The following is a 55,019-nucleotide window of genomic DNA, read 5'->3' as shown; positions in this document are numbered from 1 at the left end:
CACCCGCGAAGGCCAGGTTCTCGACTACGACAAGCTGTCGATGACGATCGAGACCGATGGCTCCGTGACCGGTGAAGATGCCGTTGCGTTCGCAGCGCGTATTCTCCAGGACCAGCTCGGCGTCTTCGTCAATTTCGACGAGCCGCAGAAGGAAGCCGAAGAGGAAGCCGTTACCGAACTCGCGTTCAACCCGGCGCTTCTCAAGAAGGTGGACGAACTCGAACTGTCCGTTCGCTCGGCAAACTGCCTGAAGAACGACAACATCGTCTACATCGGCGACCTCATTCAGAAGACGGAAGCCGAAATGCTCCGGACTCCGAACTTCGGCCGCAAGTCACTGAACGAAATCAAGGAAGTTCTCGCTTCCATGGGCCTGCACCTCGGCATGGAAGTGCCCGCATGGCCGCCCGAGAACATCGAAGATCTCGCAAAGCGCTACGAAGACCAGTATTAAAAACAGACAAGGCAGGTCGAAACTCTGCCTTTCCCCGTCAAACAGCAGGCCCTGCGAGACATCGCACGGTGCCTGTATGTGCCAGGAAACGGCAGGTCCTCCAGAGAGAGCGACACCTGCATAAAGGAGAATAGCCATGCGCCACCAGAAAGCCGGCCGCAAGCTGAACCGTACCGCCAGCCACCGTAAGGCGATGTTCGCCAACATGGCGGCTTCGCTGATCCAGCACGAGCAGATCATCACGACCCTGCCGAAGGCCAAGGAAATCCGCCCGATCGTCGAAAAGCTCGTGACGCTCGGCAAGCGCGGCGACCTGCACGCCCGTCGTCAGGCCATCTCGCAGATCCGTGACGTGACCGTCGTCGCCAAGCTGTTCGATGCGATCGCGACCCGTTACGCCACCCGCAACGGCGGCTACCTTCGCATCATGAAGGCCGGTTACCGCCAGGGCGACAATGCGCCGATCGCGGTCATCGAATTCGTCGATCGCGATGTGGATGCCAAGGGCGCAGCCGACAAGGCTCGCGTTGCAGCCGAAGCGGACGCCGCTGAAGCAGCCTGATTTTTTCAGGCAGATCAGTTTAAAACAGCCGGGCGAAAGTCCGGCTGTTTTCGTTTCCGGCGCCGGCGCACCGTAATCCCTCAGGCAGCGCCATCGCCGCCATGCTTTTGCCGAAGACGGTGGCTTTGCTTTCGCGTCGCTTCATCCTATTTCTCCTCGACAAGCCTGTTACATCTGCATCAAGGGTTCCCCATGCACCGCTCGCCATTGTCGCTCGTCCTGTCCGGCATTGCCGGCCTCGTCATCATCATGTTCCTTGCGCATTTCGTGGCGCCGACGGATCTCGGTGAGTCTCATCCGACCATCGACCAGCTGAAGACCAGCGCGGTGGCGACGCCGGTGGCGAGCACGAGCAGCGCGGCGGACGGCACGGTCAAGACGGTTCCGGAAAGCCGCGCCGAGATGCAGATGTCCTTTTCGCCTCTCGTCAAGCAGACGGCCAACGCCGTGGTGAACGTCTATGCGGAAAAGCTCGTCGAGAGCCGTTCGCCGCTGGCGGACGATCCGTTCCTGCAGCAGTTCTTCGGCCAGCGCATGCCGAATCGCTCCGAAAAACAGTCTTCGCTCGGCTCGGGCGTGATCGTCGGTGCGGACGGCATCGTCGTGACCAACAATCACGTCATCGAAGGTGCCGACGACATCAAGGTCGCCTTGGCGGATGGTCGGGAATTCGAATCGAAGGTGGTTCTGAAGGACGACCGCCTGGACCTCGCCGTTCTGAAGATCGAGGGCAGTGCGCCGTTTCAGACGATCCCGCTCGGAGACTCCGACAGCGTCGAGGTCGGCGACCTGGTGCTTGCGATCGGCAATCCCTTCGGCGTCGGACAGACGGTGACGAGCGGCATCGTTTCCGCCCTGGCGCGCAACCAGGTGACGCCAGGCAGCGATTTCGGCTTCTTCATCCAGACGGATGCCGCCATCAACCCGGGCAATTCTGGTGGCGGTCTGATCGACATGAAGGGCGAGCTGATCGGGATCAACACGGCCATCTTCTCGCGCGGCGGCGGCTCCAACGGCGTCGGCTTCGCCATTCCTGCCAATCTCGTGAAGGTCTTCATCGAATCGGCCAAGGGCGGCACCGGCAGCTTCGTGCGTCCCTTCATCGGTGCAAGCTTCGAGCCGGTCACCTCGGAGGTGGCCGACGCCCTCGGGCTTGATCGGGCGCGGGGTGCTCTGGTCAGTTCCGTGATCGAAGGCGGCCCGGCGGAGAAGGCGGGTATCCGGCCCGGCGAAGTCGTTACCGCCGTCAACGGCATCGCGGTCGAACATCCCGACGCGCTCGGCTACCGCCTCACCACGGTCGGCATCGGCAAGGATGCGCGGCTGAGCGTTGCGAACAACGGCAAGGTGCGCGAGGTCACGTTGCGGCTCGAACGGGCGCCGGAAACGGCGCCGCGCGATGAGCGGCTGATCGAGGGCCGCACGCCGTTCGCCGGCGCCGTCGTCGGCAACCTGTCGCCGCGTCTCGCCGACGAGCTTCACATGTCGGCCGCGTCGGAAGGTGTCGTGATCACGGCCGTCAACCGCGGCTCTCCCGCCGCCCGCGTCGGCTTTGCGCCGAAGGATATCATTATCGCGGTCAATGGCGTGCCGATCGACAAGACCGAGACGCTGGTAAAGGCGGCGGCAGACGATCCGGCTTTCTGGCGCGTCGAGATCGAGCGTGACGGGCAACGGATCCGCCAGTTCTTCCGATGAGCGATCTTTTTGCGCCCCATGAGCCGGAAGGTCATCAGGCCAAGCGACCGCTTGCCGACCGGCTGAGGCCGCAGACGCTCGCGGACGTTACCGGGCAGGCGCATCTCACCGGGGAAGATGGCGCGTTGCGGCGGATGATCGATTCGGGCTCGCTCGGCTCGATGATCTTCTGGGGACCGCCCGGCACAGGAAAGACGACGGTCGCACGCCTCCTGTCCGGCGAGACGGGGCTCGCCTTCGAGCAGATTTCCGCGATCTTCTCCGGCGTGGCCGATCTGAAGAAGGTTTTCGAGATGGCCCGGACGCGGCGCATGTCCGGTCGTCAGACGCTGCTCTTCGTGGATGAGATCCATCGCTTCAACCGGGCGCAGCAGGACAGTTTTCTTCCCGTCATGGAGGACGGAACGATTATCCTCGTCGGGGCCACCACGGAGAATCCGTCGTTCGAGCTGAACGCCGCTCTCCTCTCACGCGCCCGCGTGCTGACCTTCCGATCGCATGATGAGGACAGTCTGCGGGAGCTTCTGGCCCGGGCGGAGACGACGGAGGCAAAGCCCCTGCCGCTCGACGAGGACGCGCGGGCGAGCCTCATCCGCATGGCGGACGGCGACGGGCGCGCGGCGCTGACGCTGGCCGAAGAAGTGTGGCGCGCGGCGCGGAAAGGCGAGACCTTCGACGTCTCGGGGCTGCAGGAGGTTGTCCAGCGCCGGGCACCGGTCTACGACAAGGGCCAGGACGGCCACTACAATCTCATCTCCGCGCTTCACAAGGCCGTGCGCGGCTCGGATCCGGACGCGGCGCTCTACTACCTCTGCCGCATGTTCGATGCAGGGGAGGACCCGCTCTATCTCGGCCGGCGTCTGGTGCGCATGGCGGTCGAGGATATCGGCCTTGCCGACCCCCAGGCCCTTGTCGTCTGCAATGCCGCGAAGGACGCCTACGACTATCTCGGCTCGCCGGAAGGCGAACTGGCGCTGGCACAGGCCTGCGTCTACCTTGCGACCGCGCCGAAATCGAATGCCGTCTACACCGCCTACAAGGCTGCCATGCGCGCGGCCAAGCAGAACGGCTCGCTGCTCCCGCCCAAGCACATCCTCAACGCGCCGACGAAGCTGATGAAGGGCGAGGGCTATGGCGATGGCTATCGCTACGATCATGACGAGCCGGACGCCTTCTCCGGCCAGGACTACTTTCCCGCGAAGATGGGGCGCCAGACCTTTTACGATCCACCGGAACGGGGCTTCGAGCGGGACATCCGCAAGCGGCTCGACTGGTGGGACAAGCTGCGCAAGGAGCGCGGCGGCGAAGGCTGACGATTGCCCGGCGATGCAGGATGTGGCATAAGAACGACAGCGGACGACCGCGAATATTTCATCCATGCGGGGACGACCTCGCTCCTCACAGGAGTGATCTCCATGGCTTGGCTTCTGCTTTTTCTCGCGGGACTGTTCGAAATCGGTTGGGCCATCGGCCTGAAATATACCGACGGCTTTTCGAAGCCTCTTCCCACCATCCTCACCATTGCCGCCATGATCGCCAGCATCGCGCTTCTCGGCCTGGCGCTGCGGACGCTTCCGCTCGGCACGGCCTATGCGATCTGGACCGGGATCGGCACGGTCGGAACCGTGATTCTCGGCATCGTCCTGTTTGCCGAGCCGGCAACGGCGGTTCGCCTCGGCTGCATCGGCCTGATCGTCGCAGGCATCGCCGGGCTCAAGCTCACGGCTTGAACCTTACGCGGTCCGAAGCGAATCGAGAACGGCGCTGGCCGCCTGCATGTCGCGCCAGCGCAGTTCACGGCGCTGGAACGCTTCGTCGTCCGTGCCCCAATGCTCGATCTGCCAATCCTCATCGAGATGCGCCAGCGCCCAGGCCTCGTCCACGCTCAGGCGGCGCTCGGCAATGGCCAGCGGCAAGATCGCGGAACCGGTGAGCGTGGTCATGGCGTGCAGCGCCGAGAGCGCGAGCGGTGTCCGATAGGCGCGCAGCGCGTCGGCGAATGCAGAGATCGCGGCCTGCGGCTGGCTCTGGTGGATCACGCCTTCCGCAAGGATGAAATGCGCACCGAACGTGACCGACATCCAGTCGAGAATCGGGTCCCACTGCGCCTGCTGACGGGCGACGAGCCCCTCCGGCTGGGCGGCGCGGTAGCAAAGCATGTCCGTGCCTGAAAAGTTGAGCATATCGTCGAACACGGCGCCGATGTCCTTCGAGACGCCGTCGAGCGCGCTGTTGACGAGACGTGTCACCGGCATGATGCCGGGATCGATTTGTTCGACCTGGGCCTCCCATTCCGCCGCCAGGCGTTCGGCCAGACTTCTAGTCGGTACGGCGAGCACCTGCTTGGCGGGGGTCTTCACCGGGCGACCGTCGAGAAGAATGGCGAATGTGCCATCCTCGACGGGGCCAATCGAGACATCCTTGTAAAATCGCTTTGGCAGGGGCTTCAGCATCTGGATCTGCGCACGCCGGACCGGGTCGGGATCGGTGAACGTGTTGGTGAAGTCGTCGCGGATATCAGGCATGCGCAGTCTCCAGCAGAGCAAGGATATCGTCCGGCGTCTGGACGATATGGTCGGCGCCGGCGGCAAGAAGGGCAGTCGGGGGCGCATAGCCCCAGGAAACGCCGATCGCTGTCGCGCCCGCACCCTTTGCCATCTGCATATCGTAAATGGCATCGCCGATGACAAGCGTGTCGCGCGGCTCGAAGCCAGCTTCCGCGCAGCATTCGGTGACCATAGCCGGGTGCGGCTTTGACGGGCAGTCGTCGGCCGTGCGCGAGACCGTGAAATGAAAACCGTGCGACATACGAATGATGTCGAGCCCGCGCCGGGATTTGCCCGTCACCGCACCGATGACGAGGTCCTCGCGCTGCCCGAGCGTGCGCATCAGGGCGGCGATGCCCGGGAAGGGCCGTTCGGAAAAGCCTTCGGCACGCACATCCGTATAGATGGCCTTATAGTGTGCCGTCATCGCGAGCGCCCGATCATCGACATGAGGCTCCCCGGTCAGCCGGGCGATCGCGATGTCGAGGGTCAGCCCGATGATGGACTTCGTGTCATCAAGGGCGGGCGAGGCGAGGCCGAATGCGTCGAACGTCCGCGCCATCGTCTCATGGATCACGCCTGCGCTATCGACCAGCGTGCCGTCGCAATCGAACAGAACCAGCCGCATCATTCCTCTCCGGCATTGGCCATGTCGAAACCGAACAGGTTCCAGGTCTGAACCATATGCTGGGGCATCGGCGCCGTGATCGTCAGGCGTCCGCCATCGGGATGGGGAATGTCGATCTTGCGTGCATGCAGATGGAGGCGGTTCTGGACGCCGCTCGGGAAATTCCAGCTGGGCGCATCATCGAAATATTTGGGATCGCCGAGAATCGGGTGTCCGATGTGCAGGGCATGGACGCGCAGCTGGTGCGTCCGGCCGGTATAGGGCTCCATCTCCAGCCAGGCGAAGTTCTGGCCGGCCTGCTCCAGCACCCGGTAGTAGGAAATCGCATGGTCGGCGCCATCGTCGCCATGGCGGGCGATGCGCATCCGGTCGCCATCCGGCGTCTGCTCCTTGACGAGCCAGCTGGACACCTTGTCCTCGCGCTTGCGCGGCACGCCCTTGACCAGCGACCAGTAGGTCTTCTTCGTGTCGCGCTCGCGAAACGCAGCGGTTAGCTTCTGCGCCGCGCCGCGGGTGCGCGCCACGACCAGAACACCCGATGTATCGCGGTCGAGCCGGTGCACGAGGCGCGGCTTTTCGCCCTTCGGGCTGGTCCAGGCTTCGAGCATCTGATCGATATGCCGGTTGAGGCCGGATCCGCCCTGCACGGCGATGCCCGGCGGCTTGTTGAGCACGATCACCTTGGCGTCCTCATGCAGCAGCATGCGCGACAGAAGTTCGTGGTCGGACGAGTGCTTCAGGTCGTGGTTCGGAATCGGCCCGGTCTTGCGGTTCTCATCGACATCCATCGGCGGAATGCGGATCGACTGCCCGGCTTCCACGCGAAAATCGGATTTCACCCGGCCGCCATTGACGCGAACCTGGCCGGAGCGCAGCAGCTTCTGCAGCGGCCCGAAGCCGAGGCCGGGATAGTGCACCTTGAACCAGCGATCGAGGCGCATGCCGTTTTCATCGGCTTCCACCGTCTTGTGCTCGATACCCGCCATGTCCCGGTCTTTCGTCCTTGGCGGCCAAAGGGCCAGCCATCCATCATCGTCAAGCGCCCGCTTTAGACGATTGCGCGCATCAGGGCCAGACCTGCAACGACGGCGAGGCCGGAAAGGACGAGGCTGAGGGCCACATAGAGCGCCGCCGCGCCGAATTGGCCCTGTTCGGCGAGCATTGCTGCATCGAGCGAGAAGGCCGAGAAGGTGGTGTAGCCACCAAGGATGCCGGTGACGAGGAACAGACGCAGCTCGGGCGAGGCCCCGAACCGTCGGGCTACGACCTCGGACAGCACGCCGATGAGGAACGAGCCGGTGACATTGACGAACAGCGTTCCCCAGGGAAAGCCCGCCCCCATCAGCCGGACGCTGGCGATCCCGGCGAGATAGCGCAGCACGGAGCCGCCGGCACCGCCAAGCGCGACCAGGAGAATATTCAGCATCGCAGCCGTCTCCCGTCACCGATCGGCGACGTTTGGGGTCGGTCTGCCGTCCCCGTGATCACGCCAGCCGCTCCGCATGCCAGCGCAGATGATCGTCCATGAACGTGGAGATGAAATAATAGGAGTGATCGTAACGCTCCTGCATCCGCAGCGTCAGGGCGATGCCGGTTCCCTTGATCGCGTCCTCGAACAGCCAGGGACGCAGGCCCGTCTCGAGAAAGCCGTCGGCCGTTCCCTGGTCGATCAGGAATTCCGGGAAGCGGGCGCCGTCCTCGACCAGCGCGCAGGCATCATAAGCCCGCCATGCGGCTTTGTCCGCGCCGAGATATTTCTCGAACGCGCCGATCGACCAATCGGCCGTCGAGGGCTGGACGATGGGCGCGAAGGCCGAGCAGCTGCGGAAGCGGTCCGGGTTTTTGAGTGCGATGGTCATCGCGCCATGGCCGCCCATCGAGTGGCCAAAGATCGCCTGACGGCTCATGTCGGCGCGAAATTGCGCGGCGATCAGCGCCGGCAGTTCCTGCGTGATATAGGTTTCCATACGATAATGGCGCGCCCAGGGCTCCTGCGTCGCGTCGAGATAGAAGCCGGCACCCTTGCCCATCTGCCAGTTTGCCGCCTCGTCCGCGACATCGCCGCCGCGCGGACTGGTATCCGGGCAGACGATGATGAGGCCGAGTTCGGCCGCAAGCCGGCGGTACTCGCCCTTCTCCATCACATTGGCATGGCTGCAGGTCAGGCCGGAGAGATACCAGACGACCGGGCAGGGCTGGCTCACCGCCTGCGGCGGCACGAAGACGGCAAAGGTCATATCGCAGTCGCAGGCCTCCGAACGATGCGAATAGACGCCTTGCATGCCGCGGAAGGCGATGGTCTGAGACAGGACTTTCATGGGAGACTTCCTCTGGGCAGGTCGGACGATGTGTTCAGAGCAAAGCGACCGCGGCATTGACCGCCACGGCGATGAGCACGGTGTTGAAGAAATAGGAGACGACGGCGTGGATCAGGTTGATCTTGCGCATGGCCGTCGTGTTGATCGCGACGTCCGACGTTTGCGCCGTCATGCCGATGACGAAGGAAAAATAGAGGAAATCGAAGATGCCCGGCATGTCCGTTCCCGGAAAGTCGAGGCCGCGACGATTGCCGTTCTCACCCGCGTCGTCATCTGCAAGCTCGGGGCTCCAGTAGCGGTGCGCGTAGTGAATCGCCGCCATCGTGTGGACCGTCAGCCAGCCGAGCGCCACGGAGGCGAAGGCGAGGATCTGCTCGGGAAGCGGCGCTCCATCCTTCTCGTTCAACGCCTGAAACAGGGAGCCGAGGCAGATGACGACGGCCGCAAGGGTGACGCCGAGAATGACGATCTCCGGCTCGTCGGTGCCGGCCGCATTTTCTTTGAGATAAGCCCCGCTCAGCGTCGGAATGCGGATCGCGATCATGCCGAGATAGACGAGGAAGAACAGGACGGCCGCGAGCTCGATGGCGAACCGCCCGCTTTCGAGGAAGCCCACCGGCAGCGACAAAGCGGCCGCGATGGCGCCGAGCGTAAAGGGAAGATGCCGCCGGGGGATGAGTGCGCCACGTGCGTCCGCCAAGGGTTCAGGCCTGCTTTGCGCGCCGGCAGAGCCGGTCGAGCGTTTCGAGAAAGGCCGAGCGGTCGCGGGCGGTAAAGGCGGCATTGAAGCCGCGGCTTTCGCCCGTTTCTCTCAGATGGGCGCCGAGATCCCGCATGGCGGTGGCCATGCCGATATTGGCGACATCGAAGACGCGCCCCGTGGGTCCGGTCACGAGCGCGCCCTTGGCAACGCAGCGTCCTGCAAGAGGCACATCCGCCGTGATGACCACGTCGCCGGGGCCTGCACGCTCCGCGATCCAGTCGTCGGCCGCATCGAAGCCGGCCGAGACGATCACGTTCGTCACCATCGGATCGCGCGACGGACGCAGCCCGGAATTGGCAACCAGCGTCACCGGCAGATCATGCCGTTCGGCGACCTTCAGGATCTCCGGCTTGACGGGGCAGGCATCGGCATCGACGTAGATCACGCGACCTCCAGCGAAACGGGCGGCGGCTGCCGGAGCATGTCCACATGCGGAATGCCGTCCTCGACATAGTCGTCCGACGTCGCCTCGAAGCCGAGGCGCTCATAGAACGCCCGCAGATGGCTCTGCGCGGACAGCGCGATCGGCGCGCCCGGAAAGGCGGTCTCGCAGGCGGAGATCGCCTCGCGCATCACGGCGTTGCCGAGCTGCTTTCCGCGGTGATCCGGCGAGACGACGACGCGACCGATGCGCGCCGGTTCGCCCGACCCTATGGGCGGCAACAGCCGCGCGGAGGCGACGAGCACGTCGCCCTCCATCAGCCGGAGATGCAGTGCCGTCGCATCCTTGCCGTCGAGCTCGGGGTAGGGGCAGGTCTGCTCCACCACGAACACATCGACACGCATCTTCAGCAATGCATAGAGGTCGGCCGCGGACAGGGCATCCATCGCCCGCAGGTCGACCTCGTAGGGCGTGTGTCCCATCAATAGATCACGACGCTGCGGATGCTTTCGCCCGCATGCATCAGGTCGAAGCCCTTGTTGATGTCCTCGAGCGGCATCGTGTGGGTGATCATCGGGTCGATCTGGATCTTGCCCTCCATGTACCATTCGACGATCTTCGGCACGTCGGTGCGGCCGCGCGCGCCACCGAAGGCGGTGCCCATCCAGTTGCGGCCGGTGACCAGCTGGAAGGGGCGGGTGGAGATTTCCTGGCCCGCGCCGGCAACGCCGATGATGACGGATTTGCCCCAGCCACGATGCGAAGACTCAAGCGCCTGGCGCATCACCTTGGTGTTGCCTGTGCAGTCGAACGTGTAGTCGGCGCCGCCGATCGTGTCGCCATTGCGCTTCGTCATGTTGACGAGGAAGGGCACGATGTCGTCGCCGACCTCCTTCGGATTGACGAAATGCGTCATGCCGAACTTTTCGCCCCAGGCCTTGCGGTCGTTGTTGATGTCGACGCCGATGATCATGTCCGCGCCGGCCAGACGCAGGCCCTGCAGTACGTTCAGCCCGATGCCGCCGAGACCGAAGACGATGGCCGTCGAGCCGATCTCCACCTTGGCCGTGTTGATGACGGCGCCAATGCCGGTCGTGACGCCGCAGCCGATATAGCAGATCTTGTCGAAGGGCGCGTCCGGGTTGACCTTGGCGAGCGCGATTTCCGGCAGGACCGTGAAATTGGCGAAGGTCGAGCAGCCCATGTAGTGGAAGATCTTGTCCTTGCCGATCGAGAACCGCGAGGTGCCGTCCGGCATGAGGCCCTGGCCCTGCGTGGCGCGGATGGAGGTGCAGAGGTTCGTCTTGCGCGACAGGCACGAATAGCACTCGCGGCATTCCGGCGTGTAGAGCGGAATGACATGGTCGCCCTTCTTCAGCGACGTTACGCCCGGGCCGACATCGACCACGATGCCCGCACCCTCATGGCCGAGAATGGCGGGAAACAAGCCTTCCGGATCGGCACCCGACAGGGTGAACTCGTCCGTGTGGCAGATGCCGGTCGCCTTGATCTCGACGAGAACTTCGCCGGCGCGCGGTCCATCCAGTTGCACGGTCATGATTTCGAGGGGTTTGCCAGCTTGAACGGCAACGGCAGCGCGAACGTCCATGAAATGTCTCCTGGATCTAATGCTTTTGATGGGGCGCGATGCCGAGCGGCCGGCGCGCACGATTCGATATCTCTGTTCAGATACTCTTTAGGACGCGGCGAAGCGAGGTCTCAAGCGCGTCTATCGCCTTTCCCGCCTGCGCCTGCAGCGCCTTCGCGCTCTCGAGTTCCTCGAGCAGGCCCTGTACGGCCAAGGGCGAGAGGGTGATGCCGGACGGCTCGGTGATCCCGGCGATCAGCCATCGCGGCGTCACGCCCAGGAGATCCGCGAGCAGCGCCAGCTTTTCTCCCTCCGGCTCGCTGCGGTCGCGCTCCCAGTCGGAGACCGTCTCCGGCAATACTGTAAGGCGCTCGGCAAGGTCGGCGAGGCTGAGATTGAGCACGCCGCGTGCGCGAAACAGCCGCCCGCCGGGCGTGTCCGTGTCGCGCGGCTGCCGCAGCATGGCCATCATGGCGTCTGTTGATACCCGCATGGCGTTCTCCTCATCGTGCTCCCGCCTGCTGGGCCATGGCGTCATGGCCGCAGGGCGCGGGAGCCTTCTTCCGCCCCAGCCTTCTTTTGCCCAAGCCTACATCCACGGTCGGGAAAGAAAAGGGCTCGCAGCGTCAAATATCCGTCGGGCTACGCCTTGCGGAAACGGCCGGGAGAGCATTGCCATGGGCTGCGTCCGACCTCGGATCTGGAGCTTGATTCGCATGACCCGCCCATCTTCTGACCTGCCCGAAACCGCGACGCCCGAAACCGGCACGCCCGCGACCGTTATGCAGGGCGTCCTCCTGCTGCTCACCGCCATGATGATCCTGCCCTGCATGGATGCCATCGCGAAATATATGGCGGTCGAGCTCGGAATGTCGCCGGCGCAGGTGACGTTCTACCGCTTCTTCTTCCAGCTCGTCGCGACGCTGCCGATGCTGCTTCGACTGGGCGGCCCGAAGGCGCTGGTGCCGCAGCGGCCCTGGTACAACATGCTGCGCGGCGTGCTGCTTGCCGCCGCATCGCTCTTTTTCTTCGTATCCGTGAAATACATGCCGCTCGCCGACGTGTTCGCGATCTATTTCGTTGAGCCGTTCATCCTGACCTGCCTTTCGGCGCTGATCCTCGGTGAAAAGGTCGGTTGGCGGCGGTGGACGGCAATCGGCATCGGCTTTTTCGGCGCAATGATCGTGATCCAGCCGAGCTTTCAGGTCTTCGGCCTGACCGCGCTGATGCCGGTGGCCTGCGCCTTTCTCTTTGCCTGCTATCTCCTGATGAACCGCGCCTCCGGTGCCGCCGACACGCCGCTCGCGATGCAGACCTTTGCCGGCGTCGGCGGCACGCTGTTCATGGCGGCGACCATCGCCCTCGGCCATGGCATGGGCGCGGCGGATTTCGTGCCGTCGCTGCCGCAGACGCCGCTCGGATGGGGCCTCGTCATCGCGCTCGGCACGATCTCCGGCTATGGGCACCTGATGGTGGTCAAGGCGTTTCAGGCCGCACCCGCCTCCGTGCTGGCGCCGCTGCACTATTTCGAGATCATCGCGGCGACCATCCTCGGCTATCTCGTCTTCGGCGAATTCCCGACCGCCTCGAAATGGCTCGGCGTCGCCATCATCGTCGGCTCCGGCCTGTTCATGATCTGGCGGGAGCGTCGCCAGCCGGTGCACTGACGACCACAGGGGCCGTCCTGTCGGATATCGTCGGCCCGAACACCTCCTCGAACGCATCGCGAAGCCGCATGTCGGCATCCTCCATCATCACCGGCAATCCGAGATCGACGAGACTGGTCACGCCGTGCCCGCGAATGCCGCACGGCACGATGCCACCGAAATGGTCGAGATCGGGATCGACATTCAGCGACAGGCCGTGAAAACTCACCCAGCGCCGCAGGCGGATACCGATCGCGGCGATCTTGTCCTCGACGGGCGTACCATCGGGCAGGGGGGCTTTTTCGGGTCGGCGGACCCAGACGCCAACGCGATCCTCGCGCCGCTCGCCGGTGACGTTCATGCTGGCCAGCGTGCGGATGACGAGATCTTCCAGCGCCGCCACGAAGGCGCGAACGTCCTGCCGGCGTCGCTTGAGGTCGAGCATGACATAGACCACGCGCTGACCCGGGCCATGATAGGTGTACTCGCCGCCGCGCCCCGTTGCAAAGACCGGAAAGCGGTCGGGCATCACGAGATCGGCCGAATCGGCGCTGGTACCCGCGGTGTAAAGCGGCGGATGCTCGACCATCCAGACGAGCTCATCCGCCTCACCGGCCGCGATGGCGGCCACCTCGCGCTCCATCGTCTCCACGGCGACGTCGTAGGGTACGAGTCCATCGGCAATCCGCCAGCGGACGGGCGGGTTACCATCGACGGCAAAGAAACGACTATCGAGAGCGTCGCGCTGCATGGGTCTTCCTGCAAATGCTGCGGGGCATCGAAGGAAAATCCCATGCCGCGCAGTTCCGGTGTCCTGTGGGATCGAGCCTGTGTCTCCGTGCAGACACGGGCCCAGCCAGCCGATCGGTCGCCTCTAGATGGGGCTTTGTGATCAAGGGTTAAAGTCGGAATTCCCGGCTCTGTCCACAGGCCCTGGAAATAGTTTTGACCACCGCCAACTTTTCCGCATCCCGCCCTTGTGCCCCCCAAATCCTTTTGCTACATGCACCCCGCCGGAGCAATTCGGATCTACCACGATGCGGTCGTGGCGGAATTGGTAGACGCGCAGCGTTGAGGTCGCTGTGGGGCAACCCGTGGAAGTTCGAGTCTTCTCGACCGCACCAACAGAAACCGGCTTAGGCCGGTTTTTTTGTGTCTAACCGACGGTTTGGGTTCTGGAGGGACCGCCTTCCAGGCTACCCCTTGGACAGAGTTACTTGCTCCTCCGCTCCAAGCACAGACATCCATTGTTAGGATCGTCCCCCATATAGACGTCGCGGGTCTCTTGCTCTTGCTGACCTCGTCAATATGGCCGTGACGCATGTCATGGCGTCGATCCGGCAGCCGCGGGCAGCGGCTCCGGTCAACGTGTCCTCTGCCGATTGACCAAGGCGGACAACGGAACATCGCAGATCAGGGGGCGACATGCCGCTGCCGAGGTCCTGATTTCTCGTATTTCTTCACGATCCGCTCCCGCTTCAGCCGAGACAGGCGCTGGAGCCAGAAGATGCCATTGATCTGGTCGATCTCGTGCTGCAGGCAGATCGCGAGCAGGCCGTCCGCTTCCTCATCCTGCCAGAGTCCTTCAAGGGTCTGATAACGGACCGTGACCGCGGCGGGTCGCTCGACCTCGTCGGTGAAGCCTGGCATGGAGACGCTGCCTTCCATGTGCCGGGTGGTTTCCCGGGAGGCGCTGAGGATCTCCGGGTTGATGAAGATGTGCGGACCGGCCTTCGCATCGATCTCGATGACCGTGATCGCGCGGAGAATGCCGATATGCGGGCCGGTGATGCCGATGCCCGGCGCGGCGCGCAGGGTGTCGAGCAGATCGGTGGCCAGGTCTGCGAGATCGCCGTTGAAGGTGGTGATCGGTTCCGCCGGTGTCCTGAGGCGGGTATCCGGGAAAGGGATGATGGATCGGATCGGCATGCGAAGCTCCCATAGGGTCGCGTTGGAGGATGGTTCAGAGCAGCGCAATCGGGGTCGCGCCTTTCCGCGGTCGCCACGCCTTAAAGCGCCGATGCAGCGCTCGAACGAGCGCGGATTTGACTTCGATTTGTGAGGTTCTGCAACAGCTTGAACAAATTTTCTCGATATGGTCTGCGGCAGCGTCATCTTGGGTGGACCGGCGCACGTCCATGGTCTAGCAGGGAGTGCGGCCGGCCCTAGTTTCCGGTCTGTAACCATCGAGACACTGGCAGAGCCTTTCTTCGAGCCTCGGGCATCGCCCCGGCGCCGGAAACGGCTGAACGATCGCGAGGCGGGCAGATGAGCAACACCGGCGACGACCTGGAGACGCGCGTTCCCGAAACGGATGATGCCTATGACGGGGCCGACATCTATGCCGAGGATGGATCGGTTCGTTCCGACTATCTGATGCATGTCGGTGCCGCGATCGCCGATCGCGACGTGCTCTATCTGCGCCAGCATGTCGCGCGGCTTCACGCGTCCGAAATGGGCGACCTTCTCGAAGCGATCAACCCCGAGCAGCGCCGGGCGATGGTATCGCTGCTCGGCGACGAGTTCGATCTCTCGGCCCTGACGGAGGTGGACGAGGCCATTCGTCTCGACATTGTCGAGCACCTGCCGAACGAGCAGATCGCCGCAGCCCTCGGCGAGATGGATTCGGACGATGCCGTCTACATTCTCGAGGACATGGACCAGGAGGATCAGGAAGCGATCCTCGCAAAACTGCCCTTCACCGAGCGCGTCCGCCTGCGCCGCTCGCTCGATTATCCCGAATCGACTGCCGGCCGGCGCATGCAGACGGAGTTCGTCGCCGTGCCGCCGTTCTGGACGGTCGGTCAGACGATCGACTACATGCGCGAGGACACCGAACTCCCCGAGAGCTTCACTCAGATCTTCGTGATCGACCCGACTTTCCGCCTGCTGGGGACGATCGATCTCGATCGGATTCTCCGCACCAAGCGCTCGGTGAAAATCGAGTCGATCATGCGCGAGACCAACCATCCGGTCCCGGCGGAAATGGACCAGGAAGAGGCGGCGCAGGTCTTCGAGCAGTACAACCTGCTCTCGGCCGCCGTGGTCGATGAGAACCAGCGCCTCGTCGGCGTGCTCACCATCGATGACGTCGTCGACGTCATTCAAGAAGAGGCCGAGGAAGACATCATGCGCCTCGGCGGCGTCGGCGACGAAGAACTGTCCGACTCGGTCATCGATACCTCGCGCTCGCGTGTCGTCTGGCTGATGGTCAATCTGTTCACCGCGATCCTTGCGGCTTCGGTGATCGGTCTTTTCGACAAGGCGATCGAGCACATCGTCGCGCTGGCCGTTCTCATGCCCATCGTGGCCGGCATGGGTGGCAATGCGGGATCGCAGACGATGACGGTGACGGTTCGGGCACTGGCGACGCGCGATCTCGACATCCACAACGCTTTCCGGGTCATCCGGCGCGAGGCGGGCGTTGGCCTTATCAACGGCGCTCTGTTCGGGCTGCTCATCGGACTTGCGGCGGGCACGTGGTTCCAGAGCGCGGATATCGGCGGCATCATCGCCACAGCCATGCTGATCAACATGATCGCGGCGGCGCTGGCCGGCATCTTCATTCCCCTGCTGCTCGACAAGTTCGGCGCGGACCCGGCCGTCTCCTCGGCCGTCTTCGTCACGACCGTCACGGATGTCACCGGCTTCTTCGCATTCCTCGGGCTGGCCTCCTGGTGGTTCGGCATTCACTAAAGCGCGGTGCAGTTGCTCAGATTCGCGCGTTGCGCCTTAGGTGATTGTTGATACGCATGCCGTTCTGGACAATTGCTGCACCTTTTGGCGCGACATGCCTTAGCGACAGCAGGCTGCATCGCTGAAGCCACGATTTCACGCTCGTCAATCGGCCCGTTAGGGACGACTTACGCGTACGCATTGACTTTTACGTAAATGTCGATCAGGATTTCGGTCTGGCAGATGAGGCGTAGTTTGGACAAGTATTATACCATTACGGAACTGACACGGGAATTCGGCGTCTCGACACGAACGCTTCGTTTTTACGAGGACGAGGGGCTGATCCATCCCGAGCGGCGGGGGCGCACCCGTTTCTTCCGCGCGACGGATCGGCATCTGATCAAGGAAATCCTGCGTGGACGTCGCATCGGCTTCAGCATCTCGGAGATCCGCGAGATCATCCAGATGTACAAGGAGCCGCCAGGCGAAGCCGGTCAGCTTCGCCTGATGATGAAACGGCTCGAGGACAAGCGGGCGGAACTGATCCAGAAGCGCCGCGATATCGAGGAAACGCTCGAGGAAATGAGCAATGTCGAGGAGGCCTGCCTGACGCGGCTTGCCGAAATCGGCGTCGGCACCTGACCGACATCCAAGCACCCCGACGCCTCTCGCCGTGACAGCCCCCTGTCGCGGCGTTTGTCGTTCGAGGCGCTACTCCTGCGCCTTCATCGTGCACTGGCCGGCGATCTCGGAGATCCGGCTATCCGTCTGCACGTCGATCTGACCTTGGTCGAGGGGATCGAGAAGGTTTTGTTCGACCAGCCTGTCCAGCGTGCAGCCGCAGAAACGTGCGCAGAATGCCTGCGTCTGGTCACCGGTACAGGTCGCCATGCAGCTCGACTGGAAGGCCGGGCGCGGATCGGGCCGCGCTGCCGGATGGATCATGGCGAAAAGAGCCACCAGCGAGAACAGCAGCGGCTGGTGGATAAGATAGATCGGCAGGCTGTGGCGACCGGCGAACGCTAATCCCCGTTTGATGGAACCTGCCGGACGTTCGGGCGCGCTGGCCGTGTCCAGCCAGCCTTTCGTAAGGGCGATCCGGCCCAGTGCGATGCCAGTGAGAAACGGCGCGAGCCAGGGCAGGAGCGGGACGTAATCGTTCGATCGTGGAAGCGTTTCCGACAGCCCGACCCACCACAAGGAGGGGAGGTCGAAAACAGCGGACCGCAGATAGAAGGGGGCCAGGAACGCGGCGAGGGCCACGAGAAGCGTGACGGCGACCGGAAGGCGCAGAAACAGGAGGCCGATGAGGCTTGCCGCCGCGATCGCGTGGAGAATGCCGAAAAAGATGAAGCCCGTGGGAAAGGCGAACCAGGTCGCAATGCTGATGACGGCGGCGGCTGCCGCGACTTTCGCGAAGCGGATGAGGAACGGGCGGCGGCGAAAGCGGGGGAAATGGCCGAGCACGAGGCTGAAGCCGGCCAGGAGCAGGAAGCTGCTGGCGATCCCGCGGGCGTAGTATTTGAACAGCCCGATGCCCACCGTGCCGGGCGCGAGATATCCGAAATATTCGAGATCCCAGGAGAAATGATAGCTCGCCATGGCGAGGATCGCGATGCCGCGCACGACATCCAGCCAGCCGAGGCGACGGCGCACGGGCCGGCTATCCTCCGGGACTCCGCCGGCGGTATCCGGAGAGGACGGTGCGTTCGAGTTGTTCAGCGACATGGAAACTCCCCTGGAACAGGCTCGGCGACGGTGGAAGCGAATGGGCACCGGAGCATGTGGAAACGTCGGGACGACAGGCCTGCAGGTGCGGCCCTATGGCTCCAGAAGCGCGTCCCGCGCTTCGGAGAAGAACTGCCGTCGAAAGAGAACGACGATGACGATGCCGGTGGCACCCATGAGAATGTAAGGACTGACGAACCAGCCGAGATAGCCGATCGACAGGAAGATGCTGCGCAGGCCCGCATTGAAGTGCTTGGCGGCCACCACGTTCATGCGGATCGCCCGCTCGGCCGCGCGTTCCGCGGCGGCGCGATCCACCTTGGTTTCCGACAGCATCGGAATGCCGCCGATCAGGATCGAGCAGTAGTTGAACAGCCGGTAGGACCAGCCGAATTTGAAGAAAGCATAACCGAAGATGCAGGTCAGCCCGCTGACCTTCAGCTCGAACGCCGTCCTGCCGCCCTGGAAGACATAGGGGAGATCGTTGAAGATTGCCTGCGCCTCGGTAGCACGGCCGAGCAGGGCAAAGCAGCCGCCAAGCGCGAAGATGCAGGTCGAGGCGAAGAAGGCAGTCCCCGCCTGCAGACCGGCAATGATCTGCGTATCGATCATCTTCAGGTCGCGATTGAGGGAATTGAGGATCCAGCGGCGGCGGCGCTCGATCATCAGCCGAGACAGGCTGGTGCGACCGAAGACGGTGCGCCGGTCCGTGACCCAGACATAGCCGCCCCAGAGCAGCGCGAACACCAAGAGTGCGATATAATCGACCAGAACCATGCGGCTCTTGTGGCATGCCCTTCCGAAAAAGCAATATGCTGAAGCGCGTGTCGCCCGTCCTCCGTCCTGCGCCGATGTCGCCTCGTGGCTGTGTCACAGGCCCATGTCGCGCGCGCCTCACCGGATGTCGGTCGGTGCTGCCCGGATCGGGCGGCGATGACCTATGGTCGATGATGAGGAATGCGCGGATCAGGCGCAGATCGGGGTTTCGATGTTTCTTTCGGTATTCGACGTGTTCAAGATCGGCATCGGCCCGTCGAGCTCTCACACCATGGGGCCGATGTCGGCCGCCAATCGCTTTCTGGAGCTGATCCTGTCTCCCGACTGGCCCCGTCCGTCCGGTGCGACCGTGGCCACCATCACCGTCAGCCTGCACGGCTCGCTTGCCCATACCGGCATCGGTCATGGATCGGGCAGGGCGGTCGTCCTCGGCCTGATGGGCGAGCGGCCCGACAGAGTGGATCCCGACCGGATGGACGCGATCATCGAGGCCGTCGAGCGGACGGGCGAGATCACCCCGCCCGGTCATCCGACCTATCGGTTCCAGCCGAAAATCGACCTCGTCTTCGACAAGAAGGTGCCGCTGCCGGGCCATGCCAACGGCATGTCCTTCTCGGCCTTCGACAAGGACGGTCGCCTGCTCCTCAAACGGATCTACTATTCCATCGGCGGCGGCTTCGTCGTGACGGATACGGAACTGGACGCGATGCGCGCCTCCAAGACCAAGCCCGGCGGCGTCAAGGTGCCCTATCCCTTTGCCAATGCAAAGCAGATGCTCGACATGGCGGCGCGATCCGGCTTTTCCATCGCGCAGATGAAGCGGGCGAACGAGGAGTGCTCGATGTCGCGCGAGGAACTGGATGCCGGGCTCGACCGGATCTGGGCCGCCATGAAAAGCTGCATCGACCGCGGGCTTTCGCAGGAAGGTATCCTGCCGGGTGGCCTGAAAGTTCGCCGCCGCGCCGGCATGATCCATGACAAGCTGGAGCAGGAGTGGCGCTCCAACAAGATCAATCCGCTGCTCGCGAACGACTGGCTGAGCGTCTATGCCATGGCCGTGAACGAGGAAAATGCGGCAGGCGGGCGGGTCGTGACATCGCCCACCAACGGTGCGGCCGGCGTCGTGCCGGCCACCATCCGGTATTACCTGCATTTCCATGAGGATGCGGATGACAACGGCATCCGCGATTACCTCCTGACCGCGGCCGCCATCGGCGGCATCATCAAGTTCAACGCTTCGATTTCCGGCGCCGAAGTCGGCTGTCAGGGCGAAGTCGGCTCCGCTTCGGCCATGGCCGCCGCCGGTCTCGCCGCCGTCATGGGAGCCACGCCCGAGCAGATAGAGAACGCCGCCGAAATCGCGCTCGAACATCACCTGGGGATGACCTGCGATCCGGTGGCGGGTCTCGTGCAGGTGCCCTGCATCGAGCGCAACGCGCTGGGCGCCGTCAAGGCGGTCACGGCCGCGTCGCTCGCGCTCAAGGGTGACGGCAGCCACTTCGTGCCGCTCGATGCCTGCATCGAAACGATGCGCCAGACAGGCGTCGATATGCACGACAAGTACAAGGAAACCTCGACCGGCGGTCTCGCGGTCAACGTCGTCGAGTGTTGACGACAGGCGGCTCTTGACGAGGCGACGGCAAGGGTGTTGAACGCGCCATCATGGCCTTGCATCTTCTCAAGCTTTGCGTCGGCGCGGATTCGATCGACGATCTGCGCGACTGGGTCGCCCATCGGGCGCTGAACGCGATGGCAGCCGGCCTCGCGCCACAGTCCTTCCACACCACGCGAATGGTGCCGAAGCGGATGGAGGAGTTGCTCGATGGCGGTTCGCTCTATTGGGTGATCAAGGGGCAGGTGCAGGCCCGCCAGCGCCTGCTCGATATCACCACCTTTACCGACGGCGAGGGCATCGGGCGCTGCAACCTCATTCTCGGCCCGGAGGTCATCGATACGGATTTCCAGCCACGCCGTCCTTTCCAGGGCTGGCGTTACCTGACGGACGCCGATGCGCCGCGCGATCTCGCCTCCGAGACGGCAGACATGCCCAGCGATCTGCGTCGCGAACTGACCGAACTCGGGCTTCTTTGACAGACCTTGCCGCAACGACGAAGCCCGCCGGCGGATTTACGCGCGGCGGGCTTTCGTTGATCGGGGCTCATGCTGAGGCTATTTGATTCTCAGTCGAACCGGGCGGCGCGACGAAGGCGCGGTGACGTGGAGGTGGATGGAGACATCCGGCTGCGTCGAGCGCCAGGCGCGGGCGCCATGCGTGAGCAGCATGCCCACCAGGTCCTTGGTCTTCGACCGCGGCTTTGCGCCGAGTTCGGCAATGCGCATGGCCGCTTCGTGGAGCGGGTGAAGTCCCCGGCGCGGTGCGCGGCGAACCTTGTTGTCGGGGAGCAGAGGGGCTCCCGAACCGTTTTCATTCATCGACATGACTGACCCCGTTGACGCAAAACAAATCCGAGGAGGAGGCCGGCGCAACTGGAGACGCCGGCGCTCGTAGGTTGGGACGGGTCGGCGTTTACGCCGACCTTTCCAGAAGACGCGCGCTTATTGAGCGGCGGCCCAGCAGGCGAAACCCTTCTTCTTCAGGGCCGAGCAGGCGTTGACGGCCTTGTCCTGGCTGGAGAAGCCGCCAAAGCGGGCGCGATAGAGCTGGCTGCTGCCGCTCGAAACGGCCACCGTGAAGGGGGTGGCGGCGGAGAGCGCCTTGCCGCCCTTTTCCTTGGCGTTGCCGAGCAGCGTCATGGCCTGGCCCTTGTCGGGCGTCGCGCCGATCTGGATGATCCAGCCGGAAGCGGGCGCCGCCGCCTCGTCTTCCGTGACGGCCTCGGAGGCCTTTCTGGCGACGGAATTCGTGACCTGGCGGTCGATGGCGGCATTGCTGCCGAGCGATGCGAGCTTCTGGCTCTGGGCTTCCAGCGTGTTCGGCTTGGCGAGAACGGGGTTGGCGCTGGCGCTGACCTTGGGTTCTGCGGCATAGGCGACTTCGACGCTGCGGGTCGTTTCCTCGCTGTAGCGGGCGCCGGGAACAGGACCGCTATTGGGCAGGTTGAAGCTGCCGCCGGTCGCCGCTGCGGTCGAGACCTGGCGGGATTCGCTCGCCGAAAGGGTCGGCGCATCCTGGGTTTCCGCAACGAGATTGCCGCTGCCGCTGCGCGAGGCTGCCGGCATGTACTTGGCGACGAGAGCACGCATCTGCGCATCGCGGGCGCCGCCCGACTTGCCGCCGAGAACCACGCCGACGATGCTGCGGCCGTCGGCCTGCGCCGAGGTCACGAGGTTGAAGCCGGCGGCACGGGTGTAGCCCGTCTTGATGCCATCGACGCCGCGGACATTGCCGAGCAGACGGTTGTGATTGCCGATGACCTGCCGGCCGAAGGTGAAGCTGCGGGTCGAGAAATAGCTGTAATACTGCGGAAAATGCTGACGAAGCGCCATGCCGAGCCGGGCCTGGTCGCGCGCGGTGGTCATCTGGGCGTCGTTCGGTAGGCCATTGGCGTTGCGATAGGTGGTGCGCGTCATGCCGAGCGCACGGGCCTTGCTGGTCATGATCCGGGCGAAGCGGTCTTCCGAGCCGCCGAGAAATTCGCCGAGCGCCGTTGCTGCATCGTTGGCGGAACGCGTCACGAGCGCCTGGATCGCCTGCTCGACGGTGATCGTCTGGCCGGCGCGAACGCCGAGCTTCGAGGGCGGTTCTGCGGAGGCATTCTTGGAGAAGGGAACGGGTGTGTCCTTGCGGACCTTTCCGGCTTCCAGCGCTTCGAAGGTCAGATAGAGGGTCATCATCTTCGTAAGCGAAGCGGGATAGCGCAGGCTGTCGGCATCTTCGCTGTAGAGCACCTTGCCGGTTTTCGCATCGACGACGATGCCCGCATACTTGGCAGCCATTGCAGGGGCTGCAAACACACAGACCGCCACGACGGAGGCAACGATCATACGTGAAGCCGTTTTGAAGAATGGGGTCGGCTGACGCTCGGTGGAACCGTTCAATGTTGGCATGGACACTACGCTTCTCTTCATTCTCAGATCAAAAATTGTCGTCCGGGCATCGCCCCCCTACGGACGACCGTTGCCCAGACTTTATCGTCACAGCGTTACCAATCGGTTTATGATGAAGGATTGGTTTCAAATTTGAGACAGTGGTCGCCTGTGTCGTTGCCTGGGCCAAAGTCGCCCTTTCGCATCAGGGGACGAGTTTCGCCTCGACGAAACGGAGAACAGCCTCATCGATGGCGTGCCATTGTGGCAGCAATTGGCTGGAGAACCGGTAGAGCACCACAAGATCCTGACCCGCGTGAACGTCGCGCTGGCAATCGGCGCTGGTCGCAAGCTCCGGGCGCTCGGGCATGAGGCAGCGCACGCCAAACGCGTCGGGCCCACCCGTCGTGCCGGACGGTGCGGTGAAGAAGATTTCGGCGCCGTATCCCGAGGTGGCCGTCATGCGGTGACCGGTCAGGCCTGCGGGACCGTCCGTGGGGGCGCCTTCGAACAGATGGCTGTAGATCGGCGCGATGCGGCCCGACATATCGCGCGACATGGTGCTCTGGGAAATCTGCAGGAAGATCAGGCCGTCCGTGCGCGTGACGTCGTTGAAGCGGCCCCGCGTCGCATCGCTATAACCCTGCATCTCCGGCCAGGTCGCATAAAGATCGACGCGTTCCGCTGCGCCGGTCTGACGCTGATCGGCAAAACGAATGTAATGGGCGGGCAGGCGGAGATGGTCCGTGCCGATCACGATGTCGGTATTATCTGTACTGGTGGTATTGCCGCCAAGCGCGAGCGTCGCGCCGATTTGGGGTCCGCCGATGCAGATCGCGACCGTGAGGGCGGCAAGGAGACCGATCGCCAATCCCGCGCGCAGAAGGATGCGCGGGCCCGACGGGCCGAGATCGGGAGCGGAGGTTCCGGAGGGTGCAGCGAGCTCTGATGAAGTGGTCATCGGTTCGTTCCAGCATCCCTCCCGGCGCGGCGCGCACCTGTGCCGAGCCGGCGCAGGATCGACCGGCAAGGATGAACGAACCGCAGATCGACACCGGGTCAGGCTGACGCAGCAAGGTTAATTTTCCGTAAAGCACGCCTGCCGGGAAGGAATGCTTGGGACGAAACCTCGCCTTGAAACATGAAGAAGGCCGGCTCCGGGGACAGCGGAGCCGGCCTTATGGGCCGCCGGTGACGGGGATCACCCTGCAGACCCAAACTTTGGGTCGATGGGAAGGCCGCTAAGCGGTGCGCTTCCTTACTGCGTCTGGACGCTGCCGACAGCCACGGCGCGACCGTCTTCCAGCTTGACCCATCGACCGGCATTCTCGACCGACTGGCGCTTCAGATAGGTATATTCCGTATCCGACCAGATCAGCACCTTGCTGCGCATGTTGTCGAGGATGAAGTCGCCGCGATCCGTGCGCACGGTCAGCACCGCGTGTCCGTCGCCGTTCGGCTGAAGCACGACGGTGATCAGGAGATTGCCCGGAGCGATGCCGGCCTGCATCAGCTCGCGACGCTTCAGGAGAACGTAGTCTTCACAGTCGCCGACGGTCTCCGGATAGGCCCAGTATTCCTCGACGCCGTAGATTTCCTTATCGGTCATCGGCGTGATCCGCTCGTTGACGTCGTAATTGACCTCGAGAATGGTCTTCCAGCTCTCCCGCGTCAGGGCCAGCGGTGCTGCCTTGGAGGGATTGGAACGGCATTCGTCCGGAGCCGTGCGGCAAAATTCATAATGTCCGACGGGTGGATTGGTCGGTCCCTCCGTTGCCATGTTGGCTGGGAATGCGAATGCGGATGTCGCCAGGGCGAAAGAGCCGAGTGCGCCGAAGAAGCCTGCTTTGAAGCTTTTTGTTCTTGTCATTGTCTGTGTCCCCGTTACAGGCACAGAATGACACGGACCTTTTGATCTCCGCCAAAAGTCCGAAGTAAAACAAAGTACAAATGCAGATAAACTGAATATAAAAGTCGAATAAAACTCTATGATTGTTTTATCTGTATTTGAACTGGTTTCGTCGAAAACTTTAGCGATGACCGTAAGAAATGACGTACGAGATAAGGTCTAAACCACTGGATTGGAACGATAAAAAAGTAAACGCGGATCGGCCATAAACCGCTTGGCGCACGGGACGATCCTCCGTGAGCCTGTCCTTCTGCACGTCGCTGCGCGTTCCAGAACGGAAAACGGCACCCGGATATGTTCATGATCTGGTTAGGATAAACTGCAAAGGGCCGTTCGGACGTTCTGACGGTGCGACGTTCTGGACGGGAGAGGGAGGGCAAAGTCTAGCGGCGCTTACCCGCCCGGCCGTGGCGGCAGACAGGGAAGCACGCGTTGTCTCGACGCGGAACGACGACCGATGTTTTCGCCGAAGCTTACAGAAAGGCGATCAGAGAAATTCGCGCAGCGTGTCGCGCGACTGGACGCCCAGGAACTCGATGGCGACGCCTTCCTGGAAATGGCGGACGATCCGTCCGCGCATATTGCCGAGCAGCATCGGCGTTCCCAGCTCGAAACGGAATTCCGTATCCACGGCAGCGCCGGAAAGGGAAAGGTCGATGATGCGGCAGGCATAGCGCGTGCCGTCCTCGAGCGTGATCTCCGTCTGGGTCTTGCGCGGCGCCAGACGGTCGTGCCGCCGGTCTTCCGGCAGTCCGAGCTCGTGCTTGTTGGCAATCCAGGTCAGCTGGGCGGCAAGCTTGTCACGCTTACGCTCCGTCGCATTGATGCGAACGGTGAAGGACCCATCGGCGAGCCGCGAAACGAGACCCTCGATGCGGCCGACATGATCGACATAGGCGATGACGCGTTCGCCGATCCGTGGGCGGGCCGTCGTGGAGAAGAAGACGTCGCCCGGCGACATTTCCGTTGCGGTGCAATCATATTCGTCGTGGCTGGCCAGCATCAACCGGCCGCCGAGGTTCACGGTGACGCGCTGGAAGGCGCTTTCATCGTGCGCCTTCTGAGTCGCGGCTTGGGATTGACTGAAGTTGAACATCGCGACGCGCCCATGGACTTTGCACACTTACGAATACAAGAACCGGGTTAACAGAGTCTTCGAAGACCGGCCTATCGCCCCTTGCCGCCGTCCATGACCGAGAGATGCATCACCCGGGACAGGGCCTGCCGGAGAGCCGTATCCCGGGTCGGTGCGGCAAACGTCCGCGAAACGGTCGCGCGCACCGCGACGCTGCGCACGGGCAGGTCCCGGTCGGGAAACGCGACACGGTCGATCGACAGGAAGGGCAACGGTCGCGCACCGATCCAGGCCGGGCGGGAGATCGGCGTGAGCGACCCGAAAATCCGGTCGTGACGTCCTCCGCGCGACAGGAGCGGGAGAAGCACGAGTTCCGCGGCCAGCCGCTCGCCATCGGCGATCCCGGAAGCCTGGATGACCGCGGGTTCGCCGGAAAGCATGACGCGACGCGTGACGTCGGCGAGATCCTGCATGTCGGCGGCGGACCAGAGACTGTCCAGCCGGGCACCCCGCAATTCGCGCACGAACAGGGCGCAGAGGCGCGTACCCGCCAGCCGGAAGCGTGGAGACGCTGTTCGGCCTTGATCGGCCTCGGCCTGTTCGAGGATGAAGACATCCGGCAACGCATCGCGGATCGCGCCGGGGTCGAGTTGATCCCGCGATGGGGTTCGACCCTTTTCGCGAAGGCTCTGCCAGTACCGGAAAATGTCGGTCGATGTGCGCGTCTTCATGTCGGTCGTCCCGTTTTGGAGCAAAACCGTCCCGCATCGGATCGATACGTCGTTCGTTGGCGGCCTGCAGAGAGTACCTCGCAAGTTGCGTGCCACAGCGCAGTTAAGGTTAACGATGTGCTCCGATTGCCCCTGTGCGTGCACGCTGTCAAAAGGAGACATCACGTCACGAAGGGTCGCCTTCGGCACCACCTCGGTCCGCATGAGAGACCGCACGCCGCTTCGGTTTTCCGGAGCGGCGTTTTTTTGCGCGGCATCCTTTCGAGCCTGTTCCTGCATGCGACGATCGGCACCGACGGGAGAGCTTGCCAGCCGCAGCCGGGCAGGGGATAACCGCGCCTTGCACACGACGACCGAGAGCATCTTCACAATGACCGACCGAGACAACACGTCCACACCCGGCACGCCTCGACATTCGGGCGTTCCCCAGATCGACGGGCGTGCGCCGGAGACGACAGCCACAGCCGGCCGCCTGTCATCGCCCGAAGGCGACGGCGTGAGACCTGCCGATGGAAAGGATGAGAATCGCGACGATCGTCCTGATGACCGCGATGGTTCGGTCGAGCAGAGGGTGTCGGGGCCCCAGTCTTCAGAGGCGCTTTCCGAAGCGCACGGCCCGTCGGGCACCGGCCCCAGCACCGTCAACGGTTTCGGGCCGCCCGCCCGCGAGCCGGCGTTCAACCTGCCGTCCAGCCTCGTCTGGATTCTCGCCGTCCTCGTCCTCATTCATGCCGTGCGCACCTATCTTCTGTCCGTCGAGATCGATGACGAGCTGATCTTCAACTTCGCCTTCCTGCCGGCCCGCTACGATCACCCGCTGGCGGAGCAGGGTCTGGCATGGCTCTGGACGCCCATCACCTATTCCTTCCTGCATGGTTCCTGGGAGCATCTGATCTTCAATGCCTTCTGGATGCTTGCCTTCGGCGCGCCGGTCGTTCGCCGGATCGGTGCCGGCAGATTGGCGATCTTCTGGTGTCTTTCGGCGATGGCCGCCGTCGGCCTGCATCTCGCGCTTCATTGGGGGGACATGACGGTGGTCATCGGCGCCTCCGGCGTGGTCGCCGGCCTGATGGGGGCCGCAGCCCGCTTCGTGTTCTCGCCGAGCGGCCGCATCAGCCGTCAGTTCGCCCACCGCAACCCGCGTCTCAGCATCCGTGAGGCGCTCTCCAATCGCTCGGTTCTGTTTTTTGCCGGCGTCTGGTTTGCGACGAATCTGCTGATCGGACTGGGCCTGTTCACGCTCGATGGCGGCGCCGGCATCGCCTGGGAGGCGCATATCGGCGGTTTCCTCTTCGGCTTCCTGTTCTTCGGGCTGATCGATCCGCCCATGAAGATCGAGGACCGCGCGCAACGGGATTGATCGGCAGGCTTCGCATCGTCCGTTTGACGCATTTCCGTTTTTCCGCAGATTGCGGTAGTCTTTGCCTGCGTCAACTTGTCTCAGGCGCAAGGAAAGCGGGAGGTTTCAAATGACGGTGAAGAGGATGCTGGACGAGAAGGGCCGCAAGGTTGTCACCATTGCGCCGGACATGATGGTGCGGGAGGCGGCAGCGCTTTTGGCCGAGCACCGGATCGGCACGGTCGTGGTGCTGGATGAGCAGGAGGCGATCGCCGGCCTTTTTGCGGAGCGTGATGTGGTCGCCGCAATCGCGCGATACGGCGCCGAGTGTCTGGACCGGCCGGTGACCGACGTCATGTGCCGGGACGTTCACACCTGCAGCGAGGAGATGGAGATCGACGCGGTCATGGAGATCATGAACAGCCATCGTGCCCGCCATCTGCCCGTCGCGCGCAATGGCCGTCTCGTCGGAATCGTGTCGATCGGCGACGCCGTGCGCAGCCACATTCGCGCGATCGAACACGAAGCGCGCGAGATCAAGGCCTATATCGCGGGTTAGGCGACGGATGGAACCGTCACGCGCGGCGATCAGCGCAACACGGTTTCCAGCAGGCGCTTGAGTTCGGTGAGGCGGTTCTTGGTTTCGACATAGCCACGATCGATCGCCTCGCCGGCGCGGTGAAACTCCGACAGGCCGATGTCGCTGAGCTTCGGGTGCAGCGATATGTCCGGCGGGTCTCCGGCAAGCTTTGCCCGCGAGATCCGGTCCTGGATGACGTTGAAGGCCTGCACCATCACGCTGGTCATGCCGAGACGCGCCACGGGTTCTGCCGTCTTCCGGGGTTCCGCCGGGGTGACGGGATCGCTGGCCCGCAGCTTGATGACGGCCGAGCGACCATAGAGATCGTATTGCAGATTGACGGCCACGACGAGCGGCTGCTCGTAGGCGCGGCACACCGAAACCGGAACCGGATTGACGAGGGCCCCATCGACCAGCATCCGGCCATTGCAACGCACCGGTTCGAAAATGCCGGGCAGGGCATAGGAGGCGCGCAGGGCCGTGATCAGCGAACCCTCCGAGAGCCACACCTCGTGGCCGGAGCGGATGTCGGTGGCGATGGCGACGAAAGGCCGCCCGAGACTTTCGATCGACACATCAGCGAGATGCTCCTGCATGCGCCGCGTCAGACGCAAGCCGCCGAAGAGCCCGCCGCCGCCGATGGCGAGATCGAGCAGCCCTGCAATGCGCCGCATCGTCAAAGACCGGGCGAAAGCCTCGAGTTCATCGAGTTTCCCCGCGAGATAGCAGCCTCCGACCAGCGCGCCGATCGATGTCCCCGCAATCATGCCGACGGGAATGCCTTCCTCGTCGAGCGCGCGCAGAACGCCGATATGGGCCCAGCCGCGGGCGGCGCCGCCGCCAAGCGCGAGTGCGATCTTTGGTTTCTCCGGGGCGACGGTCAAGACGCGGCCTGTTCCTTCCTGCTCGATCCGGACAGGCCCGCTGCCCGTGCCGTCATGCGGTGCCGGCGTTTCTGCACCCGTTCCATGTCGAGAGAATGTCCAGTTCAGCATGGGGCACCTGTCCGCCAAATGGCCGGGCCCCTTCTGAAGGCTTCGGCCTTATCTCAAGACATTAGAGCGCCAAGGACATTGAAACTTCGTTTAGCCTCCGGAAAACTGTCTCAAATAGAAGCAGCTGCTTATTTCTTATCGCTGCCGCCCGTCTTTTCGTACACCGCATTCGGATCGAAATGCCGGATATCGTCGCGAACGGTCAGCCTCACCGCACCATCGGCAATATCGACCGACCGGTAGAAGCACGAGCGACGCCCCGTATGGCAGGTTGCGTCGTGGCCGGCGACCTTCACCCTCAGCCAGACCGCATCCTGGTCGCAATCGGTTCGCAGCTCGACGACGGTCTGCAGATTGCCCGAGGTTTCCCCCTTCTTCCAGAGGGCCTTGCGGGACCGGCTGTAGTAATGGGCAATCCCCGTCTCGACCGTCAGCGCCAGTGCTTCCGCATTCATATGCGCCACCATCAGCAGCATCCCATCCGCAGCATCCGTGACCACGGCCGTCACCAGACCGTGCCCGTCGAACCGCGGTGTGAAGACGACGCCTTCCTCGACATTGGATTTGTCGGATGACGGCTGGGCAAAGACGAGGGGCATGATGGGGACTCCGGCTAAACGTGCAGATGCCTGCGCCTGACGCGCATCTTTACCAGATTTACAGCGTGCCGGAGAGCGCGACAATGGCGCTCGCTCCGGAAGGCACGGGAGAGAAGGAGAAACGCACCTGCCGTGCATGCGAACGGTATGGCGCCGGTGCAGAATGGTCTGGACCGGCAGCTATGCGCGGTCGAACCGGTGCTTAGCGGAAACCGCGCACCATCGACATGAAGCGGGCCTGCTCGGCCGGGTCCGTCTTGAACGAGCCGGTGAAGGTCGTGGTCAGCGTGGTCGAGCCCTGCTTCAGCACGCCGCGCATGGCCATGCACATATGCTCCGCCTCGATCATCACGGCCACGCCGCGCGGACGCAGCGTCTCGTTGATCGCACCGGCGATCTGCGCCGTCATGCTTTCCTGCGTCTGCAGCCGCCGCCCGAAGATATCGACCACCCGTGCAATCTTCGAGAGGCCGAGAACGCGGCCTTCCGGAAGATAGGCGACATGCGCCCGGCCGATGACCGGCAGCATGTGGTGCTCGCAATGTGAATGAAAGACGATATCCTTGACCAGCACGATATCGTCGAAGCCTGCCACCTCCTCGAAGGTGCGGCCCAGAACGTCCTCGGCGGCAAGATCATAGCCGGAGAAGAGCTCCTTGTAGGCTTTCACGACGCGTGTCGGCGTGTCGAGCAGGCCCTCGCGCTGCGGATCGTCGCCTGCCCAACGCAGGAGCACACGCACGGCGTCCTCGGCTTCCTTCTGCGACGGCCGACCGTCAACGTCCGTTTGCGACGGAAAATTCTTCACGATGGCATCCATGATGGCCTCTGCTGCGTGGCGCGTAGCTTGACGTTGATCGTTACGGACAACTCGCCACTCACCGGTCGCCCGCGCATGTCGCCAGGCTTCGGTTGCCGTTGGCGGGCTCCGGGGCTTTACGGAGAGAGAGGTCAAGGCTCTCCCCCATTCGGCACGGTTCCCAAAACAACAAGCGACAGCAGCACCTCTGCCCTGTCGCCTTTTCCGTAGGCACCATATAATATATGGCAACGGGTGTAAAAGAGGCCGACGCGACGCCCCGGTTCTTTTTTCCGCCAAGGTGGAGAAAATCATCCGCCTCGTGACTATATCCACGCGAAATCATATCGATTGCCCGTTTTCGGACGTCGAACGGGCACGACAGCGGGATGGCCGTATCATGGATGATATCTACAACAGCCGCATTCTGGAATTCGCCGGAAACATTCCGCGCAGCGGGCGCCTCGAGCCGGCGGACGCGGAGGCGTCGGCCCACTCCAAGCTGTGCGGCTCGAAGGTAAAGGTCACCATCCGCATGGCCGACGGGCACATCACGGATTTTGCCCATGACGTCAAGGCATGTGCGCTGGGTCAGGCCTCGTCGTCCATCCTGGCGCGTAACATCGTGGGTGCGAGCGTGGACGAGGTGAGGGCGGCGCGAGAGGCGATGCTCGCCATGCTCAAAGCCGATGGCGAAGGTCCCGACGGGCGGTTCTCCGACATGCGCATTCTCCGCCCGGTCAAGGATTACAAGGCCCGCCATGCCTCGACCATGCTGACCTTCGATGCCGTGGTGGATGCGATCGGGCAGGTCGAGGCCGCGCGCTCCGACGCGCAGCAGGCGGAAAAGGCGCATGTCTGACCATGTGCGACGGTAACGCGGAGTGCGAGCACGACACCGGCCGACCCGGCCCCTACAGGGGGCGCAACTGGCAGGATCCGTTCCGCAGAACGCCGGGCCGCCTGGCCGGCATGGGGCTGGTCCGCCTTTACCAGCTGACCTTGTCGAGCTTCATCGGTGCGGGCTGCCGCCATGTGCCGACCTGTTCCGAATATGGCTATGAGGCGATCGCCCGTCACGGTCTGTGGCCGGGCAGTTGGATGACGCTCTACCGGATCGCCCGCTGCGGCCCCGGCGGAAAGGGCGGACTGGACCCCGTACCGCCGAAACTCGAAGGCAGGCTTCGCTGGCTGGCACCCTGGCGGCGCGCGTCCTGAGGCCGGACTGAGGAGGGCAGGCGCCCTTGACCTCTTTCCACATGCGGCGAATGCCATTATACCGCGCGCGTCCGCAGGGAAACCTCGTGGCCTCCAAAGCCCCACGCGGCCCCATTCATCGCATTCCCCACCCGCATTCGTTGGCGGGACTGGATAGGAGATAGACAATGTCCGTTGCCCTCACGTTTCCCGATGGCTCCATCCGCGAATTCGCCCCCGGCACGACCGGCCGCGAGGTTGCCGAATCGATTTCCAAGTCGCTTGCCAAGAAGGCCGTCGCCATCGCGCTGGACGGGACGCTGCGCGACCTGTCCGACCCGGTCGAGAACGGTCGCCTGGAAATCGTCACCCGCGAGGACCCGCGCGCGCTGGAACTCATCCGCCACGATGCCGCGCATGTCATGGCGGAGGCGGTGCAGGAACTCTGGCCCGGCACGCAGGTGACCATCGGCCCGGTCATCGAGAACGGCTTCTACTACGATTTCGCCAAGGCCGAGCCTTTCACGCCCGACGATCTGCCGAAGATCGAAAAGCGGATGAAGGAGATCATCCAACGCAACAAGCCCTTCACCAAAGAAGTCTGGCCGCGCGACAAGGCGCGTCAGGTCTTTGCCGACAAGGGCGAGGCCTACAAGGTCGAACTGGTCGATGCGATCGCCGAAGGCCAGGACCTGAAGATCTATTATCAGGGCGACTGGTTCGACCTCTGCCGCGGGCCGCATATGGCCTCCACGGGCCAGATCGGCACCGCCTTCAAGCTGATGAAGGTGGCCGGCGCCTATTGGCGTGGCGACAGCAACAATCCCATGCTGACCCGCATCTACGGCACGGCCTGGCATACGCAGGAAGACCTCGACCACTATCTGAACGTCCTCGCCGAGGCCGAGAAACGCGACCACCGCAAGCTCGGCCGCGAGATGGACCTGTTCCATTTCCAGGAGGAGGGACCGGGCGTCGTCTTCTGGCATGGCAAGGGCTGGCGTATCTTCCAGACGCTGGTCGCCTATATGCGCCGTCGCCTCGCCGGTACCTATCAGGAGGTCAATGCGCCGCAGGTGCTGGACAAGTCGCTCTGGGAGACCTCCGGTCACTGGGGCTGGTACCGCGACAACATGTTCAAGGTGACGGTCGCCGGCGACGATACGGATGACGATCGCGTCTTCGCGCTGAAGCCGATGAACTGCCCGGGTCACGTGCAGATCTTCAAGCACGGCCTGAAGTCCTACCGCGAACTGCCGATCCGCCTTGCGGAATTCGGCAATGTGCATCGCTACGAACCTTCGGGCGCCCTGCACGGGCTGATGCGCGTGCGCGGCTTCACGCAGGACGATGCGCATGTCTTCTGCACGGACGAGCAGATGGCGGCAGAGTGCCTGCGCATCAACGACCTCATCCTGTCGGTCTACGAGGATTTCGGCTTCGACGAAGTCGTCGTCAAGCTTTCCACGCGCCCGGAAAAGCGCGTCGGTTCCGACGAACTCTGGGATCGTGCCGAGAGCGTCATGATGGACGTCCTGAAGACGATCGAGGCGCAGTCAGAAGGCCGCATCAAGACCGGAATTCTGCCGGGCGAGGGCGCTTTCTACGGCCCGAAATTCGAATATACGCTGAAGGATGCCATCGGTCGCGAATGGCAGTGCGGCACGACGCAGGTCGACTTCAACCTGCCGGAGCGCTTCGGTGCCTTCTATATCGACAGCAATTCGGAAAAGACCAAGCCGGTGATGATCCACCGCGCGATCTGCGGCTCGATGGAACGCTTCCTCGGCATTCTCATCGAGAACTTCGCCGGCCATATGCCGCTCTGGGTCTCGCCGCTGCAGATCGTGGTCGCCACCATCACGTCCGAGGCGGATGCCTATGGCGAAGACGTGGCGGAACTCCTGCGGGAGGCCGGCCTGACGGTGGAAACCGACTTCCGCAACGAGAAGATCAACTACAAGGTCCGCGAACACTCGGTCACCAAGGTTCCGGTCATCATCGTCTGCGGCAAGCGCGAGGCGGAAGAGCGGACGGTCAACATCCGTCGCCTCGGTTCGCAGGCGCAAACCCCGATGACGCTCGATGAAGCGATTGCAAGTCTGGTGGAGGAGGCAACGCCGCCCGACCTTCGCCGCAAGGCCGAAGCCCGCAAGGCCCGAGCCGCCGCAGCCGTCTGACGAAGATCGCACGAGGATTGAAACCGAAGCCGGGCTGAAAGGTCCGGCTTCTTTCGTCTGCGGGATTCGGAATTGGCCCGCTCGATCCTCGGCTCAGTCCTGGGCGTTCGCCGGTGCGACGGATGCGGACTGGGCGCCCGGCTGGGCCGCCGTATTCGACAGAAGCACCTCGACATCGGCATTGACGCCGGCGGTGACGGTGAAATCGCGCTGGTAGATCTTCTCGTTGTTGCGGGCGACCGCGCTGTAGTCGCCTTCGGCAAGAACCAGCGTGGGGAAGGCGCCGACACTTTCGCTGACCACGTCGCCGGAGGAGGTCAGGATCGACCAGGCCGTATCGGCGATCGCTTCGCCGCCCGGCTCGGCGACCAGCTTCAAGGTGAGCTTGGCGGCACGGTGCTGGATCGTGGCTTCCGTCAGCTTGCCCGCTTCCACCTGGATATCGGCGCGGATGACGGCATTGACGGAGCCGTAGTTCGAAACGACGTGGTAGGTGCCGGTGTTCAGGCGAACGACGGTATTCGGCTTCACGTCCGCGACCACCAGCGCCCGCTCGCCGTCTTCCTTCACGTCGAAGGAAAAGATCGAGAAGGACAGTTCGCCCTGAGGTATCCGAACATCGGCACCGGAAACCGCGTTCAGGGTGACGCCGCCGGCATCGAGCACCAGAACCTGCCGTTCGAAGGCGCCGGTTTCCGCAACGCGGATCTTGCGTGTCGCCCCGGCGCGGCCGAAGGCAACGTTGACGAAATATTCGCCGGGGACGAGCTGGAATGCCGCCGAGCCACCCTGCGACGTCGCGACAAGCGGTAGCTTGCCGTCGGAGCCGGGGATCGGGCTGAAGACGCGCCATGTCAGTCCTTGCTCCACCGCGCCGCCCTTGTCCTTCAGAAGCGCCTCCAGACGCACGTCGCGCGTGGTCGGCCCTTTTGCGGCTTCGCTCGGGATGACCGGGCTGAAACTGTTCAGCTTGGGCATCTTCGGCGGTGCCGAAATCGAGGGGAAGCTCTGGAAAGGATCGGTCTGCAAGGGCTGCGTCTGCGCCCCTTCGGCCTGCACAGCCTCCGTTTGCACGGTCTGGGCATGGGCGCCACCCGCGACGCCGACAGCGAAGAAGACAGCGAGCGCCATGCTCGGACGGGGATCCAGGCGGAGCGAGAGAAGAAGAGCCGGGTAACGCATGAGACGGTTGACTTCCTGACGACGTGGCTCCACTTGAGACGCCGGTATGGCGATTTCGTGGCTGGCGGCACGGACCTCACTGGCCGCAACCTACTGCATAATGTGCAGGACCGGTACAGGTTTACGCAGGGATACAGCACTTCCGTTGCTGGGCTCCGGGCAGGCCGCTTCCGTATTTGAGATTGACGACCGGCGGAGGATGCCGGCCGCAGACGACATTCCGGCCTGTGACGGCATCTGCTCGCCCGGCCGCATCCGTGAAAGTGACCGACATGACGACAGCTCCCGGCCTCAAGGATTATCTGGCGACACGCCGCTCCATTCCCGCCTTCCAGATGTGCGAGCCCGGTCCCGGCCAGGCCGAAATCGAGGAAATGCTGACGCTTGCGTCACGCGTGCCAGACCATGGCAAGCTCGCGCCATGGCGCTTCATCGTCTATCGCGGCGAAGAACGCGGCCGCATCAGCGCGCAGCTTGCCCGTCTGGCGCTGGAGGCAAAGCCCGACCTGTCCGAGGAGATGATCAAGGTCGAGAACACGCGGTTGACCCGCGCCCCCGTGGTCATTGCCGTCGTCAGCACGGCGGCGCCGCATTTCAAGGTGCCGGAGTGGGAGCAGATCATGTCGGCCGGTGCCGTATGCCTCAACCTGCTGATGGCCGCCAATGCGCTCGGCTATTGCTCGAACTGGCTGAGCGAATGGTTTGCGTTCGACCAGCGGGCCTATCCGGTTCTCGGCATTCGCGACGGTGAAAAGGTCGCGGGCTTCATTCATATCGGTTCGCCGCAGGTGCCGCCGACGGAGCGCCCGCGTCCGGCCCTGTCCGACATCGTCACCTGGGTCGGCAACGACGCGTGAGGCCCGGCCGATGTTCTACACCACCGATACCAATGCCCACGGCCTGCCGCACGATCCGTTCAAGGCCATCGTCTCGCCGCGTCCGATCGGCTGGATCGGCACGCGATCGAAGGACGGCAGCCTCAACCTCGCGCCGTATTCCTTCTTCAATGCCATTAGCGATGTGCCGAAGATGGTCATGTTCTCGTCATCGGGATGGAAGGACAGCGTCCGCAATATCGAGGAGACCGGCGTCTTCACGGCAAGCTTCGTCAGCCGCGATCTGGTCGATCCGATGAACCGCTCCTCGGCACCGCTGCCGCACGGAGAGAGCGAATTCGATGCGGCCGGACTGACGCCGGTGGATGGCACCCTTGTCGAGGCGCCCTTCGTGGGCGAAGCCTATGCCGCGCTCGAATGCCGGATGACGGAGATGTTCCGGCCGAAGACCTTGTCCGGAGAGCCTGCCGAAAATCATGTCGTCATCGGCCAGGTGGTCGGCATCCACATCCGCGCGGACGCCTTGCGCGACGGGCGCTTCGACATGGCCAAGGTGCGACCGGTCGGCCGCCTCGGTTACATGGACTATGCCGATGCCGGAGATGTCTTCGAACTGATTCGGCCCCAGCGCTGAGCGCCGGTGCCCCGTATCGTCAGTTCCGGCACTCGGCCTGTCCGAACGCCACCCAATGGGCAGGGGTCCCGACCACCACATCCCGAAAACCCTGCTGAACGGCTGCATCCCGCAGGCGTTTCAGCGCATACCCATCCGTTTCACCGGAGGGCAGGGACCAGAAGCAGGGCACGCCGACATCGGCGGCCTGAAGCGTCATTGTGCCGCGCGCCAGCAGGATCGCCGGCGACAGCGACCGCGCCGTCTCCGGCGATAGGCCGATCGCGGCGGCCAGCGCGTCTTCGTCCAGGACGATGGCAATCAGGCGGGGCGACCCGCCCGCAAGACGATCCGCGCCGATAAAGGATGCGGATGCCGCGCCGAAGACGGCGACGATCGACAGGCTGCCGGCGGCGCGCCCCGTTTCCGCTTCGATGACCCCGAGGGCGACGTCGGCCGCCTGAAGATCGGCGCGTCCCCGGCATCCCGTCAGCAGAATCCCGGACGGTTGCACGCGATCGAACAGCGCCGCGCAGCCGTCCGTTTCGAGGTGATCGAGATCGAGCGACAGGATCAGACGCTGCGGTCGCGCAGCGCAAACCTCGGCTCGCCACCGATGGACGAGGGCAAAACAGGGGCCCGGCATCGCCTCTGTCGCATCGAGAAACACGATCGGCCCGGTTTCATGAGCGTTAATCGACATGGTGAACCAATCTTAAACGTTTCCCGCTTACCATCATGGCATCAGCATCTGACCGTTTTGCGTAGTGGGGCGTCGGTGATCATACAAGCATTTCTTCGCTGGGTCGAAACCGCCAAGGCGACGGACCGCGCCCGCGCCGCAAGCGCACTCGCACGCGCGTATTGCGCCAAGGACGGCGACAGGATCGACCGGCACGCGGCCGACATGGCCATGACCTTTCTGCTGGATGATCCGTCGCCAAAGGTTCGACTGGCCCTGGCCGAAGCGCTCGCCGCAGCGCCGGAAGCGCCCCGCTCGATCATCCTGTCGCTGGCCCAAGACCAGCCGGAAATCGCCTTTGCCGTCGCCACCCGCTCGCCCGTGCTTTTGGATGACGACCTGATCGACCTTGCGGCGCGGGGAACGGCGGAACTGCGCGCCTTCATCGCCTCCCGCAGGCTGGTGTCGCGTGGGGTGGCCGCTGCCATCGGCGAGGTCGGCGGCATGCCCGAGGTCATGATCCTCCTGGAAAACACCGCAGCCGACCTGTCCCGCCGAACCTTGAAGCGGCTCGCCGATCGTCTGGGCGATGTGTGCAGCATCCGCAACCTGCTTTTGGAACGCGAAGACCTGCCGGCCGATGCCCGCCAGGTGCTGGTCGAGCAGGTTGGCGCCGCGCTCAAGGGCATGGATTTCCTCCAGGCCGTCATCGGTGCCGAACGCCTTCAGCGGGTCGCGCGACAGGCTTGCGAGACCGCCGCCATCGACATGGCGGGCATGGTTGAAGATGCCGACATCAGGGGTCTGGTGGAGGAACTCCGGGTCACGGGGCGCCTGACACCGGCCTTGCTCGTCAACGCGCTTTGCCACGGACGCATCGATTTTTTCGCGACCGCCATTGAAGACCTGACCCGTATCGGCGGAAAGCGGGTCCGCTCCATCCTATCGGACGGTCGGATACAAGCGCTCCAGGCTTTGTTCGAAAAGGGGGGGCTCGGCCGCGACGTCAGCACGCTCTTCGCCGAGGCCATCCTGATCTGGCGCCGGGAGCGCCGGCAGGGCAGCCATATTCCGGCAGCCTCCATCGCCTCCGTCCTCGTCCAGCGCCTTCGCCATACGGCAGACAGTTCCGGTCTTTCGGAATGCGTCGAGAAACTCGCGATTGCCGAACAGCGGCGCTTCGCCCGCGACTATGCGAACGTCGCTGCGCGACAGGCGGCCTGACGCCGACAGGCCTTCGCAGTCGGGCCTTCGCAGTCGGGCCGATCGATACACGCCTCACCGCGCGATGCGGGTCGCAACCCAGGAATAGCCATCGCCGATGTAGTGAACGGGAACGGAGATGGCATGGCGGATCTTCTGGCCATCCGGCAGCACACCGCGGATCATCGCATAAGCCCGCTCCGGCAAAGGCTTGCGTGCGGCGGCCCCGCCATTGGCCGCGGGTGGTGCCGGCGGTGTTTCGGCCGTGCTCACAGCCGGTGACGTCGAAGGGGCGGGCGTGACCGGCGGCGTTGCCTGCGGTACGACGATGTCGCTTTCGGCCGCGGCGGCGATCGGGGCGTCCACCGTCTTCTCACACATGGCGACGATCACGGGATAGCTGGCATTCGTGTAGGCCGGCAGTTTCTTCTGGGACTGGTTGTCACAGGCGGCGACCGTCTCCCAGGATCCCTTCACCGTATCGACATAATGGCACTGACTGACGCTATCGTCGCATCCGAGAATCGTCATCACGACGAGGGCTGCACTGACCATGATCTGTCTCATCTCCTGTATTCAAGAAGACGGTAAACAGACCTTGGCTCGAAATTGTGGCGTGCTTTTCCAAAACGCGGCTCGTGGCGCTCGTTCGCTGCTTCCGTCGCCCCTTTGCCGCGGCACGGCTGAATCCTCGCGGGAATCGGTGTAGGAACATACCTCTCCTTCGATGCGTGCCCTTTGATCCGCCGATTCTTTTTCTCAGGATATCCCGCCAAGTGACCGTCAATATTCGACAAGAAGCCCCGCGCCAGCCGGAGGTCATCGAGCTCCTCCACCAGTCGGATGCCTACGCACAGTCGCTCTATCCGGCGGAAAGCAATCATCTGGTCGATCTGGAAACGTTGGAAAAGCCCGAGGTCTCTTTTCTCGTCGCGCGGCACGACGGCGGCGTCGTCGGATGTTGCGCGCTGGTGGCGGCCGGTGACGGGAGCGGCGAGATCAAGCGGATGTTCGTCGATCCCAAGGCGCGGGGCATGCGGGCAGCGCGGGCCCTCCTGGACGCGATCGAGCAGACGGCCCGGGACACCGGCCTGACGACCGTCCGGCTGGAAACCGGCATCTACCAGCCGGAAGCCATCAGCCTGTATCGCAAGGCCGGCTATCGCGATATCGAGCCGTTCGGGAGCTACATGCCCGATCCGCTCAGCCTCTTCATGGAAAAAATCGTCGTCTGACGCACCTTTCCGCTGTCTCGATCAATTCCCGGCTGCGGCGAAGCCGGGGGCCAGACATCGTCAGATGTCGAGGTTCTCGGCGAAGACGGCGCGCTCCTGGATGAACCGGAAGCGGGCTTCCGGCTTGGTGCCCATGAGATTGTCGACGGCGTCGCGTGTTCCCTCGAAATCGATCTCGTCGATCGAGACCTTGAGAAGCGTCCGCTTCGACGGGTCCATCGTCGTTTCCTTCAACTGGGCCGGCATCATTTCGCCAAGGCCCTTGAAGCGTCCGATCTCGACCTTGCCGCGTCCGGTGAATTCTTTCTCCATCAGTTCGACCCGATGCACATCGTCGCGGGCGTAAAGTGTCTTTGCGCCCTGCGTCATCCGGTAGAGCGGCGGCACAGCAAGATAGAGATGACCGCCACGAATGAGCTCCGGCATCTCCTGATAGAAGAAGGTGATCAGCAGCGAGGCGATATGCGCGCCATCGACATCGGCATCGGTCATGACGATGACCCTGTCGTAGCGAAGGTCTTCCTGCCGATATTTCGACCGCGTCCCGCAGCCGAGCGCCTGGACGAGATCCGAGATCTGCTGGTTGGCCCCCAGCTTCTCGCGGCCGGCACTGGCGACGTTCAGGATCTTGCCGCGCAGCGGCAGGATCGCCTGGTTCGAACGGTTGCGCGCCTGCTTGGCCGAGCCGCCGGCCGAATCGCCTTCTACGATGAAGAGTTCGGCGCCCAGGGCGGAGTTTTGCGAGCAGTCTGCAAGCTTGCCCGGCAGGCGCAGCTTGCGCACCGCGCTTTTGCGTGTGACTTCCTTTTCCTTGCGGCGCCGGACGCGCTCATCGGCGCGCTCGATCACCCATTCGAGCAGCTTGGCCGCTTCCTGTGGATTGCCGGCGAGGAAATGATCGAAGGGATCGCGGATCGCGTTCTCGACGATGCGCTGCGCCTCGACGGTGGCGAGCTTGTCCTTCGTCTGGCCGACGAATTCCGGCTCGCGGATGAAGACGGAGAGCATGCCGGCCGCCGAAATCATCACGTCGTCGGTGGTGACGATCGCCGCGCGCTTGTTCTGCGTTAGGTCGGCATAGGCCTTGAGACCCTTGGTCAGGGCGATGCGCAGGCCCGCTTCGTGCGTGCCGCCCTCGGGTGTGGGAATCGTGTTGCAATAGGAGTGCACGACCGAGTCGCCGCCATACCAGGTGACGGCCCATTCCAGCGCGCCATGGCCACCCGTCTTCTCGGTCTTGCCGGCGAAGATCTCGCGCGTCACCGTGAACTCGGAGCCCATGGTCGCCTTGAGATAATCCTTCAGGCCGCCGGGAAAGTGGAAGACCGCCTTGTCAGGCGTCTCCGTACCCTCGACCAGCGACGGATCGCAGGACCAGCGAATTTCGACGCCGCCAAAAAGATAGGCCTTCGAGCGTGCCATGCGGAAGAGGCGCGCCGGCTCGAACTTGGCGTGCGGCCCGAAAATCTCGGGATCCGGATGAAAGCGGACGCGTGTTCCGCGCCGGTTCTGCACGTCGCCCAATTCCTCGAGACCACCCTGGGGGATGCCCCGCGAAAAGCGCTGGCGATAAAGCCGCCTGTTCCGCGCAACCTCGACCTCCAGCACGTCGGAGAGCGCATTGACGACGGAAACGCCGACGCCGTGAAGACCGCCGGAGGTCTCGTAGACCTTGCTGTCGAACTTGCCGCCGGCATGGAGCACGGTCATGATCACTTCGAGGGTCGACTTGCCCGGAAATTTCGGGTGGTTCTCCACCGGGATGCCGCGACCATTGTCGGTCACGGCGAGACATCCCTCGGCATCGAGATGGACGTCGATGAAATTGGCATGTCCGGCCACGGCTTCGTCCATCGAATTGTCGATGACTTCCGCGAACAGATGATGCAGTGCCTTTTCGTCCGTGCCGCCGATATACATGCCGGGCCGGCGACGAACCGGCTCGAGCCCCTCGAGCACCTCGATGGCCGACGCATTGTAGTCGCCCGTATCCGTCTTCAGCTGCGAAGCCGGCGTTCCCGGAGCCCGCGTCGTCTTCGGTTCGTCCGCCTTGGGCGCGAGACCGGCTTTATCGTCGCCGCCTTTGGCGGCCGGCGTCTTCAGGTCCAGCGTCTTCGGCTCGGGCGGCTTCGTTTCCGAAGGCTTCCGAGGAGCGGGCGCTGCGTTCGCGAAAAGGTCGTTGCTGTCCGTCATCTGGTGCGTCAAACGTCTTTCGATGTGTCGGCTGATCCTGTAGGGCGGGGCGCCGGCTGTCGATCCCGGCCCACCTCTTCATATAGAGGCCGGGGGTGCGGCGAAAGAGCCAAGAGCGCCGAAGAGATCAAAAAGGGAACAAAACATGGCCCGATCCACACTTTCTTTTAAACGCCTTGCCGTTTTAAAGGCGGTTGGTCTGGTGGCCGCCTTTGTCCTCGCCCATGGCTGCGCCCGCGCCGAGACATTGCGACCGTTCAAGGACGAACTTTTCGCCTATGGGCGCGTGCTCGAGTCCCGCGACGGCGGCGACTGGCTGACGGTCGACTATGACGAGATGCGGGACATCAATGGCCGTGACGAGGTCCCCGAGCGTCGGGTCAAGCGCCCCTATGTCGCGCTCGGCGTCAAGCGTTTCCAGGAAAACGAGACGATCGATGTCGGCGGGCGCGGGCTCGACGTGTTCAGGGTCGGGACGCCGGAGAACGCAGCCTTCACGGTGATTTTCATTCACGGTCGCGGAGGGGATCGGCGGCTCGGCGCGAACGACGATTCCTTCGGGGGCAATTTCAACCGGCTGAAGAACCTCGCGGTGGAAAATGGCGGTGTCTATTATGCGCCGAGCGCCCGATCCTTCGACACGGATGGTGCGGCCGATATTGCCGGCCTGATCGATGGTGTCGCGCGCCGCTCTCCCGGCCGGCCGGTCATCCTGTCCTGCGCGTCCATGGGCAGCTTCCTCTGCTGGGGCGTCTCCCGCAACGCGACCGCCGTCAAGCAGCTTTCCGGCATGATGATCATGGGCGGCGCAACCGATCCGGATTTCACCAAAAGTGCGGCCTTCGCCCGCAAGCTGCCGATGTTCTTCAGCCACGGCAGCGCCGACAAGACATACAGGGCGGACGACCAGGCGGCCCTCTACACGCGCTTGAAGAAGGGCGGCTACCCCACCCGCTTCGTCCTGTTTCAAACGGGAACGCACGGCACGCCGGTCCGGATGACCGATTGGCGGGACGCCATCAACTGGATCCTCTCGCGATAGATACAACCTGAGCGATTTTCTCTTCATTAACCACCGATTGAAGTCTCGCCTTCGTGCGGGCTGCCGTTCGTTTTTCTGAAAGCACCGCATGACATCTTCCCGGCACTGAGAACACGGGAGTGCGATGATGGATGCGCGAACCGACACACGGCTTGTTCCGCTTTGCGTCGATCTGGACGGGACGCTCGTCGCGGCGGACACGCTGTGGGAAGGCGTCGCCGTTTTGCTGTTCCGCAATCCGCTGATGGTGTTCGCGCTCCTTCGTTGGGCACTGCGCGGCAAGGCGCATCTGAAACATGAGGTCGCCGTGCGATCCGGGCGCACCGGTGCCGATTGGCCCTATCGCCCGGAGGTGATCGCACGGCTGCGGCAGGAGCGGGAGACCGGTCGCGACGTCGTGCTCGTCACCGGGGCCGCGGAGCGGGTGGCGCTCGATGTCGCGGCCCATACCGGCGTCTTCACCGAAGTCCTGCATTCCTCCCGCACCCACAACCTGACGCGCCATCGCAAGTGCCGGGAACTGGTCGCGCGCTACGGCGATGCGGGGTTCGACTACATGGGCAACAGCCGCGATGACGTACCGGTGTTCGACGCCGCGCGCAAAGCCATCGTCGTCGCGCCGGACCGCGCAGCCGAAGCCTGGCGCCGCCGCCACGATGCAGAGCATCTGGAGACCGGGACGAGCGGGCTCAAAGACACGCTGAAATCCATACGCGTCCATCAATGGGCAAAGAACATCCTGATCGCCGTGCCGATGGCGCTCGATCACGACATCCTCGATCGGGCGGCCGTGATCAACACGGTCATAGCCTTCTTCGCCTTCAGCTTTCTCGCATCGGCCGTCTATGTCATCAACGATATCTCCGACCTGACGAACGACCGCCGCCATCCAAAGAAGCGTTTCCGCCCGCTTGCAAGCGGACGCATGTCCCTGCCGACCGGTCTGGCGTTGGCGGCAAGCCTCCTTCTGGCAGCAGCCGCACTGACGCTGCGAATGCCCGGCGAATTCGTCATCACGCTCGGAATATATCTCGCGATAACGACGGCTTACACGTTCTTTCTCAAGCGAAAACTTCTCGTCGATGTCTTCACGCTGGCGGGTCTCTACACCATCCGGATCATCGCCGGCGCGACGGCGACCGAAACGGTGCTGTCCTTCTGGCTTCTTGCCTTTTCGATCTTCTTCTTCCTCAGCCTCGCTTTGGTGAAGCGCTATGTGGAGCTGGACGAGCATGGCGGCGAGGCCCGCGCCCAGGTTCCGGGACGCGGCTATATGCAGGTCGATTTCGAGATGGTCGGGCAGGCGGGCATATCCTCCGCCTTCGCATCCGCGCTGGTTCTGGCGCTCTACATCCACAGCGTCGAGATGCAGCAGATGTACAGCATGCCGGCCGCGCTCTGGCCGCTCTGCCCGATGGTCCTCTACATGCTGCTGCGCATCTGGATGCTCGCCCGGCGCGGCAGTCTGCACGAGGATCCCGTCGTCTTCATCATGCGCGACTGGCGCAGCATCGCCACCATGGCTGCGGGCGGGGTGCTCGTGATGATCGGGGCGGTCGGCATCTGATGAGGGACGCGACGAAAACACGCGAGGCTGCGACGTTCGACAGCTGGGGTCGTCTCGACACGCGGCCGCGCCGCGCCATCAGCCCGGATGCCTTCGAGGACGGTATCCGCACGGCAGCGCGTGAGGGATACCTGCCGTTCGGAAACGGCCGTTCCTATGGAGACAGCTGCCACAATGATGCAGGTCTGCTGATCGAAAACCGCAGACGCGGCCGCATCCACGGCTTCGATCCGGGCACCGGTCTTCTCTCGGCCGAGGCCGGGGTCTGCCTCTCGGCGGTTCTCGCACGCGCCGTGCCCCACCGCTTCTTTCTGCCGGTGACCCCCGGCACCGCCCATGTCACCCTCGGCGGTGCCGTCGCCAACGATGTGCACGGCAAGAATCACCATGCGCGCGGCACCTTTGGAAGCCACATCCGCCGGCTGACGCTGCTGCGGTCGGACGGTGGCGTTCTCACCTGTTCCGAGACCGAAAACCCGGACATGTTCCGCGCCACGATCGGTGGCATGGGCCTGACGGGCCTCATCCTCGATATCGACCTGCAGATGATGAAGGTCCCGTCCGCCCATATCCAGCAGCACACGATCCGCTTCGACAGCCTCGATGCCTATTTCGGGATGATCGACCGTGTCGATGCCGAGCATGAATATTCCGTCGCCTGGATCGACCAGCTCGCGACCGGGCGCAAGGCCGGCCGGGGCATCCTCCTTGCCGGCGATCATGCCGATGCCTCCTGCGATTTTCCCGATCTGCCGGGCGGCCGCACGCTCGGGATTCCAGCGACCCCGCCCGTCAGTCTTCTCAACCGCTTGACGCTGAAGGCGTTCAACGCGGCCTATCTGCGCAAGGCGAAGCCGGGGGAATCCGTCGAGACGGTCAAATGGTCCGGCTATTTCTACCCGCTCGACGCCATCCGGAACTGGAACCGTCTCTACGGCCCCAAGGGTCTCTACCAGCACCAGAGCGTCTATCCGGCCGATGTTGCGCCCGCGGTGACGGCAAAGCTGATGGAGACCGCGCGGGCGGCGGGGCACGGCTCCTTCCTGACCGTTCTCAAACGTTTCGGCGATCAGCCTGCGCGCGGCCTGCTGTCCTTTCCGCGCCCCGGCTTCACGCTTACGCTCGATTTCGCCAATCAGGGCGAGGGCACGCGGACGCTCCTCGATGCGCTCGATCGGATCGTCCTGTCCGCCGGTGGCGCGGTCAATCCATACAAGGATGCCCGCATGAGCCCGCAGACCTTTGCCGCCTCTTTTCCGGGGTGGAGAAAGCTCGAGGCGATGCGCGATCCCGCCATGATGTCCGATTTCTGGCGGCGCACCGCCATGGCGCTTTGACGGGGCGGATAAAGACAATTTTATGAAAAGAAATCAGCAAGTTTCACGGAATGGTGGATTCTCTTGCGTAAGATGGACTGGACCGAGATGCGGAACTGGACCGGGAGCCCGAAAGGGATGACGATATGAAATATCTGGCGTTCATTCTGTTCACCGTGCTGACCAATGCGGCGGCGCAGTTGATGCTGAAGCAGGGCATGCTCAGCCTCGGCCCACTGACGTTCACGCCCGACACTGCGATTGCCCGATTCTTCCAGATCCTGTTCAACCCCTGGGTCTTTGCCGGTCTCGCCACCTTCGCCATCTCCATGGTGTCGCATCTCTACGTGCTGTCGAAGGTCGAGCTTTCCTTCGCCTATCCCTTTCTCAGCCTTGCCTATGTTGCCGTGGCGGTCTTTGCCTATTTCATTTTCCGCGAGGATCTGAACGCCTGGCGCATCGCCGGCATCGGTTTCATCTGCGTGGGAACGGTGCTCATCGCCCAGTCCGGTCGCTCGACGCCCGAGACCATCGCGGCGACGGATACCCCCGCTGCAAAATCCATCCACATTGGGAGCCCGACATGAAACACATCATTTTCGGAGGCGACGGCTTTGTCGGTCGCCATCTTGCCGAGCGCCTCGTCAACGAAGGCGAGCAGGTCCTGATCGCCGATATCGTCAAGTCGGACCTGCCGCACTACGCCCAGGGCCGCGTCCGTTTCGTCTCCTGCGACGTCACGGATCTGCAACAGGTCATGAAGGTCGATATCGGCCCCGACGACATGGTCTACAATATGGCGGCCAAGATGCTGTCGCCGCTGCAGGTGCGGTCCAAGCGCTGGAAGTTCTTCTGGCCGGTCAACTATTACGGCGCCGAGAACATCATGAAAGCGATGGAGTCCTCCGGCGCCAATCGCCTCGTCCAGTTCACGACGGACATGATCTACGGCCATACCGTTCGATCGCCGCAGGCGGAAGATCATCCGGTGAAGCCGCTCGGCGAATATGGCAAGTCGAAATGGGCGACCGAGCAACTCTGCCACGTCTACCGCGAAAAAGGCATGCGAATCTCGATCTTCCGCCCACGCCTCATCATCGGCCCGGGCCGTCTCGGTATCCTCGAAAAGCTGTTCAAGCTGATCGACGCCAACCTGCCGGTGCCGATGATCGGCTCGGGCAAGGCGCCCTACCAGTTCATCTCCGTGTTCGACTGCGCCGAGGCCGCGCGTCTCGCCTGGAAGGGCGGCGTGCCCAACGAAGCCTATAATCTCGGCTCCGACAATCCCCCGTCCGTGCGCCAGCTCCTGGGCGGCCTCATCCAGCATGCCGGCTCGAAATCGATCCTGATCCCGACGCCGGGCTTTGCCGTCAAGGCGACGCTGGCCGCCTTCGATGCGATCAACCTGCCGATCATGGATCCGGAGCAGTATCTGATCGCCGACGAGATGTGCGTTCGCGAAACCGGCAAGCTGAAACAAGAACTCGGCTGGAAGGCCCAGTTCAACGACGGCGCCATGCTGATCGCCGCCTATGACGAATATCGCGCCAAGAAATCCACGGGCACCGTCGGCACGCCCGCCGCCCTGCCGGCCGAATAAGAGGGACCGTTCAATATGCTCGATACGCCCGCCCGCGTCCTGATCGACGCGCCCGCCATCGAAAGCCCGCAGCCCGTCCGCACGCGGGTCGGAAAGCCCGATCTCCTGACGGTCGAGGACGCCAAGGCCCTGACCGTTCCGGAAATGACCACCCTGTTCAAGGATCACGTCAATCCGGGCCAGCTCCACTTCATGAAGCTGCTCGGTTTTCACAAGGTGAAGATCGAGAGCGCCGAGGGCATGTACTATACCGACCAGAACGGGCGGAAGATCCTCGATTTCTTCGGCGGTTTCGGATCGCTTGCCTTCGGTCACAACCATCCGCGCCTGCTGGAGGCGCGCAAGCGCTTCCAGGACGAAAACCGCCACGAGATCGCCATCGCCTTCATGTCGCAATATGCGGCTGCCTTTGCGAAGAACCTCGCGACCATTTCGCCCGGCGATCTCGACATGGTGTTCCTCGGCTCGTCCGGCTCCGAGGTGATGGAAGCCGCCGTCAAGCTCGCCGAGCGCGCGGCCGGCCCCAAGCGGCCGAAGGTCGTCTATGCCGAAAATTCCTTCCACGGCAAGACGAAGGGCGTGCTGAACATCACCGACGGCGCGCTCTACCGGGCCGATTTTTCCGTCTCCGGCAATACCGTCCGGGTGCCTTTCGGCAATATCGAGGCGATCGAGAGCGCTTTCCGAAGCGATCCCCAGATCGGAGCGATCGTGCTCGAAACCATCCAGGGCGGCGGCGGCATCATCCGGGCGCCCGATGGCTTCTGGAAGGAGCTGCGTGCGCTCTGCGATCGCTATGGCGTCGTCTGGGTCGCGGACGAGGTCCAGTGCGGCTACGGCCGTTCCGGACGCTTCTTCGCCTTCGAGCACGAGAATGTCGTGCCGGATATCACGGCGCTTGCCAAGTCGCTCGGCGGCGGCAAAGCGGCCGTGGGTGCCATGATCGCCCGGCGCGAGATCTACATGAAGGCCTACGGCACGCCGAAGACGGCGATGATCCACGCGATGGCCACCTTCGGCGGCATGGGCGAAGCCTGCGTCACCGCGATCGAAGCCTTGAACATCATGTACGACGAGGCGCTGATCGACAACGCGGCGGAGCAGGGCGCCTACCTTCTCGCCCGTCTCGACGCGCTGCGCGAAAAATACCCGAAGATCATCAAGGAGGTTCGCGGGCAGGGCCTCATGGTGGGGCTCGAGTTCCAGGATTTCAGCCAGACGATGCCGCTGGTCCTGCGCCCGGTCATCGGCATGCTCGACGACAAGCTCAAGGGCTCGCTCTCCGGCTTCATCGGCGCGCTGCTCTTGCGGGATTACGACACGCTCGTCGCCTTTACCGAATACAATCGCAACGTCATCCGGCTCGAGCCGCCGCTGATCTGCGAACGCAAGCATGTCGATCAGTTCGTCGACGCGCTCGACGACCTCCTCGGCCGCGGCATCATCCGCATCGTCAAGGATTTCGTCGGCAGCCAGATGGGCTGAGGCGGGACGCTCGACCCGACGCCCGTTTTCTGCCCGGCGCCGCGTCGGGCAGAGGCTTTTTCAAGCCGCGCGTGATGAACGCTTTCCACGACCGGAGGGATTTGCTACGGCCGATCCATCGTCGGAAAACGGGAGAAAGCCGAATGACACCTGATGTGCGTCCGCTTGTTGCGGGGAACTGGAAGATGAACGGGCTCCGCGCCTCTCTCGACCAGATCAAGGCGATGGCAGAGGGGGTCAAGGGCCCGCTGTCGGAAAAGGTCGAGGTGCTCATCTGCCCGCCGGCAACGCTTCTCTACGTGGCAACGGCGCTTTGCGACGACAGCCCGCTCGCCATCGGCGCGCAGGATTGCCACGTCGCCGTTTCCGGCGCCCACACGGGCGATATCTCCGCGGAAATGGTCGCCGACTGTTTCGGCACCCATGTCATCGTCGGACACTCCGAGCGCCGGACCGACCACGCCGAGACCGACGCGATCGTGCGGGCAAAGACGGAAGCGGCCCTGGCAGCCGGTCTCACAGCCATCGTCTGCATCGGCGAGACGGGTGACGAGCGCAAGGCCGGACAAACGCTCGACATTTTGAAGCGGCAGCTCGACGGCTCGCTGCCGGACGGCATCACGGCGCAGAACACCGTGATCGCCTACGAACCGGTCTGGGCGATCGGCACCGGCCTGACGCCGACGGCCGGCGACGTCGAGGAGGCGCATGCCTTCATGCGCAAGGAGCTGACGGCCCGTTTCGGCGGCGAGGGTGCGGCCCTGCGAATCCTCTATGGCGGCTCGGTCAAGCCGGCCAATGCGGTCGAGCTGATGGGCATCGCCAACGTCGATGGCGCCCTGATCGGTGGCGCAAGCTTGAAGGCGCAGGACTTCCTCGCCATCTACGGGGCATACGAGCAGCTGCTCGGCTGAATCATCGGGCTTGGAATAGCGGGCTGCTTGGTATATTGAGCCCGCGAAACCGAAATTCGCTGCGAGGACGCGGCCGGGAACACGCGGCCTTTCCGTGCCCGGCTTTTCGTGAAGATTTGCGGCAAAAGAGACGTCAAGTGCGGGTGACGAACGGCGACACGGCCGGGGTCCGGCGCGCTTCAAGCCAGGACTGGACGAAATGCAGGAAGTATTGCTTGTCATCTATCTCATGGTCGTACTGGCGCTGATCGGCGTCGTGCTGATCCAGCGCTCGGAAGGCGGCGGTCTCGGCGTCGGCGGCGGCTCCGGCTTCATGTCCGCACGCGGCACGGCGAACGCGCTGACGCGCACGACGGCGATCCTCGCAACGCTCTTCTTCGTCCTCGCGCTCGCCATGAGCATCTACGCCCGCTACCAGCCGAATGCGACGGACGTCCTCGATCGCATCCCCGGCACGACCAACAATGGGAACGGCGTTCTCGATTCGCTCGGCGGCACGGCGACCACGCCTGCGACCCCCGCACCGGCGAACCCGGCACCGGCACCGGCTGCACAGAGCAACGGCGTTCCGACTGGTGGCGATGCGCCCGCCACCACCGCGCCAACCACCACCGCTCCGGCAACAACGGCTCCGGCCGCGACGACGCCCGCAGCGCCCGCTCCCTCGAACACGATGGCGCCTTCCAACACGATGGCTCCGGCGAATACGATGGCACCAGCCGCCACGACGACCCCGGCCGCGCCGGCGCCGGCGACGGACGCACCTGCTGCCGCACCGGCCACGCCGCCTGCATCGACAGGCACCGGCGCACCGACCGCGCAGTAAGCAGAGCGCATCGCAATCCGACCGGCGGAACCTGTTTTCCGCCGGTTTTCTTTTGTGCGTCATCGACGCCGCCCCCTCGAAATCTGGGGAGTGCGGCATTTTTCGATGGCGGAATCAGTCTCGAAAAGGTATCCGGTCAAGCCCATGGCGCGATATGTATTCATCACCGGCGGCGTGGTTTCGTCCCTTGGAAAAGGGATTGCCGCAGCCGCTCTCGGCGCGTTGCTGCAGGCCCGTGGTTATCGGGTGCGGCTTCGCAAACTCGATCCCTACCTGAACGTCGATCCGGGCACCATGAGCCCGACGCAGCACGGCGAGGTGTTCGTCACCGATGACGGCGCTGAAACCGACCTCGATCTCGGTCATTACGAGCGCTTCACCGGCCGCTCGGCCACCAAGACCGACAACATCACCACGGGTCGCATCTACAAGAACATCATCGACAAGGAACGCCGCGGCGATTACCTCGGTGCGACGGTTCAGGTCATTCCGCACGTCACGAACGAGATCAAGAATTTCGTCACCGAGGGCAACGAGGAATACGACTTCGTCATCTGCGAGATCGGCGGCACGGTGGGCGACATCGAGGCCATGCCGTTCATGGAAGCGATCCGCCAACTGAAGAACGACCTGCCGCGCGGTGCCGCCATCTACGTCCACCTGACGCTGATGCCCTATATCTCGGCTGCGGGCGAGCTGAAGACCAAGCCGACGCAGCATTCCGTCAAGGAACTGCAGGCTCTCGGCATCCACCCCGACATCCTGCTGGTGCGCGCCGACCGCGAAATCCCGGAAGCCGAGCGCCGCAAGCTCTCGCTGTTCTGCAACGTTCGCCCGTCCGCCGTCATCCAGGCGCTCGATGTGGCCAGCATTTACGACGTGCCGATCGCCTATCACAAGGAAGGCCTCGATTCGGAAGTGCTTGCCGCCTTCGGCATCGAACCTGCGCCGAAGCCGCGTCTCGACAGCTGGGAAAACGTCTACGACCGGATCCGCACGCCGGAAGGCGAGGTCACGATCGCCATCGTCGGCAAATATACCGGCCTCAAGGACGCCTATAAATCGCTGATCGAGGCCCTGTATCACGGCGGGATCGCCAATCGGGTGAAGGTCAAGCTCGAATGGATCGAGTCGGAGGTCTTCGAAAAGGAAGACCCGGCGCCCTACCTCGAGAAGGTCAACGGCATTCTCGTGCCCGGCGGCTTCGGTGAGCGGGGGTCCGAAGGCAAGATCCTGGCCGCCCGTTTCGCGCGCGAACGCAAGGTGCCCTATTTCGGCATCTGTTTCGGCATGCAGATGGCTGTGGTCGAAGCGGCGCGAAACCTGGCCGGCATCGAAAAGGCATCCTCGACCGAATTCGGCCCGACGGCCGAGCCGGTCGTCGGTCTGATGACCGAGTGGATCAAGGGCAACGAACTTCAGAAGCGCACGGCTTCCGGCGACCTCGGCGGCACCATGCGCCTCGGCGCCTACAAGGCCTCGCTGAAGAAGGGCACGAAGATCGCCGACATCTACGGCTCCGGCGATATCTCCGAGCGCCATCGTCACCGCTACGAGGTCAATATCGACTACAAGGATCGCCTCGAAAACTGCGGCCTCGTCTTCTCGGGCATGTCGCCGGACGGTGTCCTTCCGGAAACGATCGAGTATCCGGATCATCCGTGGTTCATCGGCGTCCAGTATCACCCGGAGCTGAAGTCCCGGCCACTCGACCCCCATCCGCTCTTCGCCAGCTTCATCGAGGCCGCGGTCGAGCAGACGCGGCTCGTCTGAGCCGCGCCGTGCCGAGCGGGGAGGTCGCCGACGCCGTCATCACCATCCGGGCCGCAGGGGCCGGAGACGAAGCGGGCATCGTCGAACTGATCGTGCCCATCCAGTCGGGCGAGTTCGGCTTTTCGATCACGGCGGCCGACCAGCCCGACCTCGGCGATATCGACGGCTTCTATCGTCAGGGGGCCGGCGAATTCTGGGTAGCGGACGATGGCGGCCGGATCGTCGGCACGATCGCGCTGAAAGATCTTGGCGACGGGCAGGGCGCTCTGCGCAAGATGTTCGTCGCCGCCAGCCATCGCGGCGCGACGCATGGCATCGCGCAGCGGCTCCTCGATACGCTGTTGTCGCATGCGACGGCAAAGGGCTTCTCCGCCGTTCTGCTCGGAACGACCGATCGGTTTCTCGCCGCGCATCGCTTCTACGAAAAGAACGGCTTCGAGCTGATCGATGCCGGCGACCTGTCGGCCGCCTTCCCCCGAATGGCGCTCGACACGCGGTTCTATCGGCGCACGGTCTGACCTCTCGATAGCCCGATCGATTGATCAAAACCTTCTTTTAACATTTACCTGCCATTCATTTCTTTCGAACCTGGATCGAGAGCGATGCGTGTATTGATGATCGTCGCCCTGATGGCGCTTGCCGGCTGTGCAACGGCGCCGAAGAACACCCGGAATGCCTGCGCGATCTTCGAGCAGCGCGATGGGTGGTTCAACAATTGGCAACGCGCCGCACGGCACGCCGAGAACCAGTATGGCGTGCCAGTTCCCATTCTGATGGCAACGATTTACACGGAATCCAACTTTCAGCCCTATGCCAAACCCCCGCGCACGAAGCTCCTCGGCTTCATTCCGTGGAAGCGGGTGTCCAGCGCGTACGGCTATTCGCAGGCGCTCGACGGAACGTGGAACGAATACCGCGCCTCGACGGGACGCTGGATGGCCAAGCGAACGAATTTCGCCGACGCGATCCATTTCGTGGGCTGGTACCACGCCCGCAACCACCGCAAGAACGGCATCGCGCTCAACGACGCCTATAACCTCTATCTCGCCTACTACTCCGGCGATGCCGGCTACGCCCGCGGCTCCTGGCGCGGCAATGCGGGCCTGCAGGCGACCGCCCGTCGCTCGGCCGCTCTCGCATCGTCCTATGCCGGTCAACTCAGGAACTGCGACTGAACCAAGCCCGCAGGGTTCGATCGTCCAAACCAACTCCAGCCTTGAATTGTCCGCCCGAAGATGCCAAGCACCCGGGAACGCTTGCTCCGTGCCGGCGTGACGAGGAGAAGCGGACGATGAGAGACGACCGACCGGCGATCGCAGGCCATGTCCGCCGCCATCTCGATCATCTCGTTCTGCCGGTCATCGATCTGACGACGGCCCGCACGCGCCTCTCAAGCCTCGGCTTCACCGTCGCCGGGGATGCGCCGCACCCCTTCGGCACCGAGAATGCCTGTGTCTTCCTCGCCGACAAGACCTATCTCGAACCGCTGGCCGTCGCCCAGCGCGAAGATTGCGAAGCGGCTGCTCTGCAAGGGAACGCTTTCGTAGCGCGCGACCAGGCCTATCGCTTTCGCCGGGGACAGGATGGCTTCTCCGCGCTTGTCTTCTCCACCGATGATGCTGTTGCCGACCATGCGCGGTTTCAGACCAATGGTCTTTCCGGCGGTGATATCCTTGAGTTCTCGCGGCCGATGAAGCGGCCGGATGGCGGGGAAGCGATCGGGCAATTCCGGCTGGCTTTCGCCAGCGACCTGCGTGCCCCGGACCTGTTCTGCTTCACCTGCCAGCGTGTCCAGCCGCTGCCTGCAGACCGCTCTGCTCTTGAAACCCATGGGAACGGCGTGACGGGCATCAGGAAGGTCATCCTGTCCGAGCCCAATCCGACCGACTTCCAGTATTTTCTGCAGCAGGTGGTGGACGAGCGCGAAACGGAGGCGCATTCCTTCGGTATGGACATCCAAGCCGAAAACGCCCAGATCTCCGTTCTGAACGACGCGGGAATGCGGGCTTTCCTCGGTGTCGAGAAAGCGTCTGTGGAGCGGGGTCTTCGCGCCCGCGCGCTCGTCTTTACCGTTGCCGATATCGCCGCGACGCAAGCCATTCTCGCCGCAAACCACATCGACCACGTCAAGCGTGGCGACAGCCTGCTCGTGCCTCCGGCGCCCGGACAGGGCGCTATCTTCGTATTTGGAGAATGACCATGAAAACCAATGCATCCGTCGTCGTCGGCGAAGGCGCCCGCGCCGTGACCTTCTCGCAAGGGTCGAAACTGACTCTGATTGCCGGCCCCTGCCAGATGGAGAGCCGCGACCACGCCTTCATGATCGCCGGCCGCATGGTCGAACTCTGCGACAAGCTCGGCCTCGGCCTCGTCTACAAGTCGTCCTTCGACAAGGC

59 protein-coding genes, 1 tRNA gene and 1 pseudogene (2 of these 61 cut by a window edge) are annotated in these 55,019 nt (G+C 63.6%); 33 read left to right on the top strand and 28 right to left on the bottom strand.

Annotated features, from left to right (window positions below; all coding sequences use genetic code 11):
* Together C8J36_RS05640 and rplQ are read left to right on the top strand one after the other, a co-directional pair.
* A protein-coding gene (locus C8J36_RS05640; protein ID WP_062468254.1) for a DNA-directed RNA polymerase subunit alpha crosses the window boundary here: on the top strand, positions 1–454 show its final stretch. 557 nt of this gene lie to the left of the window's left edge; only the last 454 of its 1,011 coding nucleotides appear in the window; the start codon falls outside the window, past its left edge; it ends in the stop codon at positions 452–454.
* Between the two features lie 136 nt (positions 455–590).
* A complete protein-coding gene (rplQ, locus tag C8J36_RS05635; RefSeq protein ID WP_062596569.1) occupies positions 591–1,016 on the top strand; it encodes a 50S ribosomal protein L17 in 426 nt (141 codons plus the stop codon).
* 19 nt (positions 1,017–1,035) lie between these two features.
* Here rplQ and C8J36_RS25605 read toward each other — a convergent pair whose 3' ends face one another.
* On the bottom strand, positions 1,036–1,161 hold the full coding sequence (locus C8J36_RS25605) for a hypothetical protein (protein WP_281029222.1): 126 nt from the start codon (positions 1,159–1,161) through the stop codon (positions 1,036–1,038).
* Positions 1,162–1,418: 257 nt separating this feature from the next.
* On the opposite strand from C8J36_RS25605, the gene C8J36_RS05630 reads away from it, so the two are divergent.
* The 3 genes from C8J36_RS05630 (at position 1,419) to sugE (ending at position 4,444) form a co-directional block, all read left to right on the top strand.
* A complete protein-coding gene (locus C8J36_RS05630; protein ID WP_245506485.1) occupies positions 1,419–2,714 on the top strand; it encodes a DegQ family serine endoprotease in 1,296 nt (431 codons plus the stop codon).
* Positions 2,711–4,027: a replication-associated recombination protein A gene (locus C8J36_RS05625; RefSeq protein WP_132533357.1), complete on the top strand. Its 1,317-nt coding sequence runs from the start codon at positions 2,711–2,713 to the stop codon at positions 4,025–4,027. Before C8J36_RS05630 ends, C8J36_RS05625 begins: the two co-directional genes overlap by 4 nt.
* A 102-nt stretch (positions 4,028–4,129) precedes the next feature.
* On the top strand, positions 4,130–4,444 hold the full coding sequence (gene sugE / locus C8J36_RS05620; protein ID WP_132533355.1) for a quaternary ammonium compound efflux SMR transporter SugE: 315 nt from the start codon (positions 4,130–4,132) through the stop codon (positions 4,442–4,444).
* 3 nt (positions 4,445–4,447) lie between these two features.
* Here the strand turns inward: sugE and C8J36_RS05615 are convergent, their stop codons facing one another.
* The 10 genes from C8J36_RS05615 to C8J36_RS05570 form a co-directional block, all read right to left on the bottom strand.
* Entirely contained in the window at positions 4,448–5,239 is a 792-nt protein-coding gene (locus tag C8J36_RS05615) for an ATP12 family chaperone protein (RefSeq protein ID WP_132533353.1), read from the bottom strand.
* Positions 5,232–5,888: an HAD-IA family hydrolase gene (locus tag C8J36_RS05610; protein WP_132533917.1), complete on the bottom strand. Its 657-nt coding sequence runs from the start codon at positions 5,886–5,888 to the stop codon at positions 5,232–5,234. Before C8J36_RS05610 ends, C8J36_RS05615 begins: the two co-directional genes overlap by 8 nt.
* Positions 5,888–6,874, bottom strand: a complete 987-nt coding sequence (locus C8J36_RS05605) for an RluA family pseudouridine synthase (protein WP_062596564.1) — start codon at positions 6,872–6,874, stop codon at positions 5,888–5,890. The genes C8J36_RS05610 and C8J36_RS05605 overlap by 1 nt, the downstream gene beginning before the upstream one ends.
* 62 nt (positions 6,875–6,936) lie before the next feature.
* Positions 6,937–7,314, bottom strand: a complete 378-nt coding sequence (crcB, locus tag C8J36_RS05600; RefSeq protein ID WP_132533351.1) for a fluoride efflux transporter CrcB — start codon at positions 7,312–7,314, stop codon at positions 6,937–6,939.
* Between the two features lie 58 nt (positions 7,315–7,372).
* Complete coding sequence (fghA, locus tag C8J36_RS05595; protein WP_132533349.1) at positions 7,373–8,206, bottom strand: S-formylglutathione hydrolase; 834 nt, start codon at positions 8,204–8,206, stop codon at positions 7,373–7,375.
* Positions 8,207–8,240: 34 nt separating this feature from the next.
* Positions 8,241–8,834 carry a DUF1345 domain-containing protein gene (locus C8J36_RS05590; RefSeq protein WP_245506484.1) on the bottom strand — a complete coding sequence of 198 codons (594 nt, stop codon included), beginning with the start codon at positions 8,832–8,834 and terminating at the stop codon, positions 8,241–8,243.
* 76 nt (positions 8,835–8,910) lie between these two features.
* Positions 8,911–9,354, bottom strand: a complete 444-nt coding sequence (locus C8J36_RS05585; RefSeq protein ID WP_062596561.1) for a YaiI/YqxD family protein — start codon at positions 9,352–9,354, stop codon at positions 8,911–8,913.
* The gene (locus C8J36_RS05580) at positions 9,351–9,833 is read right to left on the bottom strand and encodes a GNAT family N-acetyltransferase (protein WP_132533346.1); all 483 of its coding nucleotides are present in this window, start codon (positions 9,831–9,833) and stop codon (positions 9,351–9,353) included. The genes C8J36_RS05585 and C8J36_RS05580 overlap by 4 nt, the downstream gene beginning before the upstream one ends.
* A complete protein-coding gene (locus C8J36_RS05575; protein ID WP_132533345.1) occupies positions 9,833–10,960 on the bottom strand; it encodes an S-(hydroxymethyl)glutathione dehydrogenase/class III alcohol dehydrogenase in 1,128 nt (375 codons plus the stop codon). The genes C8J36_RS05580 and C8J36_RS05575 overlap by 1 nt, the downstream gene beginning before the upstream one ends.
* 76 nt (positions 10,961–11,036) lie before the next feature.
* Entirely contained in the window at positions 11,037–11,432 is a 396-nt protein-coding gene (locus tag C8J36_RS05570) for a helix-turn-helix transcriptional regulator (RefSeq protein ID WP_132533344.1), read from the bottom strand.
* A gap of 289 nt (positions 11,433–11,721) precedes the next feature.
* Between C8J36_RS05570 and C8J36_RS05565 the strand changes: the two genes are divergently transcribed.
* Positions 11,722–12,606, top strand: coding sequence for a DMT family transporter (locus tag C8J36_RS05565; RefSeq protein ID WP_132533915.1), 885 nt, complete (start codon positions 11,722–11,724; stop codon positions 12,604–12,606).
* Here C8J36_RS05565 and lipB read toward each other — a convergent pair.
* Complete coding sequence (gene lipB / locus C8J36_RS05560; RefSeq protein WP_132533343.1) at positions 12,569–13,336, bottom strand: lipoyl(octanoyl) transferase LipB; 768 nt, start codon at positions 13,334–13,336, stop codon at positions 12,569–12,571. The genes C8J36_RS05565 and lipB overlap by 38 nt on opposite strands.
* A 288-nt stretch (positions 13,337–13,624) precedes the next feature.
* On the opposite strand from lipB, the gene C8J36_RS05555 reads away from it, so the two are divergent.
* Positions 13,625–13,709, top strand: a tRNA-Leu gene (locus tag C8J36_RS05555).
* Between the two features lie 289 nt (positions 13,710–13,998).
* Here the strand turns inward: C8J36_RS05555 and C8J36_RS05550 are convergent.
* Positions 13,999–14,514 (bottom strand): peptide deformylase, encoded by a 516-nt coding sequence (locus C8J36_RS05550; protein ID WP_132533342.1) that lies wholly within the window; start codon positions 14,512–14,514, stop codon positions 13,999–14,001.
* A 339-nt stretch (positions 14,515–14,853) separates the two neighbouring features.
* Here C8J36_RS05550 and mgtE point away from each other — a divergent pair, with 339 nt between their 5' ends.
* Positions 14,854–16,281 carry a magnesium transporter gene (mgtE, locus tag C8J36_RS05545; protein WP_062596555.1) on the top strand — a complete coding sequence of 476 codons (1,428 nt, stop codon included), beginning with the start codon at positions 14,854–14,856 and terminating at the stop codon, positions 16,279–16,281.
* A 234-nt stretch (positions 16,282–16,515) separates the two neighbouring features.
* Positions 16,516–16,902 carry a MerR family DNA-binding transcriptional regulator gene (locus C8J36_RS05540; protein WP_062596554.1) on the top strand — a complete coding sequence of 129 codons (387 nt, stop codon included), beginning with the start codon at positions 16,516–16,518 and terminating at the stop codon, positions 16,900–16,902.
* Positions 16,903–16,971: 69 nt separating this feature from the next.
* Here the strand turns inward: C8J36_RS05540 and C8J36_RS05535 are convergent, their stop codons facing one another.
* Positions 16,972–17,988, bottom strand: coding sequence for a DUF1624 domain-containing protein (locus C8J36_RS05535; RefSeq protein WP_132533341.1), 1,017 nt, complete (start codon positions 17,986–17,988; stop codon positions 16,972–16,974).
* A gap of 93 nt (positions 17,989–18,081) precedes the next feature.
* A complete protein-coding gene (locus tag C8J36_RS05530) occupies positions 18,082–18,765 on the bottom strand; it encodes a DUF599 family protein (protein WP_132533340.1) in 684 nt (227 codons plus the stop codon).
* A 211-nt stretch (positions 18,766–18,976) separates the two neighbouring features.
* On the opposite strand from C8J36_RS05530, the gene C8J36_RS05525 reads away from it, so the two are divergent.
* Both C8J36_RS05525 and C8J36_RS05520 read left to right on the top strand, forming a co-directional pair.
* Positions 18,977–20,377: an L-serine ammonia-lyase gene (locus C8J36_RS05525; protein WP_132533339.1), complete on the top strand. Its 1,401-nt coding sequence runs from the start codon at positions 18,977–18,979 to the stop codon at positions 20,375–20,377.
* A gap of 50 nt (positions 20,378–20,427) precedes the next feature.
* On the top strand, positions 20,428–20,856 hold the full coding sequence (locus C8J36_RS05520) for a DUF1489 family protein (RefSeq protein ID WP_132533338.1): 429 nt from the start codon (positions 20,428–20,430) through the stop codon (positions 20,854–20,856).
* 78 nt (positions 20,857–20,934) lie between these two features.
* Here the strand turns inward: C8J36_RS05520 and C8J36_RS05515 are convergent, their stop codons facing one another.
* From C8J36_RS05515 to C8J36_RS24780, 6 genes are all read right to left on the bottom strand, one after another.
* The gene (locus tag C8J36_RS05515) at positions 20,935–21,204 is read right to left on the bottom strand and encodes a hypothetical protein (protein WP_062596550.1); all 270 of its coding nucleotides are present in this window, start codon (positions 21,202–21,204) and stop codon (positions 20,935–20,937) included.
* A 117-nt stretch (positions 21,205–21,321) separates the two neighbouring features.
* Positions 21,322–22,773 carry an SPOR domain-containing protein gene (locus C8J36_RS05510; RefSeq protein WP_132533336.1) on the bottom strand — a complete coding sequence of 484 codons (1,452 nt, stop codon included), beginning with the start codon at positions 22,771–22,773 and terminating at the stop codon, positions 21,322–21,324.
* 184 nt (positions 22,774–22,957) lie between these two features.
* A complete protein-coding gene (locus tag C8J36_RS05505) occupies positions 22,958–23,713 on the bottom strand; it encodes a hypothetical protein (RefSeq protein WP_245506469.1) in 756 nt (251 codons plus the stop codon).
* A 297-nt stretch (positions 23,714–24,010) separates the two neighbouring features.
* Entirely contained in the window at positions 24,011–24,622 is a 612-nt protein-coding gene (locus tag C8J36_RS05500; protein WP_132533334.1) for a transglutaminase-like cysteine peptidase, read from the bottom strand.
* A gap of 526 nt (positions 24,623–25,148) precedes the next feature.
* Positions 25,149–25,757 (bottom strand): PilZ domain-containing protein, encoded by a 609-nt coding sequence (locus tag C8J36_RS05495; protein WP_062596547.1) that lies wholly within the window; start codon positions 25,755–25,757, stop codon positions 25,149–25,151.
* Between the two features lie 71 nt (positions 25,758–25,828).
* Positions 25,829–26,467, bottom strand: coding sequence for a PAS domain-containing protein (locus C8J36_RS24780; RefSeq protein ID WP_165914963.1), 639 nt, complete (start codon positions 26,465–26,467; stop codon positions 25,829–25,831).
* 661 nt (positions 26,468–27,128) lie between these two features.
* On the opposite strand from C8J36_RS24780, the pseudogene C8J36_RS05485 reads away from it, so the two are divergent.
* Both C8J36_RS05485 and C8J36_RS05480 read left to right on the top strand, forming a co-directional pair.
* Positions 27,129–27,827, top strand: a pseudogene (locus C8J36_RS05485) (rhomboid family intramembrane serine protease); the annotation flags it as partial.
* A gap of 109 nt (positions 27,828–27,936) precedes the next feature.
* The gene (locus C8J36_RS05480) at positions 27,937–28,365 is read left to right on the top strand and encodes a CBS domain-containing protein (protein WP_132533329.1); all 429 of its coding nucleotides are present in this window, start codon (positions 27,937–27,939) and stop codon (positions 28,363–28,365) included.
* 29 nt (positions 28,366–28,394) lie between these two features.
* Here the strand turns inward: C8J36_RS05480 and C8J36_RS05475 are convergent, their stop codons facing one another.
* The 3 genes from C8J36_RS05475 to folE form a co-directional block, all read right to left on the bottom strand.
* Positions 28,395–29,381, bottom strand: a complete 987-nt coding sequence (locus tag C8J36_RS05475) for a patatin-like phospholipase family protein (protein WP_062596544.1) — start codon at positions 29,379–29,381, stop codon at positions 28,395–28,397.
* 128 nt (positions 29,382–29,509) lie between these two features.
* Positions 29,510–29,980, bottom strand: coding sequence for a phosphoribosyl-AMP cyclohydrolase (gene hisI, locus C8J36_RS05470; protein ID WP_132533327.1), 471 nt, complete (start codon positions 29,978–29,980; stop codon positions 29,510–29,512).
* Positions 29,981–30,182: 202 nt separating this feature from the next.
* A complete protein-coding gene (folE, locus tag C8J36_RS05465) occupies positions 30,183–30,800 on the bottom strand; it encodes a GTP cyclohydrolase I FolE (RefSeq protein ID WP_062596542.1) in 618 nt (205 codons plus the stop codon).
* A 376-nt stretch (positions 30,801–31,176) separates the two neighbouring features.
* Between folE and C8J36_RS05460 the strand changes: the two genes are divergently transcribed.
* The 3 genes from C8J36_RS05460 (at position 31,177) to thrS (ending at position 34,156) form a co-directional block, all read left to right on the top strand.
* Entirely contained in the window at positions 31,177–31,641 is a 465-nt protein-coding gene (locus tag C8J36_RS05460; protein ID WP_132533911.1) for an iron-sulfur cluster assembly scaffold protein, read from the top strand.
* Positions 31,642–31,643: 2 nt separating this feature from the next.
* Positions 31,644–31,997: a membrane protein insertion efficiency factor YidD gene (yidD, locus tag C8J36_RS05455; RefSeq protein WP_132533325.1), complete on the top strand. Its 354-nt coding sequence runs from the start codon at positions 31,644–31,646 to the stop codon at positions 31,995–31,997.
* A gap of 167 nt (positions 31,998–32,164) precedes the next feature.
* Positions 32,165–34,156: a threonine--tRNA ligase gene (gene thrS, locus C8J36_RS05450; protein WP_062596539.1), complete on the top strand. Its 1,992-nt coding sequence runs from the start codon at positions 32,165–32,167 to the stop codon at positions 34,154–34,156.
* Positions 34,157–34,249: 93 nt separating this feature from the next.
* Here thrS and C8J36_RS05445 read toward each other — a convergent pair whose 3' ends face one another.
* Positions 34,250–35,338 carry a hypothetical protein gene (locus C8J36_RS05445; protein ID WP_165914962.1) on the bottom strand — a complete coding sequence of 363 codons (1,089 nt, stop codon included), beginning with the start codon at positions 35,336–35,338 and terminating at the stop codon, positions 34,250–34,252.
* A 272-nt stretch (positions 35,339–35,610) separates the two neighbouring features.
* Here C8J36_RS05445 and C8J36_RS05440 point away from each other — a divergent pair, with 272 nt between their 5' ends.
* Both C8J36_RS05440 and C8J36_RS05435 read left to right on the top strand, forming a co-directional pair.
* On the top strand, positions 35,611–36,195 hold the full coding sequence (locus tag C8J36_RS05440) for a nitroreductase (protein WP_132533323.1): 585 nt from the start codon (positions 35,611–35,613) through the stop codon (positions 36,193–36,195).
* A gap of 10 nt (positions 36,196–36,205) precedes the next feature.
* Positions 36,206–36,808 carry a flavin reductase family protein gene (locus tag C8J36_RS05435; RefSeq protein WP_132533321.1) on the top strand — a complete coding sequence of 201 codons (603 nt, stop codon included), beginning with the start codon at positions 36,206–36,208 and terminating at the stop codon, positions 36,806–36,808.
* Positions 36,809–36,827: 19 nt separating this feature from the next.
* On the opposite strand, the gene C8J36_RS05430 is transcribed toward C8J36_RS05435, so the two are convergent.
* On the bottom strand, positions 36,828–37,490 hold the full coding sequence (locus tag C8J36_RS05430; protein WP_132533320.1) for a hypothetical protein: 663 nt from the start codon (positions 37,488–37,490) through the stop codon (positions 36,828–36,830).
* A 75-nt stretch (positions 37,491–37,565) separates the two neighbouring features.
* On the opposite strand from C8J36_RS05430, the gene C8J36_RS05425 reads away from it, so the two are divergent.
* A complete protein-coding gene (locus tag C8J36_RS05425) occupies positions 37,566–38,693 on the top strand; it encodes a DUF2336 domain-containing protein (protein ID WP_132533319.1) in 1,128 nt (375 codons plus the stop codon).
* A gap of 54 nt (positions 38,694–38,747) precedes the next feature.
* Here C8J36_RS05425 and C8J36_RS05420 read toward each other — a convergent pair whose 3' ends face one another.
* A complete protein-coding gene (locus C8J36_RS05420; protein WP_132533318.1) occupies positions 38,748–39,227 on the bottom strand; it encodes a hypothetical protein in 480 nt (159 codons plus the stop codon).
* Positions 39,228–39,448: 221 nt separating this feature from the next.
* Here C8J36_RS05420 and C8J36_RS05415 point away from each other — a divergent pair, with 221 nt between their 5' ends.
* On the top strand, positions 39,449–39,907 hold the full coding sequence (locus C8J36_RS05415) for a GNAT family N-acetyltransferase (protein WP_132533317.1): 459 nt from the start codon (positions 39,449–39,451) through the stop codon (positions 39,905–39,907).
* Between the two features lie 60 nt (positions 39,908–39,967).
* On the opposite strand, the gene parE is transcribed toward C8J36_RS05415, so the two are convergent.
* Complete coding sequence (parE, locus tag C8J36_RS05410) at positions 39,968–42,100, bottom strand: DNA topoisomerase IV subunit B (protein ID WP_132533316.1); 2,133 nt, start codon at positions 42,098–42,100, stop codon at positions 39,968–39,970.
* A 145-nt stretch (positions 42,101–42,245) separates the two neighbouring features.
* Here parE and C8J36_RS05405 point away from each other — a divergent pair, with 145 nt between their 5' ends.
* From C8J36_RS05405 to kdsA, 13 genes are all read left to right on the top strand, one after another.
* Positions 42,246–43,142 carry an alpha/beta hydrolase gene (locus C8J36_RS05405; protein ID WP_132533315.1) on the top strand — a complete coding sequence of 299 codons (897 nt, stop codon included), beginning with the start codon at positions 42,246–42,248 and terminating at the stop codon, positions 43,140–43,142.
* Between the two features lie 124 nt (positions 43,143–43,266).
* Positions 43,267–44,709 (top strand): UbiA family prenyltransferase, encoded by a 1,443-nt coding sequence (locus C8J36_RS05400; protein WP_348631351.1) that lies wholly within the window; start codon positions 43,267–43,269, stop codon positions 44,707–44,709.
* On the top strand, positions 44,709–46,046 hold the full coding sequence (locus C8J36_RS05395) for an FAD-binding oxidoreductase (protein ID WP_132533314.1): 1,338 nt from the start codon (positions 44,709–44,711) through the stop codon (positions 46,044–46,046). Before C8J36_RS05400 ends, C8J36_RS05395 begins: the two co-directional genes overlap by 1 nt.
* A gap of 125 nt (positions 46,047–46,171) precedes the next feature.
* Complete coding sequence (locus C8J36_RS05390; protein WP_062596530.1) at positions 46,172–46,612, top strand: EamA family transporter; 441 nt, start codon at positions 46,172–46,174, stop codon at positions 46,610–46,612.
* Positions 46,609–47,625 carry an NAD(P)-dependent oxidoreductase gene (locus tag C8J36_RS05385; RefSeq protein ID WP_132533312.1) on the top strand — a complete coding sequence of 339 codons (1,017 nt, stop codon included), beginning with the start codon at positions 46,609–46,611 and terminating at the stop codon, positions 47,623–47,625. Before C8J36_RS05390 ends, C8J36_RS05385 begins: the two co-directional genes overlap by 4 nt.
* Positions 47,626–47,640: 15 nt before the next feature.
* Positions 47,641–49,110 (top strand): aspartate aminotransferase family protein, encoded by a 1,470-nt coding sequence (locus C8J36_RS05380; protein ID WP_132533310.1) that lies wholly within the window; start codon positions 47,641–47,643, stop codon positions 49,108–49,110.
* Between the two features lie 143 nt (positions 49,111–49,253).
* A complete protein-coding gene (gene tpiA, locus C8J36_RS05375) occupies positions 49,254–50,024 on the top strand; it encodes a triose-phosphate isomerase (protein WP_132533308.1) in 771 nt (256 codons plus the stop codon).
* Positions 50,025–50,223: 199 nt separating this feature from the next.
* Positions 50,224–50,850, top strand: coding sequence for a preprotein translocase subunit SecG (gene secG / locus C8J36_RS05370; protein ID WP_132533306.1), 627 nt, complete (start codon positions 50,224–50,226; stop codon positions 50,848–50,850).
* 105 nt (positions 50,851–50,955) lie between these two features.
* Positions 50,956–52,623 carry a CTP synthase gene (locus C8J36_RS05365; protein WP_082477365.1) on the top strand — a complete coding sequence of 556 codons (1,668 nt, stop codon included), beginning with the start codon at positions 50,956–50,958 and terminating at the stop codon, positions 52,621–52,623.
* Positions 52,624–52,661: 38 nt separating this feature from the next.
* Positions 52,662–53,141 carry a GNAT family N-acetyltransferase gene (locus C8J36_RS05360; protein WP_132533907.1) on the top strand — a complete coding sequence of 160 codons (480 nt, stop codon included), beginning with the start codon at positions 52,662–52,664 and terminating at the stop codon, positions 53,139–53,141.
* 84 nt (positions 53,142–53,225) lie between these two features.
* Complete coding sequence (locus C8J36_RS05355) at positions 53,226–53,798, top strand: transglycosylase SLT domain-containing protein (protein ID WP_062596524.1); 573 nt, start codon at positions 53,226–53,228, stop codon at positions 53,796–53,798.
* 116 nt (positions 53,799–53,914) lie between these two features.
* Positions 53,915–54,820 (top strand): VOC family protein, encoded by a 906-nt coding sequence (locus C8J36_RS05350; protein ID WP_132533305.1) that lies wholly within the window; start codon positions 53,915–53,917, stop codon positions 54,818–54,820.
* 2 nt (positions 54,821–54,822) lie between these two features.
* A protein-coding gene (gene kdsA, locus C8J36_RS05345) for a 3-deoxy-8-phosphooctulonate synthase (RefSeq protein ID WP_132533303.1) crosses the window boundary here: on the top strand, positions 54,823–55,019 show its start. The gene runs 643 nt beyond the window's last position; only the first 197 of its 840 coding nucleotides appear in the window; its start codon is at positions 54,823–54,825; its stop codon lies beyond the right edge, outside the window.

Origin of the sequence: Rhizobium sp. PP-F2F-G48, assembly GCF_004342335.1 — a bacterium.
Lineage (GTDB): Bacteria > Pseudomonadota > Alphaproteobacteria > Rhizobiales > Rhizobiaceae > Ferranicluibacter.
Note: the sequence above shows the minus strand (reverse complement) of the source record. Positions and strands in the feature narration are given on the sequence as shown.

Excerpts from the sequence above, each read along its gene's own strand:
- C8J36_RS05480 (WP_132533329.1), top strand. The coding sequence starts at position 27,937 with ATGACGGTGAAGAGGATGCTGGACGAGAAGGGCCGCAAGGTTGTCACC.
- C8J36_RS05400 (WP_348631351.1), top strand. The coding sequence starts at position 43,267 with ATGATGGATGCGCGAACCGACACACGGCTTGTTCCGCTTTGCGTCGAT.
- C8J36_RS05475 (WP_062596544.1), bottom strand. The coding sequence starts at position 29,381 with ATGCTGAACTGGACATTCTCTCGACATGGAACGGGTGCAGAAACGCCG.
- C8J36_RS05385 (WP_132533312.1), top strand. The coding sequence starts at position 46,609 with ATGAAACACATCATTTTCGGAGGCGACGGCTTTGTCGGTCGCCATCTT.
- C8J36_RS05565 (WP_132533915.1), top strand. The coding sequence starts at position 11,722 with ATGCAGGGCGTCCTCCTGCTGCTCACCGCCATGATGATCCTGCCCTGC.
- C8J36_RS05515 (WP_062596550.1), bottom strand. The coding sequence starts at position 21,204 with ATGTCGATGAATGAAAACGGTTCGGGAGCCCCTCTGCTCCCCGACAAC.
- C8J36_RS05405 (WP_132533315.1), top strand. The coding sequence starts at position 42,246 with ATGGCCCGATCCACACTTTCTTTTAAACGCCTTGCCGTTTTAAAGGCG.
- C8J36_RS05610 (WP_132533917.1), bottom strand. The coding sequence starts at position 5,888 with ATGCGGCTGGTTCTGTTCGATTGCGACGGCACGCTGGTCGATAGCGCA.
- C8J36_RS05390 (WP_062596530.1), top strand. The coding sequence starts at position 46,172 with ATGAAATATCTGGCGTTCATTCTGTTCACCGTGCTGACCAATGCGGCG.
- rplQ (WP_062596569.1), top strand. The coding sequence starts at position 591 with ATGCGCCACCAGAAAGCCGGCCGCAAGCTGAACCGTACCGCCAGCCAC.
- lipB (WP_132533343.1), bottom strand. The coding sequence starts at position 13,336 with ATGCAGCGCGACGCTCTCGATAGTCGTTTCTTTGCCGTCGATGGTAAC.
- C8J36_RS05445 (WP_165914962.1), bottom strand. The coding sequence starts at position 35,338 with ATGCGTTACCCGGCTCTTCTTCTCTCGCTCCGCCTGGATCCCCGTCCG.
- C8J36_RS05580 (WP_132533346.1), bottom strand. The coding sequence starts at position 9,833 with ATGGGACACACGCCCTACGAGGTCGACCTGCGGGCGATGGATGCCCTG.
- C8J36_RS05630 (WP_245506485.1), top strand. The coding sequence starts at position 1,419 with ATGCAGATGTCCTTTTCGCCTCTCGTCAAGCAGACGGCCAACGCCGTG.
- secG (WP_132533306.1), top strand. The coding sequence starts at position 50,224 with ATGCAGGAAGTATTGCTTGTCATCTATCTCATGGTCGTACTGGCGCTG.
- tpiA (WP_132533308.1), top strand. The coding sequence starts at position 49,254 with ATGACACCTGATGTGCGTCCGCTTGTTGCGGGGAACTGGAAGATGAAC.
- crcB (WP_132533351.1), bottom strand. The coding sequence starts at position 7,314 with ATGCTGAATATTCTCCTGGTCGCGCTTGGCGGTGCCGGCGGCTCCGTG.
- C8J36_RS05605 (WP_062596564.1), bottom strand. The coding sequence starts at position 6,874 with ATGGCGGGTATCGAGCACAAGACGGTGGAAGCCGATGAAAACGGCATG.
- C8J36_RS05530 (WP_132533340.1), bottom strand. The coding sequence starts at position 18,765 with ATGGTTCTGGTCGATTATATCGCACTCTTGGTGTTCGCGCTGCTCTGG.
- C8J36_RS05535 (WP_132533341.1), bottom strand. The coding sequence starts at position 17,988 with ATGTCGCTGAACAACTCGAACGCACCGTCCTCTCCGGATACCGCCGGC.
- C8J36_RS05570 (WP_132533344.1), bottom strand. The coding sequence starts at position 11,432 with ATGCGGGTATCAACAGACGCCATGATGGCCATGCTGCGGCAGCCGCGC.
- C8J36_RS05380 (WP_132533310.1), top strand. The coding sequence starts at position 47,641 with ATGCTCGATACGCCCGCCCGCGTCCTGATCGACGCGCCCGCCATCGAA.
- C8J36_RS05615 (WP_132533353.1), bottom strand. The coding sequence starts at position 5,239 with ATGCCTGATATCCGCGACGACTTCACCAACACGTTCACCGATCCCGAC.
- C8J36_RS05350 (WP_132533305.1), top strand. The coding sequence starts at position 53,915 with ATGAGAGACGACCGACCGGCGATCGCAGGCCATGTCCGCCGCCATCTC.
- C8J36_RS05440 (WP_132533323.1), top strand. The coding sequence starts at position 35,611 with ATGACGACAGCTCCCGGCCTCAAGGATTATCTGGCGACACGCCGCTCC.
- C8J36_RS05420 (WP_132533318.1), bottom strand. The coding sequence starts at position 39,227 with ATGGTCAGTGCAGCCCTCGTCGTGATGACGATTCTCGGATGCGACGAT.
- folE (WP_062596542.1), bottom strand. The coding sequence starts at position 30,800 with ATGGATGCCATCGTGAAGAATTTTCCGTCGCAAACGGACGTTGACGGT.
- C8J36_RS05525 (WP_132533339.1), top strand. The coding sequence starts at position 18,977 with ATGTTTCTTTCGGTATTCGACGTGTTCAAGATCGGCATCGGCCCGTCG.
- yidD (WP_132533325.1), top strand. The coding sequence starts at position 31,644 with ATGTGCGACGGTAACGCGGAGTGCGAGCACGACACCGGCCGACCCGGC.
- C8J36_RS05510 (WP_132533336.1), bottom strand. The coding sequence starts at position 22,773 with ATGCCAACATTGAACGGTTCCACCGAGCGTCAGCCGACCCCATTCTTC.
- C8J36_RS05505 (WP_245506469.1), bottom strand. The coding sequence starts at position 23,713 with ATGACCACTTCATCAGAGCTCGCTGCACCCTCCGGAACCTCCGCTCCC.
- C8J36_RS05365 (WP_082477365.1), top strand. The coding sequence starts at position 50,956 with ATGGCGGAATCAGTCTCGAAAAGGTATCCGGTCAAGCCCATGGCGCGA.
- C8J36_RS25605 (WP_281029222.1), bottom strand. The coding sequence starts at position 1,161 with ATGAAGCGACGCGAAAGCAAAGCCACCGTCTTCGGCAAAAGCATGGCG.
- C8J36_RS05575 (WP_132533345.1), bottom strand. The coding sequence starts at position 10,960 with ATGGACGTTCGCGCTGCCGTTGCCGTTCAAGCTGGCAAACCCCTCGAA.
- C8J36_RS05435 (WP_132533321.1), top strand. The coding sequence starts at position 36,206 with ATGTTCTACACCACCGATACCAATGCCCACGGCCTGCCGCACGATCCG.
- C8J36_RS05625 (WP_132533357.1), top strand. The coding sequence starts at position 2,711 with ATGAGCGATCTTTTTGCGCCCCATGAGCCGGAAGGTCATCAGGCCAAG.
- C8J36_RS05430 (WP_132533320.1), bottom strand. The coding sequence starts at position 37,490 with ATGTCGATTAACGCTCATGAAACCGGGCCGATCGTGTTTCTCGATGCG.
- fghA (WP_132533349.1), bottom strand. The coding sequence starts at position 8,206 with ATGAAAGTCCTGTCTCAGACCATCGCCTTCCGCGGCATGCAAGGCGTC.
- thrS (WP_062596539.1), top strand. The coding sequence starts at position 32,165 with ATGTCCGTTGCCCTCACGTTTCCCGATGGCTCCATCCGCGAATTCGCC.
- C8J36_RS05500 (WP_132533334.1), bottom strand. The coding sequence starts at position 24,622 with ATGACAAGAACAAAAAGCTTCAAAGCAGGCTTCTTCGGCGCACTCGGC.
- C8J36_RS05550 (WP_132533342.1), bottom strand. The coding sequence starts at position 14,514 with ATGCCGATCCGATCCATCATCCCTTTCCCGGATACCCGCCTCAGGACA.
- mgtE (WP_062596555.1), top strand. The coding sequence starts at position 14,854 with ATGAGCAACACCGGCGACGACCTGGAGACGCGCGTTCCCGAAACGGAT.
- sugE (WP_132533355.1), top strand. The coding sequence starts at position 4,130 with ATGGCTTGGCTTCTGCTTTTTCTCGCGGGACTGTTCGAAATCGGTTGG.
- C8J36_RS05355 (WP_062596524.1), top strand. The coding sequence starts at position 53,226 with ATGCGTGTATTGATGATCGTCGCCCTGATGGCGCTTGCCGGCTGTGCA.
- C8J36_RS05495 (WP_062596547.1), bottom strand. The coding sequence starts at position 25,757 with ATGTTCAACTTCAGTCAATCCCAAGCCGCGACTCAGAAGGCGCACGAT.
- hisI (WP_132533327.1), bottom strand. The coding sequence starts at position 29,980 with ATGCCCCTCGTCTTTGCCCAGCCGTCATCCGACAAATCCAATGTCGAG.
- parE (WP_132533316.1), bottom strand. The coding sequence starts at position 42,100 with ATGACGGACAGCAACGACCTTTTCGCGAACGCAGCGCCCGCTCCTCGG.
- C8J36_RS05395 (WP_132533314.1), top strand. The coding sequence starts at position 44,709 with ATGAGGGACGCGACGAAAACACGCGAGGCTGCGACGTTCGACAGCTGG.
- C8J36_RS05520 (WP_132533338.1), top strand. The coding sequence starts at position 20,428 with ATGGCCTTGCATCTTCTCAAGCTTTGCGTCGGCGCGGATTCGATCGAC.
- C8J36_RS24780 (WP_165914963.1), bottom strand. The coding sequence starts at position 26,467 with ATGAAGACGCGCACATCGACCGACATTTTCCGGTACTGGCAGAGCCTT.